The 51,833-nt window shown below is 72.0% G+C and carries 50 protein-coding genes and 1 pseudogene; 27 read left to right on the top strand and 24 right to left on the bottom strand.

The genetic code is table 11. The features are described 5' to 3' along the window. On the top strand, window positions 1–261 hold a 261-nt coding region (locus V5O40_RS19020; RefSeq protein ID WP_332906712.1), incomplete at its 5' end, for a zinc finger domain-containing protein. A 119-nt stretch (window positions 262–380) separates the two neighbouring features. Here the strand turns inward: V5O40_RS19020 and V5O40_RS19015 are convergent. Genes V5O40_RS19015 through V5O40_RS19005 form a run of 3 tightly spaced genes read right to left on the bottom strand, consistent with a single transcriptional unit; the run spans window position 381 to window position 3,582 of the window. Next, on the bottom strand, window positions 381–1,457 hold the full coding sequence (locus V5O40_RS19015) for an alcohol dehydrogenase catalytic domain-containing protein (protein WP_332906711.1): 1,077 nt from the start codon (window positions 1,455–1,457) through the stop codon (window positions 381–383). Further along, window positions 1,454–2,872: an aldehyde dehydrogenase family protein gene (locus V5O40_RS19010; RefSeq protein WP_332906710.1), complete on the bottom strand. Its 1,419-nt coding sequence runs from the start codon at window positions 2,870–2,872 to the stop codon at window positions 1,454–1,456. Before V5O40_RS19010 ends, V5O40_RS19015 begins: the two co-directional genes overlap by 4 nt. Before the next feature lie 44 nt (window positions 2,873–2,916). Further along, window positions 2,917–3,582 carry a TetR/AcrR family transcriptional regulator gene (locus V5O40_RS19005; RefSeq protein WP_332906709.1) on the bottom strand — a complete coding sequence of 222 codons (666 nt, stop codon included), beginning with the start codon at window positions 3,580–3,582 and terminating at the stop codon, window positions 2,917–2,919. Between the two features lie 88 nt (window positions 3,583–3,670). Here V5O40_RS19005 and V5O40_RS19000 point away from each other — a divergent pair, with 88 nt between their 5' ends. From V5O40_RS19000 to V5O40_RS18980, 5 genes are all read left to right on the top strand, one after another. Further along, window positions 3,671–4,819: an acyl-CoA dehydrogenase family protein gene (locus V5O40_RS19000; protein ID WP_332906708.1), complete on the top strand. Its 1,149-nt coding sequence runs from the start codon at window positions 3,671–3,673 to the stop codon at window positions 4,817–4,819. A gap of 24 nt (window positions 4,820–4,843) precedes the next feature. After that, window positions 4,844–6,016, top strand: coding sequence for an acyl-CoA dehydrogenase family protein (locus V5O40_RS18995; RefSeq protein WP_332906707.1), 1,173 nt, complete (start codon window positions 4,844–4,846; stop codon window positions 6,014–6,016). Continuing rightward, complete coding sequence (locus tag V5O40_RS18990) at window positions 6,013–6,477, top strand: MaoC family dehydratase (RefSeq protein WP_332906706.1); 465 nt, start codon at window positions 6,013–6,015, stop codon at window positions 6,475–6,477. Before V5O40_RS18995 ends, V5O40_RS18990 begins: the two co-directional genes overlap by 4 nt. Further along, window positions 6,474–7,418: an AMP-binding protein gene (locus tag V5O40_RS18985; protein WP_332906705.1), complete on the top strand. Its 945-nt coding sequence runs from the start codon at window positions 6,474–6,476 to the stop codon at window positions 7,416–7,418. Before V5O40_RS18990 ends, V5O40_RS18985 begins: the two co-directional genes overlap by 4 nt. Before the next feature lie 145 nt (window positions 7,419–7,563). Then, on the top strand, window positions 7,564–8,082 hold the full coding sequence (locus V5O40_RS18980; protein WP_332906704.1) for a GNAT family N-acetyltransferase: 519 nt from the start codon (window positions 7,564–7,566) through the stop codon (window positions 8,080–8,082). A gap of 46 nt (window positions 8,083–8,128) precedes the next feature. Here V5O40_RS18980 and V5O40_RS18975 read toward each other — a convergent pair whose 3' ends face one another. Both V5O40_RS18975 and V5O40_RS18970 read right to left on the bottom strand, forming a co-directional pair. Further along, the gene (locus tag V5O40_RS18975) at window positions 8,129–9,991 is read right to left on the bottom strand and encodes an adenylyl cyclase (protein WP_332906703.1); all 1,863 of its coding nucleotides are present in this window, start codon (window positions 9,989–9,991) and stop codon (window positions 8,129–8,131) included. A 242-nt stretch (window positions 9,992–10,233) separates the two neighbouring features. Next, on the bottom strand, window positions 10,234–11,691 hold the full coding sequence (locus tag V5O40_RS18970; RefSeq protein ID WP_332906702.1) for a PepSY-associated TM helix domain-containing protein: 1,458 nt from the start codon (window positions 11,689–11,691) through the stop codon (window positions 10,234–10,236). 211 nt (window positions 11,692–11,902) lie between these two features. Between V5O40_RS18970 and V5O40_RS18965 the strand changes: the two genes are divergently transcribed. Together V5O40_RS18965 and V5O40_RS18960 are read left to right on the top strand one after the other, a co-directional pair. Further along, complete coding sequence (locus tag V5O40_RS18965; RefSeq protein ID WP_332906701.1) at window positions 11,903–12,859, top strand: DUF4034 domain-containing protein; 957 nt, start codon at window positions 11,903–11,905, stop codon at window positions 12,857–12,859. A gap of 62 nt (window positions 12,860–12,921) precedes the next feature. Continuing rightward, a complete protein-coding gene (locus V5O40_RS18960; protein WP_332906700.1) occupies window positions 12,922–13,641 on the top strand; it encodes a class I SAM-dependent methyltransferase in 720 nt (239 codons plus the stop codon). Window positions 13,642–13,683: 42 nt separating this feature from the next. Here the strand turns inward: V5O40_RS18960 and V5O40_RS18955 are convergent, their stop codons facing one another. Beyond that, the gene (locus V5O40_RS18955) at window positions 13,684–14,853 is read right to left on the bottom strand and encodes a 4-hydroxybenzoate 3-monooxygenase (RefSeq protein ID WP_332906699.1); all 1,170 of its coding nucleotides are present in this window, start codon (window positions 14,851–14,853) and stop codon (window positions 13,684–13,686) included. Between the two features lie 24 nt (window positions 14,854–14,877). Next, window positions 14,878–16,338 carry a benzaldehyde dehydrogenase gene (locus tag V5O40_RS18950; RefSeq protein WP_332906698.1) on the bottom strand — a complete coding sequence of 487 codons (1,461 nt, stop codon included), beginning with the start codon at window positions 16,336–16,338 and terminating at the stop codon, window positions 14,878–14,880. Window positions 16,339–16,678: 340 nt separating this feature from the next. Between V5O40_RS18950 and V5O40_RS18945 the strand changes: the two genes are divergently transcribed. The 9 genes from V5O40_RS18945 (at window position 16,679) to V5O40_RS18905 (ending at window position 24,655) form a co-directional block, all read left to right on the top strand. Then, window positions 16,679–17,497 carry a CoA transferase subunit A gene (locus tag V5O40_RS18945; protein ID WP_332906697.1) on the top strand — a complete coding sequence of 273 codons (819 nt, stop codon included), beginning with the start codon at window positions 16,679–16,681 and terminating at the stop codon, window positions 17,495–17,497. Beyond that, entirely contained in the window at window positions 17,494–18,264 is a 771-nt protein-coding gene (locus V5O40_RS18940) for a CoA-transferase subunit beta (RefSeq protein WP_332906696.1), read from the top strand. The genes V5O40_RS18945 and V5O40_RS18940 overlap by 4 nt, the downstream gene beginning before the upstream one ends. 103 nt (window positions 18,265–18,367) lie before the next feature. Further along, window positions 18,368–19,108 carry a protocatechuate 3,4-dioxygenase subunit beta gene (gene pcaH, locus V5O40_RS18935; protein ID WP_332906695.1) on the top strand — a complete coding sequence of 247 codons (741 nt, stop codon included), beginning with the start codon at window positions 18,368–18,370 and terminating at the stop codon, window positions 19,106–19,108. Then, a complete protein-coding gene (pcaG, locus tag V5O40_RS18930) occupies window positions 19,101–19,670 on the top strand; it encodes a protocatechuate 3,4-dioxygenase subunit alpha (protein WP_332906694.1) in 570 nt (189 codons plus the stop codon). Before pcaH ends, pcaG begins: the two co-directional genes overlap by 8 nt. Further along, entirely contained in the window at window positions 19,645–21,060 is a 1,416-nt protein-coding gene (gene pcaB, locus V5O40_RS18925; protein WP_332906693.1) for a 3-carboxy-cis,cis-muconate cycloisomerase, read from the top strand. Before pcaG ends, pcaB begins: the two co-directional genes overlap by 26 nt. After that, the gene (pcaD, locus tag V5O40_RS18920) at window positions 21,057–21,839 is read left to right on the top strand and encodes a 3-oxoadipate enol-lactonase (protein ID WP_332906692.1); all 783 of its coding nucleotides are present in this window, start codon (window positions 21,057–21,059) and stop codon (window positions 21,837–21,839) included. Before pcaB ends, pcaD begins: the two co-directional genes overlap by 4 nt. Beyond that, window positions 21,836–22,216: a 4-carboxymuconolactone decarboxylase gene (gene pcaC / locus V5O40_RS18915; protein ID WP_164447050.1), complete on the top strand. Its 381-nt coding sequence runs from the start codon at window positions 21,836–21,838 to the stop codon at window positions 22,214–22,216. Before pcaD ends, pcaC begins: the two co-directional genes overlap by 4 nt. Next, window positions 22,213–23,001, top strand: coding sequence for an IclR family transcriptional regulator (locus V5O40_RS18910; RefSeq protein WP_332906691.1), 789 nt, complete (start codon window positions 22,213–22,215; stop codon window positions 22,999–23,001). The genes pcaC and V5O40_RS18910 overlap by 4 nt, the downstream gene beginning before the upstream one ends. A gap of 82 nt (window positions 23,002–23,083) precedes the next feature. Beyond that, window positions 23,084–24,655, top strand: a complete 1,572-nt coding sequence (locus tag V5O40_RS18905) for a Na+/H+ antiporter (protein ID WP_332906690.1) — start codon at window positions 23,084–23,086, stop codon at window positions 24,653–24,655. Window positions 24,656–24,686: 31 nt separating this feature from the next. Here the strand turns inward: V5O40_RS18905 and V5O40_RS18900 are convergent, their stop codons facing one another. Then, window positions 24,687–25,940, bottom strand: coding sequence for a PucR family transcriptional regulator (locus V5O40_RS18900; RefSeq protein WP_332906689.1), 1,254 nt, complete (start codon window positions 25,938–25,940; stop codon window positions 24,687–24,689). An 84-nt stretch (window positions 25,941–26,024) separates the two neighbouring features. Here V5O40_RS18900 and V5O40_RS18895 point away from each other — a divergent pair, with 84 nt between their 5' ends. Next, window positions 26,025–27,116, top strand: coding sequence for a ferredoxin reductase (locus V5O40_RS18895; RefSeq protein ID WP_332906688.1), 1,092 nt, complete (start codon window positions 26,025–26,027; stop codon window positions 27,114–27,116). 16 nt (window positions 27,117–27,132) lie between these two features. After that, complete coding sequence (locus tag V5O40_RS18890) at window positions 27,133–28,290, top strand: fatty acid desaturase family protein (RefSeq protein WP_332906687.1); 1,158 nt, start codon at window positions 27,133–27,135, stop codon at window positions 28,288–28,290. 36 nt (window positions 28,291–28,326) lie between these two features. Here V5O40_RS18890 and V5O40_RS18885 read toward each other — a convergent pair whose 3' ends face one another. Then, on the bottom strand, window positions 28,327–28,497 hold the full coding sequence (locus V5O40_RS18885; RefSeq protein WP_281563207.1) for a hypothetical protein: 171 nt from the start codon (window positions 28,495–28,497) through the stop codon (window positions 28,327–28,329). 104 nt (window positions 28,498–28,601) lie between these two features. Next, window positions 28,602–29,708, bottom strand: a complete 1,107-nt coding sequence (locus V5O40_RS18880) for an L-dopachrome tautomerase-related protein (RefSeq protein ID WP_332906686.1) — start codon at window positions 29,706–29,708, stop codon at window positions 28,602–28,604. Window positions 29,709–29,920: 212 nt separating this feature from the next. Between V5O40_RS18880 and V5O40_RS18875 the strand changes: the two genes are divergently transcribed. Beyond that, window positions 29,921–30,490 carry an STAS domain-containing protein gene (locus V5O40_RS18875; protein WP_332906685.1) on the top strand — a complete coding sequence of 190 codons (570 nt, stop codon included), beginning with the start codon at window positions 29,921–29,923 and terminating at the stop codon, window positions 30,488–30,490. Between the two features lie 64 nt (window positions 30,491–30,554). Here V5O40_RS18875 and V5O40_RS18870 read toward each other — a convergent pair whose 3' ends face one another. The 12 genes and pseudogenes from V5O40_RS18870 to pgi all read right to left on the bottom strand — a co-directional run bounded on the left by V5O40_RS18870 (window position 30,555) and on the right by pgi (window position 41,640). Then, window positions 30,555–30,854 (bottom strand): BON domain-containing protein, encoded by a 300-nt coding sequence (locus V5O40_RS18870; protein WP_332906713.1) that lies wholly within the window; start codon window positions 30,852–30,854, stop codon window positions 30,555–30,557. Between the two features lie 119 nt (window positions 30,855–30,973). Next, entirely contained in the window at window positions 30,974–32,179 is a 1,206-nt protein-coding gene (locus V5O40_RS18865) for a sensor histidine kinase (protein ID WP_332906684.1), read from the bottom strand. After that, window positions 32,176–32,871 carry a response regulator transcription factor gene (locus V5O40_RS18860; RefSeq protein ID WP_332906683.1) on the bottom strand — a complete coding sequence of 232 codons (696 nt, stop codon included), beginning with the start codon at window positions 32,869–32,871 and terminating at the stop codon, window positions 32,176–32,178. Before V5O40_RS18860 ends, V5O40_RS18865 begins: the two co-directional genes overlap by 4 nt. Before the next feature lie 7 nt (window positions 32,872–32,878). After that, a complete protein-coding gene (locus V5O40_RS18855) occupies window positions 32,879–33,796 on the bottom strand; it encodes a S1C family serine protease (protein ID WP_332906682.1) in 918 nt (305 codons plus the stop codon). 38 nt (window positions 33,797–33,834) lie between these two features. Then, window positions 33,835–34,785: a VWA domain-containing protein gene (locus V5O40_RS18850; protein ID WP_332906681.1), complete on the bottom strand. Its 951-nt coding sequence runs from the start codon at window positions 34,783–34,785 to the stop codon at window positions 33,835–33,837. After that, complete coding sequence (locus tag V5O40_RS18845; RefSeq protein ID WP_332906680.1) at window positions 34,782–35,765, bottom strand: DUF58 domain-containing protein; 984 nt, start codon at window positions 35,763–35,765, stop codon at window positions 34,782–34,784. Before V5O40_RS18845 ends, V5O40_RS18850 begins: the two co-directional genes overlap by 4 nt. Next, a pseudogene (locus V5O40_RS18840) lies at window positions 35,762–36,745 on the bottom strand (AAA family ATPase); the annotation flags it as partial. The gene V5O40_RS18845 and the pseudogene V5O40_RS18840, both read right to left, overlap by 4 nt. A 447-nt stretch (window positions 36,746–37,192) precedes the next feature. After that, on the bottom strand, window positions 37,193–37,327 hold the full coding sequence (locus tag V5O40_RS18835) for a DUF1905 domain-containing protein (RefSeq protein ID WP_332906679.1): 135 nt from the start codon (window positions 37,325–37,327) through the stop codon (window positions 37,193–37,195). 64 nt (window positions 37,328–37,391) lie between these two features. Next, on the bottom strand, window positions 37,392–37,766 hold the full coding sequence (locus tag V5O40_RS18830) for a YciI family protein (RefSeq protein ID WP_332906678.1): 375 nt from the start codon (window positions 37,764–37,766) through the stop codon (window positions 37,392–37,394). A 100-nt stretch (window positions 37,767–37,866) separates the two neighbouring features. Further along, on the bottom strand, window positions 37,867–39,111 hold the full coding sequence (locus V5O40_RS18825) for an RNA polymerase sigma factor (protein ID WP_332906677.1): 1,245 nt from the start codon (window positions 39,109–39,111) through the stop codon (window positions 37,867–37,869). A 69-nt stretch (window positions 39,112–39,180) separates the two neighbouring features. Then, a complete protein-coding gene (locus V5O40_RS18820; protein ID WP_332906676.1) occupies window positions 39,181–39,789 on the bottom strand; it encodes an MOSC domain-containing protein in 609 nt (202 codons plus the stop codon). Window positions 39,790–40,005: 216 nt separating this feature from the next. Further along, the gene (pgi, locus tag V5O40_RS18815) at window positions 40,006–41,640 is read right to left on the bottom strand and encodes a glucose-6-phosphate isomerase (protein ID WP_332906675.1); all 1,635 of its coding nucleotides are present in this window, start codon (window positions 41,638–41,640) and stop codon (window positions 40,006–40,008) included. Between the two features lie 230 nt (window positions 41,641–41,870). On the opposite strand from pgi, the gene V5O40_RS18810 reads away from it, so the two are divergent. After that, complete coding sequence (locus V5O40_RS18810; RefSeq protein WP_332906674.1) at window positions 41,871–43,316, top strand: glucose-6-phosphate dehydrogenase; 1,446 nt, start codon at window positions 41,871–41,873, stop codon at window positions 43,314–43,316. Between the two features lie 70 nt (window positions 43,317–43,386). On the opposite strand, the gene V5O40_RS18805 is transcribed toward V5O40_RS18810, so the two are convergent. Together V5O40_RS18805 and V5O40_RS18800 are read right to left on the bottom strand one after the other, a co-directional pair. Then, on the bottom strand, window positions 43,387–44,832 hold the full coding sequence (locus V5O40_RS18805; protein ID WP_332906673.1) for a cellulase family glycosylhydrolase: 1,446 nt from the start codon (window positions 44,830–44,832) through the stop codon (window positions 43,387–43,389). Between the two features lie 190 nt (window positions 44,833–45,022). Next, on the bottom strand, window positions 45,023–45,253 hold the full coding sequence (locus V5O40_RS18800; protein ID WP_332906672.1) for a hypothetical protein: 231 nt from the start codon (window positions 45,251–45,253) through the stop codon (window positions 45,023–45,025). A 180-nt stretch (window positions 45,254–45,433) separates the two neighbouring features. On the opposite strand from V5O40_RS18800, the gene V5O40_RS18795 reads away from it, so the two are divergent. The 6 genes from V5O40_RS18795 (at window position 45,434) to V5O40_RS18770 (ending at window position 51,722) form a co-directional block, all read left to right on the top strand. Beyond that, window positions 45,434–46,312 (top strand): hypothetical protein, encoded by an 879-nt coding sequence (locus V5O40_RS18795; RefSeq protein WP_332906671.1) that lies wholly within the window; start codon window positions 45,434–45,436, stop codon window positions 46,310–46,312. Between the two features lie 139 nt (window positions 46,313–46,451). Beyond that, window positions 46,452–46,775, top strand: coding sequence for a plasmid stabilization protein (locus V5O40_RS18790; RefSeq protein ID WP_332906670.1), 324 nt, complete (start codon window positions 46,452–46,454; stop codon window positions 46,773–46,775). Window positions 46,776–46,903: 128 nt separating this feature from the next. Further along, window positions 46,904–47,296 carry an MmcQ/YjbR family DNA-binding protein gene (locus tag V5O40_RS18785; RefSeq protein ID WP_332906669.1) on the top strand — a complete coding sequence of 131 codons (393 nt, stop codon included), beginning with the start codon at window positions 46,904–46,906 and terminating at the stop codon, window positions 47,294–47,296. Window positions 47,297–47,540: 244 nt separating this feature from the next. Then, window positions 47,541–49,274 carry an ABC transporter ATP-binding protein gene (locus V5O40_RS18780; RefSeq protein ID WP_332906668.1) on the top strand — a complete coding sequence of 578 codons (1,734 nt, stop codon included), beginning with the start codon at window positions 47,541–47,543 and terminating at the stop codon, window positions 49,272–49,274. Then, window positions 49,271–51,028: an ABC transporter ATP-binding protein gene (locus V5O40_RS18775; RefSeq protein WP_332906667.1), complete on the top strand. Its 1,758-nt coding sequence runs from the start codon at window positions 49,271–49,273 to the stop codon at window positions 51,026–51,028. The genes V5O40_RS18780 and V5O40_RS18775 overlap by 4 nt, the downstream gene beginning before the upstream one ends. Window positions 51,029–51,035: 7 nt before the next feature. Continuing rightward, entirely contained in the window at window positions 51,036–51,722 is a 687-nt protein-coding gene (locus V5O40_RS18770; RefSeq protein ID WP_332906666.1) for a TetR/AcrR family transcriptional regulator, read from the top strand. Window positions 51,723–51,833 lie beyond the last annotated feature (111 nt).

The raw sequence follows: 51,833 nt of genomic DNA, 5'->3' as shown, positions 1-51,833 counted from the left end.
GCTCCCGCCCGGCGCAACCTGGAGCGCGCGCGACGGTCGATCCAGCAGATCCACGAGGCTGCCGTCCGGCACCGCGACCCGGCCCTGCACGACCTGGCCGACGAGATCAGTGAGATTGCCATGACGTTGGGCCACGACGCCGGCCCGGTCCAGGATTGGCGGCCGTGCCCGGTCTGCGGAGCGCAGCCCGGGTCGCACTGCGCGAGGTTGCCGGGGCACGAGATGGTCAACGACATGCACCCTGAACGGACCAGCCTCTAGTTTCGGGAACGGCGTGGCCTGTCGCTTCGATCCCCTGGGCAGCTAGCTCGTCGGAGCAGGAGCCATCTCCCTCGGGGTGGGCTGACCAGCGACAGCACCATTCCTACCACTGGCCTGCGTCAGTCGAACAGGACCACGGTGCGGGCGCCTTCGCCCCGGGCCATCCGGGCCAGCGCCTCCGGTGCGTCGTCGATGGTGATCCGGTCGGTGACCAGGAAATCCAGGTCGAGGGTGCCGTCGAGCACCGCGCGGGCCAGTTCGGGCACGTCGCGGTCCGGGTCGGAGGAGCCGTACACCGAGGAGCGCAGGGTGCGGGCCGAGTGGAAGATCTCCAGGGCGCTGAGGGCGACCATGTCGTCCTTGCCGCCCATGCCGACCACGATTACCTGCCCGCCGCGTCGGGTCGCTCGCCAGGCGGCGCGGATGGTGGCGGCCCGTCCGACGCATTCGACCGCGTGGTCGACGCCACGGCCACCGGTGAGGGTCCGTACCGCGCGGCTGAGGGTGTCGTCGGCGAGCAGGAAGTCGGTCGCACCGGCCGCGTACGCCAGGTCGGCCTTTGCGGGTGCGACGTCGACGGCGACGACGGTGGCGGCGCCTGCCGCGCGGGCGGCGGCGACAGCGGAGAGGCCGACGCCGCCGAGACCGATGACGGCTACCGAGTCGCCGGGCCGGACGTCGGCGGTACGGCGGATCGCGCCGACGCCGGTGAGCACCGCGCAGCCGAGCAGCGCGGCGGTGGGGAAGGGCAGCTCCGCAGGTACGGCCACCACTGCCTGCTGCGAGACCACCACCTGCTCGGCGAGCGCGCCGAGGCCGAGCGTGACGTGCAGGGGCGTGCCGTCGATCGTGTGCCCGGCGGTGGCGGCCGGGTTGCCGGAGCGTTCGCAGAGCCACGGCTCGCCGTGCCCGCAGTACCAGCAGTCGCGGCACGGGGGTGCCCAGTTGAGCACCACGTGGTCACCGACCGCTACCCGGTCGACGCCGTCGCCGACCTCGACGACCACGCCCGCGGCCTCGTGGCCGAGCAGCAGCGGGTACGGCGCGGCGATGGTGCCGTCGACCATGGACAGGTCGGAGTGGCAGACGCCTGCCGCCTTGACCGCCACCCGTACCTGGCCGGTGCCGGTGGCGGGCGGGTCGACAGGCTCGACCTTGGGCGGCGTGCCGACGCCGCGAACCACCAGGCCCTTCACCGTTGGATCGCCTTCACTTCGCAGAACTCCTCAAGCCCGTGTACGCCCAGCTCGCGGCCGAGACCTGACTGCTTGTAGCCGCCGAACGGGGCGAGCGGGTTGAACGGTGCGCCGTTGATGTCGACGGCGCCGGTGCGTAGCCGGCGGGCCACCCGCAGTGCCCGTTCCTCGTCGCCGGACCAGACCGCGCCGGCCAGTCCGTAGCGGGAGTTGTTGGCGACCCGCACCGCGTGGTCGTCGTCGTCCACCGGAATGACAGCCAGCACCGGCCCGAAGATCTCCTCCTGGGCGAGGGCGCTGTCGCTGTCGACGTCGGCGATGACCGTCGGGGCGACGAACCAGCCCTGCTGCGGGACGGGAGCGTCGGGTCCACCGGCGACGAGCCGGCCGCCGTCGGCCAGACCCCGGGCGATGTGGTCGCGTACCCGGTCCCGCTGCGCGGCGGAGACCAGCGGTCCGAGGCGGGTGGCCGGATCGAACGGGTCACCGAGCCGGTAGCCGTCGGTCGCCTTGGCGGCCAGGTCGAGGGCTTCGTCGTAGCGGTCCCGGTGGACGAGCATCCGGGTCCAGGCGGTGCAGGTCTGGCCCGAGTTGAGGAATGCGTTGCCGACGCCCACCTTCACTGCGCTGGCCAGGTCGGCGTCGTCGAGGATCACGTTCGCCGACTTGCCGCCCAGTTCCAGCGACACCCGGGCGATCCGGTCGGCGGCCAGGTGGGTGATCCGCCGGCCGGTGGCGGTGGAGCCGGTGAACGAGACCAGGTCCACGTCGGGGTGCCCGGCCAGCGCCTCACCGACCACCGGTCCGGTGCCGGTGACCAGGTTGACCACGCCGGGCGGCAGGCCGGCTTCGTCGATGGCGTCGAAGAGCAGGTACGCGGTCAGCGGGGTCAGTTCGCTCGGCTTCAGCACGAGCGTGCAGCCGGCGGCGAGGGCGGGAGCGAGCTTGGCGACGATCTGGTGCAGCGGGTAGTTCCACGGGGTGATCGCGCCGACCACGCCCACGGGTTCGCGTACCACTAGGGAGTTGCCCACGGTCTGCGGCGCGGGCGGGTGCGCGGCCAGGTCGACGTAGCTGCGCAGGACGGTGAGTGGCAGTCCGGTCTGGACGCGGGTGGCGACCTTCAGCGGGGTGCCGAGTTCACTGGCGACTGTGTGGGCGATGTCCTTGGTGCGGGCGGTGAGGGCGGCGTGCAGCCGGTCGAGGTGGGCGGCCCGGTCGGCGGGATCGGTGGCCGCCCAGCCCTCGAAGGCGGCCCGGGCGGCGGCAACGGCCCGGTCGACGTCCTCGGCGGTGCCGGCCGGGACGGTGCCGATGACCTCCTCGGTCGTCGGGTTGTGCACAGCCAACGGCTCTCCGCCGGCCGCGCGCACCCAGCGTCCGTCGAGGTAGAAGTCGGTCCGTACGGATTCCATGGGCTCCTCACCTCGACCTAAAACTAGCGGTGCAAGTTTGGACTCTAGTACGCCGGGCCGGCTGGCGGGAGGGGTGGCAGCGGGCCGACGACGCGTTCGTAGGTGTGCGACAGCCCGTCGATGAGCGCCTCCAGCCCCAGCGCGAAGGCGCCCTCGTCGACCTGTTGCTGGTGTTCGGCGAGGCGGTGGGCCTGACTCAGGTGCGGGTACTGCTCCGCGTAGAGCCCCGGATCCTTCACGAAGCCCTGGGCGAAGGAGCTGAGCGCGGAACCCATCACGAAGTAGCGCATGAGTGCCCCGATGTGCGTCGCCCGGGCGGGTGGCCAACCCGCCGCGACCAGCCCGCCGTAGACGGCGTCGGCCATGGTCAGGGCCGCTGGGCGTCGACCCGGGCCCTGGGCCAGGTGCGGCACGATGTTCGGGTGGGCGGCGAGGGCGGCCCGGTAGGAGTGCCCCCAGCGACGCAGCGCCTCGCGCCAGTCGACCTCGCCGAAGAACGACACGTCGACCTGACCGGTGATGCTGTCCGCGACCGCGTCGAGGATCTCGTCCTTGGTGGCGAAGTGGTTGTACAGCGAGGGTCCGCGTACGCCGAGAGCGGCGGCGAGCCGGCGGGTGGAGAACGCGTCGAGCCCTTCGGCGTCGATCAACGCGGCGGCGGCCTCGACGATCCGCTCCCGGCTGAGCAGGGCTTGTCGCGGCCGGGGCATGGGTGTCCTCCTTCGGATGGTGTCTCGCGGGGAACTTTGCCACACAGGGGTCTGGACAGCATAAAACTTGCAGCGCTAGTTTACTGCCATGGACCTTCACCTCTCCGCCGAGCAGGTAGCGGTCCGCTCGCTCGCCGCCGACTTCGTCAACCGCGAGGTGGTGCCGCACGCGGCGGCCTGGGACCGGCGCGAGGCGGTCGACCCCGCCCTCGTCGGCAAGCTCGGCGAGGTCGGCTTTCTCGGCCTCACCATCGGCGAGGAGTACGGCGGATCCGGCGGCGACCACCTCGCGTACTGCCTGGTGCTTGAGGAACTCGGCCGGGGTGACGCGGCCGTCCGTGGCATCGTGTCGGTGTCGCTCGGCCTGGTCGCCAAGTCGATCGCCACCCACGGCACGCCGGAGCAGCGCGAACGGTGGCTCCCTCAGCTCTGCTCCGGTACCGCGCTGGGCTGCTTCGCGCTCACCGAACCGGACAGCGGGTCGGACGCGGCGGCGCTCGCCACCCGGGCGGTCCGCGACGGCGACGACTGGCTGCTGACCGGCCGCAAGACGTTCATCACCAACGGCACCACCGCCGACGTGGCGCTGCTCTTCGCCCGCACCGGCGGCCCAGGTCACCGGGGGATCACCGCGTTCCTGGTGCCTACCGACAGCCCCGGCCTCGCCCGGTCGGAGATCAAGGGCAAGCTGGGCCTACGCGGGCAGGCCACCGCCGAACTCGTCCTCGACGCCGTCCGGGTGCCCGACACCGCCCGCCTCGGCGCGGAGGGTGCCGGCTTCAAGCTGGCGCTGGCCACCCTCGCCAAGGGCCGGATGTCGGTAGCCGCCGGCTGCGTCGGCATCGCCCAGGGCTGCCTGGACGCCGCCGTCGGCTACGCCGGAACGCGTACGCAGTTCGGCAAACCGATCGCCGGCCACCAGCTCGTGCAGCAACTGCTCGCCGGCATCGCTGTCGACACCGCCGCGGCGCGGCTGCTGGTCTGGCGGGTCGCCGACCTGATCGACAGGGGCCAGCCGTTCGCCACCGAGGCGTCGATGGCAAAGCTGTTCGCGAGCGAGGCCGCCGTCCGCGCGGCAAACGACGCCATCCAGGTGTACGGCGGGTACGGCTACATCGACGAGTACCCGGTCGGCAAGTACCTGCGCGACGCCCGCGTCGCCACCCTTTACGAGGGCACCAGCCAGATTCAGCAGCTACTCATCGGGCGGGCGCTGACCGGCGTCAACGCCTTCTGAACCAGCGAGAGGAACCGTGCGCACATGGATTTCGGGCTGTCCGACGAGGAGCGGGCCATCCGCGACACCGCCCGTGACTTCATCACCCGGGAGGTCATGCCGCTGGAGCAGGAACTGCTGCGGCGCGAGCGGGCCCACCAGCCCGGCCTGGAACGCTCCGAGCTGAGGGAGTTGCAGCTCAAGGCCCGAAAGTTCGGCTTCTGGGGGTTGGCCACGCCGCAGGAGTACGGCGGCATGGACCTGCCCGCCGTCGTCCAGTCGCTGATCTGGACCGAGATCGGCCGCACCTTCGTGCCGTTCCGCTTCGGTGGCGAGGCCGACAACATCCTCTTCCACGCTACCGAGGACCAGCGGAAGGAGTTCCTGCTGCCCACCATCGAGGGGGAGCGCAACTCCTGCTTTGCCATCACCGAGCCGGGTGCCGGTTCCGACGCCGCGAACATCCGGTTCAGCGCGCGCCGGGACGGCGACGACTGGATCCTCAACGGCGAGAAGACCTTCATCACCGGCGGCAACGAGGCCGACTTCGCCATCGTCATCGCGGTCACCGACCCCGAGCGGGGGGCCCGCGACGGCGGGGCGACCGCGTTCCTGGTGGACCGGGCGATGGGTTGGCGGTCGGAGTTCATCCCCACCATGGGCGAGGGCGGGCCCGCCTCGCTGTTCTTCGACGACGTACGGGTGCCGCACCGCAACATCCTCGGCGAGATCGGGCAGGGTTTCACCCTGGCGATGCAGTGGATCGGCAAGGGGCGCTACACCATCCCGTCGCACGCCGTCGGCATCGCCGAACGCGCGCTGCGGATGGCCATCGACCATGCCAACACCCGGGAAACCTTCGGGTCGAAGATCGGCACCAACCAGGCGATCCAGTGGATGATCGCCGACTCGGAGACCGAGCTGGAGGCGGCCCGCTGGCTGATCCTGCGCGCCGCCTGGACGGTCGACGCCGGCCTGGACCCGAGGCACGCCTCCTCGATGGCGAAGCTCTACGGCGCCGGCATGGTCAACCGGGTGGTCGACCGGGTCATGCAGATCCACGGCGGGATGGGTTACACCCGCGAGCTGCCGATCGAACGCTGGTACCGGCAGGTGCGGCTGTACCGGATCTTCGAGGGGACCGACGAGATGCAGCGCCTGATCATCGCCCGCGACCTGCTGCGCGGTTACACGAAGCTCGGAGGGCACCTGGGATGAGAAGCTTCGCCAGCCTCGACGAGTTGGCCGCCGCGGTCGGCGAACGACTCGGCCCCGGTCCGTGGTTCCCCATCGACCAGCGTCGGGTGAACCTGTTCGCCGACGCCACCGACGACCACCAGTGGATCCACCTCGACCAGGAACGAGCGGCGGCCGGGCCGTTCGGCGGCACCATCGCCCACGGCTACCTGACCCTCGCCCTGCTGCCCGCGCTGGTCGGCCGCCTGTACCGGGTGGACGGGGTGCGGATGGGGGTCAACTACGGCCTCAACCGGGTCCGGTTCCCCGCACCGGTACGCGTCGGCAGCTCGGTGCGGGTCGTCGCCACGATCGACCAGGTCAGCCCGTTCGAGGGCGGGGCACAGCTGGTGGCCACGGTGACCGTGGCGGGCGACGGCGGTGGCAAGCCGGTCTGCGTGGCCGAGACGGTCAGCCGGTTGTACGCGGACGCGCCGCGATGACCGCGCTCTCCCCGGCGACCGTGCTGGCCGGTTCCGCCGACCGGCACGCCGACACGGTCGCCGTCGTCGACGGCCGGGTCCGGGTCACGTACGCCGAACTGTGGTTGGAGGCCCGCTGCTACGGCGCCGGGCTGCGGGCCGCCGGGGTGCGCGGCGGTGACGCGGTGGCCCTGCTCGCGCCGAACGTGGTGGATTTCCCCCGGGTCTACTTCGGTGCCCTCGTCGCCGGTGCGGTCGCCGTACCGGTCGCCGTGCCGGTCGGTCCGCAGGCCGTCCAGCTGGCCCGGGAGGCGCGGCTGCTGGTCTGCCACACCTCGCACCTGGCCGCCGGGCGGCGGATCAGCGTACGGGCCGGCGTCCCGCTGCTCACGGTCGGTCCGGGCCGGGGCCCGTCCGACGTACCCCGGTTGGAGGATCTCGGCGACGTCCCACCCGGCCGGACCGGCGGGTTCGCGGACACCGACCTCGACCCCGCCGGCCGGACCGAGGTCGACCCGGACGACACCGACGTGGTGCTCGGTTGCCTGCCGCTGGGCGGCCGGTTCGGTCAGACCGTCACGCTGACCGGCACCTTCCGGGCGGGAGCGACCCTGGTGCTGCTGGGCCGCTTCACCGGCCCGGCGGCGCTGGACCTCATGCTGCGCGAACAGGTCACCGTCTTCCACGGCACGTCGGCGATGTACGCGGCGCTGCTCGACGCGGCCCGGGGCCGGGATTCGCTGCCCCGGCTGCGCCGCTGGGTCAGCCGGGCACCCCTGCCACCGTCCCTGCGCCAGCGCTTCACCAGCACCTTCGACACGGTCGTCCACGTGGCGGAGGGGGAGCGCGACTCGTCCGGGAGGCCGGATGCGTCCACCGGCCGGTGGCGTACCGCCCGACGGCTCCGCTCGCGTCGACTGGGCTGCCACGGCGAGCGCTACCGGCGGGGGCCCGGAAGCTAGTGCGGTGGCCCGCAGCGGTCGCCGGGTCTGGCCCGACCGGCGAGTGGCGCTTCGATCCGCGACCGGTCCGGCCGAGGTGTCGGTGCTGCGGTGCGGTTCCGAGCGCCGTACGGGCCGTCCCGGCGCCATCGCCTACGATTCGCCCATGATCCGAGACGAGCCGGCGGGGGCCGAGGTGCGGCTGCGCCCGATGACGGCGGACGACGCCGACCGGGTACTGGCGATCTACCAGGCCGGGCTGGACGGCGGCCACGCCAGCTTCGAGACCGTCGCACCGACCTGGGCCGCCTTCGACGCCGGCCGGCTGCCGGCGCACCGACTGGTCGCGGTCGACGGGGACGGGCCGGTCATCGGGTGGATAGCCGTGTCGCCCACCTCCGCCCGGGCGGTCTATGCCGGAGTGGTGGAGCACTCCGTCTACGTCGATCCGGCCGCCCAGGGGCGGGGAGTGGCCCGGCTGCTGCTCGACGCGCTTATCGAGTCGACCGACGCGGCGGGCATCTGGACGATCCAGTCCGGTGTCTTCCCGGAGAACACCGCCAGCCTGGCGCTGCACCGGCGGGCCGGTTTCCGGGTGGTCGGCACCCGCGAGCGGGTGGGCCGCCACCACGGCCGCTGGCGCGACGTCGTCCTGCTGGAGCGCCGCAGCCCGGTGGTGGACTGAACCGCGTCGGCGGGGACCGGCGAGCCGCCGGCCCCCGCCCGCGGTGCTACGGGTACTGCTCCAGGTAGACCGGAGCGCCGACCCGGTCCATGCCGGCCGCCTCGCCGACACCGTTGACCACGTGGTCGATGGTGCCCGCGCTGAGGTTCACCGTCATGATGTGGTGCAGCCGGATGCCGGGTCGCACCGGCACCTCGAAGCCGTTCTCGGTGCGGATCGACGGGTTGTTCTGGTTGAACACGTACACCCCGCCACCGTGCAGGGTGTGGTGGCGGACCCGGTCGCCGACCTTGTAGCCGGCCCACCCGTTGACCGTGCCGTTGTGCCAGTCCGCCTGGGTGGGCGGGTCGTACGGCAGCTCGTTCTGGTAGAGGATCGTGGTGCCGTGCTCACCGTTCCACACGGTGTTGTACCGCTGGAAGTGCTCGACGAACAGGCCGGTGGCGGTGACGTGGTCGCCGTTGACGACGACGCCGTAGCGACCGGTGTTGGTCCGCCAGCGGTCGGTGTCGCCGTTGACGCCCTCGGTGAAGCCCTCGACACCGTGGTCGCCCCGCCACACCCAGGTGTGGTCGATCAGCACGTGGTCGCTGTTGACCTCCAGCGCGGTGTCCGTCTTGCCGATGTGCGGGCCGCCAACCCGAAAGTACACGTCGGACAGCGTGATCGGGTTGCGTGGGGTGCTGTGGTTGCGGCCGTGCTCGCGGCCGACGCGCAGCAGCACCGGTGACTCCTTCAGGCCGGCGTCGATGGTGACCCCGGCGACGACCACGCCGGGCACCCCGGCGACGTTCAGCGGTACCGCGCCGTCGACCGCGGTGAGGGTGGCGTGCCCGATGCCGAGCACGATCGTGTCGGGCCGGCGGACCTCGATGCTGCGGGCCACGTCGTACACCCCGGGGGTGAGCAGCAGGTGTCGGCCCCGGGCGAGTTCCCGGTTGATGACGTGCACCGGGTCGGACGGCCGGGCGACGAAGAAGTCGCCGATCGGGATGGTCCGCCCCGGCGTCATCCGGGTACCCCAGGTGATGCCGCGCGTGTCGCGGCGTACGGCCGGCACCCGGACCTGGTACTTGCCCCTGGCGTCGACGAACAGGTACGGCTTCTCCCGGCTCAGCGGGGTGGTGTCCAGGGTGGTGTACGGCGGGTCGGGGAACCCGGCGTCGTCGGGCGCGCCGACCACCCCGGCGAACACCTGGTTCCACACGGCGTTGGACCAGCTCTCGACCTCGCTGTTGCGGGTGAGCCACTGCTGCTGCGAGCCGTTGGTGGTGGCCGGCAGCCGGGAGTCGGCGATGAAGCCGCCACTGGCGTACTGCGGCCCGTTGGTGCAGTAGTCCATCAGGGACAGGCCGCCGCCGCTGATGTCGAGCCGACGCATCGACACCGCCTGGGACACCGCCCAGAAGTTCGCCGAGGCACGGCAGTCGTCCTGGCCGGCGGCGTTGATGCGCAGCGACAGGTTGCTCAGCGTGCGCCAGAAGTTGACGAGCGCGATGCAGTTGCCGGTGCCGCCCTCGGTGAGGCACCGGTTGTACGCCTCGACCTTGCCGTTGATGACCACGTCGGTGGGGGAGGCCCCGAGGCCGGAGATCTCGGTGTAGTAGCCCACCTTGATCTGGAGCGGCTGGTCGGCCGTGCCGTAGTGGCCGGGCCGGAACAGGTAGGCGTGCCGGGTGGTGCCCATCTCGTTGTTGACCTGCGCGGCGTGCGCCGCGTCGAGGGTCGCCTGGATCTGGCTGACCGGCATGCTCGGGTCGAAGATCGTGACGTTGGGACCGAAGGTGGGGCCGGTCGGTCGGGGCGGGCCCGCGCTGACCGGGGTGTTCGTGGCGACCGCGGCGGTGGTCAGCACCAACCCGAAGGCCAGTGCTCGACCGAGTCGCCGCTGTGGTGGTGGGGTCGGCATGCGTTCGTCCTTCCCGTCGGGCCGGTTGATGGCGGACCCGACGACACGATGGACCAGGGCGTGTGAGAGCGCTCTCTCATCAGGCTGACTTGTATCACGGTGTGAAGAAACGGGGACGAGATGTTTCTACCCCGTAACGCCGCCGCGCGCCATGCCCCGAAGCGGGTGAATCCACGATCGACACCGTCCCGGCGGAACGTCGACGTCCGGAGGGCGAGCGTCCCGCCGGAACGGCTTCGAGGTCACCCGGCCGAGGTCGGGGCGGGATCGCCTCGGCGGCCGGCACCTCGGCGGGCGAACACGCCGACGACGACGTCGGCCACGAGGAAGCCGAGCAGCGGGATGCCGAACCAGGGCAGCGCCCAGCCGACCGCGACGATCACCGGCACGCCGAGCAGCACCACCCACCAGGGCAGCCCGCGCAGGCCACCACGCGCCGGTGGCGTGCCGACCGGGGCTCGCCGGTCGGCCCGGGTCGGGCGGCGCTGCCACCACATCCGGTAGCCCCACACGATGACGCAGAGCAGACCGAGGGCCAGCGCGGCCAGCAGGATCTGGTTGACCACGCCGAAGAGCAGCCCCATGTGCGCCTGTACGCCCAGGGCGCTGAGCTTGGCCAGCAGCGACCAGTCGGCGAAGTCGTTGCGCGCCGTGACCGCGTTGGTGGCCGGGGCGACGGCGACCTGGTCCAGCCGTACCGGCCAGGTGTTGTCGGTCTGGGCGACCGCCCAGGCGGTACCGGGCCCGCCCGGGCTGATCTCGACCGGCCCGGACAGGCCGGCGTCCCGAGCCACCGCCAGGACCCGGTCGAAGGTGGCCGGGTCGGCAGCCGCCGACGCCGAACCGCCGCCGTGCTGATGCTCGCCGCCACCGGCACTCGGGGCACCGTCCAACGTGGTGGACAGCACCGGCCGCCGGGCGTCGAGCGCGTCCAACCCGGCGCCGAAGTTCGCACCGGCGAAGCGGGACCAGGTCAGCCCGGTGGCCGCGAGGAACAGCAACCCGACGGCGAGCCAGACACCGGTGGTGGCGTGCCAGCTCCGGGTTCGCCGTACCCCCTTGGCGGCGGACAGGTCCGGAACCAGTAGGTGCCTGGCGCGACCACGTCCGTTGTTCCGGCGACGCCACCACAGGATGATGCCGCCGAGCGCCAGTACCCACAGCCAACTGGCGGCGATCTCGGAGTAGTGCCGCCCGAGGTCGCCCAGGTGCAGGTTGCGGTGCAGGTCGTCGAGCCAGGTGGTGGCCGGGGTGGAGCCGAACCAGGTGGTGAGCTGCCCGCGAACCTCGCCGGTGTACGGGTCGACGTGGACGGTGTGTTGCTTCTCGCCCAACTCTTCAAGGGCGAAGACGACCCGGGTCGTCTGGTCGCCGGTACCCGGGGCCACCGACACCAGATCGCCGGTCGGGTGGGCGTTGCGGGCCGCGGTGACCTGATCGGCCAACGACCTCGGTTGGTTGCCGACGCTGGCGACGGTGAGCTGGTCGCCGTAGAGGAGCTGATCCAGCTGCGGCGTGACGGTGTACGCCAGGCCGGTCAGCGCGGCGACCACCAGGAACGGGGCGATCAGGACCCCGGCGTAGAAGTGCAGGCGCAGCAGTAACGCCGCCAGCGGCGCGGCGCGCCGTGGTGAGCTGGCGGGTACCGGGCCGGGGAGGGACTCCGACGCGGACTCGTCGGACAATTCGGTCAGAGACATGCGTGTTCCGATCGGGTGAGGAGGTCATGCTGCGGACCTGGCCCGTGCCCTTCGGGTCAGTGCTGCCGGCCGTCGCCCGGATGCCCGCCGCTCGATCACCTAGTCGGACGGCGGCCCGTGCTGGTTCCCGCGACTCCGACGTCGTTGCGCCCAACCATGATCGTCTAGGATCGGCGGCCGGTGCGGCGCACGACACGGAGGTTGGGTTGGCATGTGGCCGTTCAAGAAGCACCCGACGGAGCCGGTCCTGGACCCGACCTACGGTGACCCGCACCGCAAGGCCCTGATCCGGGCGCTGGAGAAGCGCAAGTGGAAGTGGGCCCGGGAGCTGCTCACCATGGCAGCCGACCCGGACGAACTGGCCTTCCTGATGGAGGCCGTCGGCGGGGTCGACGGGATTCAGGACTGGATCGGCGATTGGATCGACGCCGAGCCGGAGTCGACGCTGCCGCTGCTGGTAGCCGGTTGTCACGCGGTGCACTGGGCGTGGGAGGCACGCGGCGGCAAACTGGCCAGGTACACAAGTGCCGAGCAGTTCAGAGGATTCCACGAGCGGTTGCACTACGCCGAGGCGACGTTGCAGCAGGTGATCGCCCGCGAACCGGACAACGTGACGGCGTGGGCGTGGCTGGTGACCAGTGCCCGCGGGCTGGGCATCGGTGCGGTCGAGGCTCAGCAGCGGTTCGACGCGGTGACTCGACTGCACCCCGGGCACCTCGTCGCGCACGAGCAGCGGCTGCAGTACCTGTGCGCGAAATGGTCCGGTAGTCATGAGCAGATGTTCGACTTCGCCCGGGGTGCTGCCGCTGCGGCCGGACCCAACAGTCTCCTGCATGAGCTGGTGGCCGTCGCCCACATCGAGAAGTGGGACCGCACCGAACGAGCGGAGGCCAACGATTACATCGTCTCGGACGAGGTCCGGACGGAGCTGCTCGCCGCGGCGGAGAACTCCATCTTCCACCCGGATTACATCCCTGCCGGCCCGGGCTGGGCACCCCGAGTTGCGACGTTCGCGCTGGCCTTCGAACTGGCTGACGAGTTCGACGCGGCCTGGCACGCGTTCGCACTGCTGGACGGCATGGTCACCGAGTGGCCGTGGATGATCCTCGGCGACCCGGTCGAGAAATTCACCGCCTCCCTCGACTACGTGAGCGCGAACCGCAACTGACGAACTGCGGTACGGCCCGACTTAGGCCGGAGCGGGTGACGGTCGGCAGGTACCCTCGGCCGGTGTTCTCGCCACAAGGCCCGTCGCTGCGGGAGCTGTGCGTCCAGGCGCTCTCCTCGGTCGAGCGCGGCTACGACCTGCTGGCGCCGAAGTTCGACCACACGCCCTTTCGTACGCCGGAAAGCGTGCTCGACGCGACCGTCGAGGCGCTGTCCGAACTCGGGTCGTTCGCGCACGGCCTGGACGTGTGCTGCGGTACCGGCGCGGGCATGCGGGTGCTCCGGTCCCTGTGTTCCGAAGGGATCACCGGCGTCGACTTCAGCGCCGGAATGCTCGCCCAGGCCCGCCGCGCGTACCCGGATGCCACCTGGGTCCGGGCCGACGCTCGGGCGCTGCCGTTCGCCGCGGGCTTCGACCTCGCGGTCAGCGCCGGAGCGCTCGGACACTTCCTGCCGACCGAACGGCCCGCGCTCTTCGCCGGGGTGTACCGGGCGCTGCGGCCCGGCGGACTCTTCGCCATCCCGATCGGCACGGCACCGCCCACCTCGGTGTCGCACTGGATGACGCGCGGATTCGACCTGGTCATGCGGGTACGCAACGTCGTCTGGCGCCCGCCGTTCGTCATGTACTACCACAGCGCGCCGTTGCCCGGGCTCTGTGCCGACCTGACGGCGGCCGGCTTCACCGCGACGGACGCCGTCTTGCCCGCCCTGGGCACGCACCGCGACGGCAGCCCCCGTTTCCAGCTCATCCTCGCGCGCAAGGCTGCCGCGCACTCCTGAGACGTCGAACGCGCACTCCTGAGACGTTGAAGGGCCTCTCCCTCACACCTCGGGCAGGCCGACGTAGTTCTCGGCGAGGCTTGTCGCGTACGCCGGGGAGGTGGTGACGTAGCGCAGGGTTGCCGACTGGAGCTTCGCCTCGTACGGGTCGTCGGCGTTGAGCCGGTGCAGCATCGAGGTCATCCACCAGGAGAACTGCTGTGCCCGCCACACCCGCCGCAGCGCGGTACGCGAGTAGCCGTCCAGCAGGTCGGTGCTGCCGTCGGCGTACCAGGCGGCGAAGGCGTCACCGAGCAGCGCGACGTCGGCGAGGGCCAGGTTCATGCCCTTGGCCCCGGTCGGCGGCACGATGTGCACCGCGTCGCCGGCCAGGTACAGCCGCTGCCACTGCATCGGCTCGACCACCAGGCTGCGCAGCGGAGTGATCGACTTCTCCAGCACCGGACCCTCGTTGAGCGTCCAGTTCGGCACCGTCTCCAACCGGGTACGCAACTCGGCCCAGATCCGCTCGTCCGGCCAGTCGGCGATGTCCTCGTCGGCCGGAACCTGGAGGTACAGCCGGGAGATCTGCGGCGAGCGCATGCTGTACAGGGCGAAACCGCGCTCGTGGTGGGCGTAGATCAGCTCCTCCACGGCGGGCGGGGCGGCGGCGAGGACGCCCAGCCAGGCGAACGGGTAGGTGCGCTCGTAGGTGGTGAGCACCCCCTCGGGCACGGCCGGCCGGCTGATCCCGTGGTAGCCGTCGCAGCCGACGACGAAGTCGCAGTGCAACTCCTCGGCCCGGCCCTGGTGTCGAAAGTGGACCACCGGGGCGGTGTCCAGTCCGGACAACCGGTCGGCGGGTGCCTCGAACAGGATCGTCCCGCCCGCCGCCAGCCGGGCGGCGATCATGTCCTTGACCACCTCCTGCTGGCCGTACACGGTGATCGCCCGGCCGGTCAGCTCGGTCATCGGCACCCGGTGGGACTCGCCGTCGAAGCGCAGCTCGATGCCCTCGTGCCGCAGCCCCTCCCGGTCCAGGCGGGCCCCCAGGCCGGTGTCGCGCAGCAGGTCGACCGAGCCCTGTTCGAGCACGCCGGCGCGCAACCGGTGCTCCACGTACTCCCGGCTGCGGCTCTCCAGCACCACCGAGTCGATGCCGTGCCGGTGCAGCAGGTGCGACAGCATGAGACCGGCCGGTCCCGCTCCGATGATGCCGACCTGGGTACGCATCCATGCCTCCTTGGGTCCGACGGCCTAGAACGGGTAGCGCGTGATGTCACCCTGCACGGTGAGCCACTGCGTCTCGGTGAACGCCTCGATGTTCGCCGCCGGCCCACCGAACCGGGAGCCGGTGCCGGAGGCGCCGACCCCGCCGAACGGGGCCAACGCCTCGTCGCTGACGGTCTGGTCGTTGATGTGCACGATGCCGCTGGGGATGCGCTCGGCCAACGCCATCGCCTTCATCACGTCGCGGCTGAGGATGCCCAGCGACAGACCGTACTCGCTGGCGCCGGCCAGTGCCGCCGCCTCGTCCAGGTCGCCGAAGGTGAGCACCGGGGCGACCGGGCCGAACACCTCCTGCGCGTACGCCGGGGTGTCCGGGGTGACGTCGGCGAGCACGGTGGGTCGGTAGAACAGCCCGTCGTAGCTGCCGCCGGCGGCCAACCGGGCACCCGCGTCCACGCTCGACGTGACCAGCGAGTGGATCTTGTCGCGCTGCGCTTCGTCGATGATCGGCCCGAGCGCCACCTGCTCCTTGGCGGGGTCACCGACCGGCAGGTGGTCGGCCTTGGCGGCCAACTCGGTGACGTACCGTTCGGCGAGGCTCTCGTGCACCAGGTGCCGGCCGGTGGTCATGCAGATCTGCCCCTGGTGCAGGAAGGAACCCCAGGCCCCGGCCGAGACGGCGAGGTCGAGGTCCGCGTCGTCGAGCACCACCAGGGCGGAGTTGCCGCCCAGTTCCAGATGCGCCCGCTTCAGGTGCCGCGCGGCGGCCTCACCGACCTTGCGGCCCGCGGCGGACGACCCGGTGAAGCTGATCACCCGTACCCGCGGGTCGGCCACCAGCGCCTCGCCGGTGGCGACTCCGCCCGGCAGCACGTGCAGCAGTCCCTCGGGCAACCCCGCCTCCTCGAAGACCCGGGCGATGGCCAGGCCGCCGCACACCGCCGTGCGCAGGTCCGGCTTGAGCACCACCGCGTTGCCCAGCGCCAGCGCCGGGGCGACCGAGCGGATCGCCAGGATCAGCGGAGCGTTGAACGGCGAGATGACGCCCACCACGCCGACGGGTAGCCGGCGGGCCAGGCTCAGTCGGGGCTGAGCACTCGGGATGATCTCACCGAGCGACTGCGAGGGCAGCGTCGCGGCCTCGTAGCACTCCTGCGCGGCGGTGCCGGTCTCCAGGACGCCCTTCGGCGGGATCGACCCGGACTCGCGGACCACCCAGTCGCCGACCTCGGCGGCGTGCTGCTCCCACAACGCGCCGGCCTGGCGCAGCACAGCAGCCCGCTCGGTGTAGCTGGTGGCGGCCCAGGCCCGCTGCGCGGCGGCGGCCCGGGCACTGGCCCGCGCGACGTCGTCGGCGTCCGCCACGCCGACCTGGCCGATTTCCTCGCCGGTGGCGGGGGCACGGACGGCGGCGGTGCCGCCGGCCGACCGTACCCAGCCATCGCTGTAGAGCCGGCCGTGCCAGGTGTCGGTGTCGAGCAGGGGCATGGTGATCCTCCTTGCGCCGCAGGTGGGACAGCCACGGGCAGGTGGCCGGCGGATGGTCCGGTCACGCCTGACACGTGCGGCGGCCCCGGCGGTGGCCTGGGTCGGTCGCACGGCGCTTGTTCGCCTGCCGAACAAGCGTTCTCATCAAGGACATTTGCACGGTACCCGATCCGCGTCAACGGATCGCCGCAACATTTCTGCAATCGGTCGGGCCCGGGAGGGCGGTCGGCCGGGCCGCGTTGACGAACGTCACCGAGGCGGATTACGTTCGAGATAAGTACGCCGGTCCGCATACCGAACACATGTCGATGGGCGTTCGACACAGGAGGCAGGGAGGCCCATGGCGAAGCTCGTCCCGCTCGCCGACGGCGTCGCGGAACTGGTCCGCGACGGGGACACGGTGGCCCTCGAGGGGTTCACCCACCTGATCCCGTTCGCCGCCGGTCACGAGATCATCCGGCAGGAGCGGCGCGACCTGACCCTGGTGCGGATGACCCCGGACGTCGTCTACGACCAGCTCATCGGGGCGGGCTGCGCCCGTCGCCTGGTGTTCTCCTGGGGCGGCAACCCCGGCGTGGGGTCCCTGCACCGCTTCCGCGACGCCGTACAGAACTCCTGGCCCGTCCCGCTGGAGCTGGAGGAACACAGCCACGCAGGGATGGCCAACCGATACGTCGCCGGTGCCTCCGGCCTGCCCTTCGCCGTGCTGCGTGGCTACACCGGCACCGACCTGCCCAGGCACACCGGCAACATCCGCAGCATCGACTGCCCGTTCACCGGGGAGACGCTGACCGCGGTCCCCGCGCTGAACCCGGACGTGACGGTGGTGCACGCCCAGCGCGCCGACCGCGCCGGCAACGTGCAGATGTGGGGCATCACCGGCGTACAGAAGGAGGCGCTGCTGGCCGCCCGCCGGTCCCTGGTCACCGTCGAGGAGATCGTCGACGAGCTGACCCCGGTACCGGGCCAGGTCGTGCTGCCCGGCTGGGCGGTCACCGCCGTGGCGCACGTGCCCGGCGGTGCCCATCCCTCCTACGCCCAGGGCTACTCGGTGCGGGACAACGCCTTCTACGTGGCCTGGGACGAGATCAGCCGGGACCGGGACACCTTCCAGCGGTGGATCGAACAGCACGTGCACAATTCGGAGGCGAGGGCATGAGCGAGCGTCAGTACACCGCCGACGAGATGATGACGGTGGCGGCCGCCCGGCAGCTGCGCGACGGCACCGCCTGCTTCGTCGGGATCGGCCTGCCCAGCACCGCGGCGAACCTGGCCCGCGCCACCCACGCGCCCGAACTGGTGCTGATCTACGAGTCCGGGTGTCTCGGCGCCAAGCCCGACCGGCTGCCGCTGTCCATCGGTGACGGCGTCCTGGCCGACACCGCCGACGCGGTGATCCCGGTGCCCGAGGTGTTCAACTACTGGCTGCAACCCGGGCGCATCGACGTCGGCTTCCTCGGCGCCGCGCAGCTCGACCGGTACGGCAACATCAACACCACCGTCATCGGTGGCGACTACACCGACCCGAAGGTGCGCCTGCCCGGTGCCGGTGGCGCTCCCGAGATCGCCGCCTCCTGCGGCGAGGTGGTGGTGATCGTCCGGCAGAGCCGACGTACCTTCACCGAACGCGTCGACTTCGTCACCTCGGTCGGCTACGGCGCCGGCCCCGGTGACCGGGCCCGGCTCGGCCTGCGCGGTGGTGGACCCCGCACCGTCATCACCGACCTCGGCATCCTCGAAGCCGACCCGGACAGCTGCGAACTCACCCTCACCCGGCTGCATCCGGGCGTGACCGTCGAGCGGGCCCGCGAGTCCACCGGCTGGCCGCTCGCCGTCGCCCGGGACCTGGGCACCGTCGAGCCGCCCACCGCCGAGGAACTCGCCGTGCTGCGCGCCCTCGAAGCGACCATGCGGGCGGCGGCGTGAACTGGCGCAGTCCGGTCATCGGGGGTGGTGCGATCATCCTCCGGCTTCCGCTCGGCTGCTGCTGGGCGCGGATACTCGGAACGACTGACGGGGAGGAGCGGCCGTGACCCAGGACGCCGAGCGGAAACTGATCCTGCCGAGCTACCGACGCGACGACGTCGACGCCCATCCGCCGCTGCTGAGTCCCGGCTACCGCTCGACCGTGGCGCGGGCACCGCAGCAGCCGTTGACCTACCTGCCGCAGCGGCTCACCGAGGTCACCGGCCCGCTGCTCGGCGAGGGCCGCCTCGGCGAGCGGGACCACGACCTGACCCGCCAGCACGACGGTGAGCCGCTCGGTCAGCGGATCATCGTGCACGGCCGGGTCGTCGACGGCGACGGCCGCGCGGTTCCGCACACCCTGGTGGAGATCTGGCAGGCCAACGCCGCCGGTCGCTACCGGCACGCCGCCGACACCTGGCCGGCGCCGCTGGACCCGAACTTCACCGGCGTCGGGCGGGCCCTGACCGACGCCGCCGGGCGGTACCACTTCGTCACCGTGCAGCCCGGCGCCTACCCGTGGCGTAACCACGACAACGCCTGGCGGCCCGCGCACATCCACTTCTCCCTGTTCGGCCGGGCGTTCACCCAGCGGCTGGTGACCCAGATGTACTTCCCGGGCGACCCGCTGTTCTCCCAGGACCCGATCTTCAACTCGGTCCGCGACGAGCGGGCCCGACAGCGGATGGTGGCCCGCTACGACCACGCCACGACCCGGCCCGAGTGGGCGCTGGCCTACGAGTTCGACATCGTGCTGCGGGGCCGGGAGGCCACCGTGTTCGAGGACGAGGACGACGATGAGTGAGTCGCTGGGCGTCACGCCCGCCCAGACCGTCGGGCCGTACCTGCACATCGGGCTGAGCTGGCCGGACGGGCCGTACGTGGTGCCGGCGGGCACGCCGGGGGCGTTCTGGCTGCGTGGCCGGATCGTCGACGGCACCGGCGCGGCCGTGGTCGACGCGATGGTGGAGAGCTGGCAGGCCGACCCAGACGGGCGCTTCGACCACCCCGACGATCCGCGTGGCGCCCGGCCGTCGGCGGTCCCCGGATTCCGGGGTTTCGGCCGGTCCGAGACCGACACCGAGGGCCGGTACGCGTTGCACATCGTCAAGCCGGGGCCGCTGCCCACCTTCGACGGCGACACCGAGGCACCGCACCTGACCCTGTCGGTGTTCGGCCGAGGGCTGCTGCACCGCCTCGTCACCCGGGTCTACTTCTCCGGCGAGGCGGCCAACGCCACCGACCCGGTGCTGCGTACCGTCGACCCGCAGCGGCGTGACACGCTGCTGGCCCGGCCGGCCACGGACGGGTTCCAGTTCGACATCCGCCTTCAGGGAGAGCATGAGACCGTCTTCTTCGCCGTCTGAGGCACTGCTGCGCGGGCTCTCCGGCACCCCCGACGTCGACGCCGAACTCGGCGACCACGCCCTGCTGCGGGCGCTGCTGGACGCGGAGGCCGCCCTGGCCCGGGCCGGCGCCGACGTCGGGCTGCTGCCCGCCGAGGCCGCCGAGGAGATCGTCCGGCAGTGCCGCGTCGAGCGGTACGACCCGGCAGCTCTCGGTCCCGCGGCCGAGGCGGCCGGCAACCCCGTGGTCCCGCTGGTGCGGGAGCTGACCGCCGCGGTCGCCGAACCGGCCCGGCCGTGGGTGCACCACGGCGCCACCAGCCAGGACGTGCTCGACACCGCGCTGTCACTGGTGGCGGTCCGCGCCGCCGGTCCGCTGCTGCGGCACCTCGCCGACGCCGCCGACGCCGCCGCCCGGCTGGCCCGGACCCACCGCGACACCCTGATGATCGCCCGCACGCTCGGCCAGCAGGCCGCACCGACCACCTTCGGGCTCAAGGCCGCCGGCTGGCTGGTCGGCCTGGTGCAGGCACGGACCCGGCTGACCCGGGCGTGCGCCGACCTGCCCGCACAACTCGGCGGGGCGGTGGGCACCCTCGCCGGCTACGGCGCGGCCGGGCCGGTGATGGTCGACCGGTTCGCCGCACACCTGGGCCTGGCGGCGAGCCCGTTGCCCTGGCACACCCGCCGTCAGCCCCTGCTCGACCTGGCCGCGGCCCTCGGTGGGCTGCTCGCCGCCACCGGCAAGATCGCCCTCGACGTGGGCCTGCTGGCGCAGACCGAGGTCGGCGAGGTGGCCGAGGGGGGCGCGGAGCGGGGCGGCTCCTCGGCGATGCCGCACAAGCGCAACCCGGTGGACTCGGTGCTGGTCACCGCCGTGGCCCGGCGCGGCCCCGGGCTCGTCGGCACGCTGTTCGCCGCCGCCGGTCAGGAACACGAGCGGGCCACCGGCGGCTGGCACGCCGAGTGGGAGCCCCTGCTCGACCTGACGCACCTGGCCGGCGGGGCGGCCGCCCGTACCGCCCGGATGCTCGCCGGCCTCGACGTGCGTCCGCGGCGGATGCGCGCCAACCTGGACGCCAGCGGCGGCCTGTTGCTCGCCGAGGCGGTCGCCGCCCGGCTGGCACCGGCCCTCGGCCGTGCCGCCGCCCACGGCCTGGTCCGCCGCGCCGCCGCCCGGCCCGACTTCCGGGCGGCGCTGCTGGCCGAGGCGGACCTGCGCGCCCACCTGTCGGAGGCGGACGTCGACGCCGCCCTCGACCCGGCCGGCTGGCTCGGCAGCGCCGGGCAGCTGATCGATCGCGCCCTCGACCTGCACCGTGAGGCGACGCGCGGCCCGGCCGCCAGCGCCGAACCGCGCCGTGAGGCGACGCGCGGCACAGCCGCCGGACCGCGCGAGGCGCAGCCGTGACCGCCGGGCTGCACGTCACCGTCGACGGTCCGCCGGACGCGCCGGTGCTGCTGCTCGGCAGCTCCCTGGGCACCACGGGCGCGATGTGGCAGCCGCAGGTGGCGGCGTTGACCGAGCGCTACCGGGTGGTCCGCTACGACCATCTCGGCCACGGCGGCTCCGTGGTGCCGGCCGGGCCGTACACCATCGACCTGCTCGGCCGGAAGGTGCTGCGACTGCTGGACGCCCTGGGCGTGGCCCGGGTCCACTACGCCGGGCTCTCCCTCGGCGGGATGGTCGGCATGTGGCTGGCCGCGCACGCCGGCGAGCGGATCGATCGCCTCGCCCTGCTGTGCACCTCCGCATCCCTCGGACCGGCCGAGGGCTGGCGGGCCCGGGCCGCCACCGTCCGGGCCGGTCGGCTGGACAGCATCGCCGACGCGATCGTCGAACGCTGGTTCACTCCCGCCTTCGCCGCGCGTAACCCGGACACCGTCGCCGGGTACCGGAGCATGCTGGTGAGCACTCCCGCCGCCGGGTACGCCGGCTGTTGCGAGGCGATCGCCGCGATGGATCTGCGTCCGGACCTGGCCGCCGTGCGCGCCCCGACGCTGGTGATCGGGGCCGCCGACGACCCGGCGACCCCACCGGAGCAGGCCGCCGCCATCGCCGAGCGGATCCCCTCGGCCCGCCTGGTGGTGCTCGACGGCGCGGCGCACCTGGCCAACGTCGAGCGACCCGAGGCCGTCGCCCGACTGCTCGCGGCACACCTCGATCCGGAAGGCGTGGTGCCCAGATGACCGACCAGCAGCGGTACGAGGCCGGCATGGCGGTACGCCGGCAGGTGCTCGGCGACGCGCACGTCGACCGGGCCGTCGCCGGCACCGACGAGTTCACCACCGACTTCCAGGACCTGATCACCCGCTACGCGTGGGGTGAGATCTGGACCCGGGAGGGGCTGGACCGGCGGACCCGCAGCTGCGTCACCCTCGCCGTGCTGGCCACCCTGCACCACGACGAGGAACTGGCCATGCACGTACGTGCCGCCCTGCGCAACGGCCTCACCCCCGACGAGGTGAAGGAGGTGCTGCTCCAGGTGGCCGTCTACGCCGGCGTACCGGCGGCGAACCGGGCGTTCAAGGTGGCCCAGGAGACGCTGCGGCAGGAGGGCCGGTGACCGAGGAGGCTACGGCCCGACCCGGCGAGTTCGTCCAGTCGTTGGAACGCGGGCTCGCGGTGATCCGGGCCTTCGACGCCGAACACCCGCAGCTCACGCTCAGCGAGGTGGCCCGCACCACCGGGCTGACCCGGGCCGCGGCCCGACGTTTCCTGCTCACCCTCGTCGAACTCGGCTACGTCCGCACCGACGGGCGGCTGTTCTCGCTGCGTCCGCGCGTCCTCGATCTCGGCTACGCCTACCTGTCCAGCCTGAGCCTGCCCGAGGTGGCGCAGCCGCACATGGAGGCGTTGGTGGCGCAGGTGCACGAGTCCTGCTCGGTGTCGGTGCTCGACGGCGACGAGGTCGTCTACGTCGCCCGGGTGCCCACCAAGCGGATCATGACGGTGGGGATCAGTGTCGGCACCCGGTTCCCCGCGTACGCGACGTCGATGGGTCGGGTGCTGCTCGCCGCGCAGCCGGCCGGATGGCTGGACGACTATCTCGCCACGGCGCAGCTACGCCCGCTGACCCGGCGCACCGTGACCGACCCGGCCAAGCTGCGCGGCCTCCTGACGAAGATCGCCAGCCAGGGGTACGCCCTGGTCGACCAGGAACTGGAGGAGGGGCTGCGGTCACTGGCCGCGCCGATCCACGGCGACAACGGTTCGGTGGTGGCCGCGGTGAACGTATCCGCCCACGCCAGCCGCGGCTCGTTCGAGATGATCCGCAAGGAACTGCTGCCGCCGCTGCTGGCCACCGCCAGGCGCATCGAGGAGGACCTGGGCGCCGGTCCCGGTCGCTGAGCCCGGCTTCGCGGCCTGCGCGAATCGGCCCGGGACGGTCCGTCGGCGTACCACCATGTGGGGGGCGACGAACGGGGGCGGGGTGCGCGAGCTGCTGCTGGTCATCACGCTGGGCGTCGTCGTGGTGGTCGGCACCACCATCGGCGGCCGGTACCGGGTCGCCCCGCCGGTGCTGCTCATCTGCCTGGGTGCCCTGGTGGCGCTGCTGCCCCCGTTCTCGCACGTCGTCCTCGCGCCCGAGGTGGTCCTGCTGCTGTTCCTGCCGGCGATCCTCTACCGGGAGAGCCTGGTCGTCAGCCTGCGGGAGATCAGGGCCAACATCGTGGTCATCGCGTTGCTGGCGATCGGTCTGGTCGGGGTCACGATGGTCACGGTGTCGCTGGTCGTGCAGCGCTTCGGTGTCGACCCGGCGGTGGCCTGGGTGCTCGGCGCGGTGCTCGCCCCGACCGACGCCGCGGCGGTGGCCGGGCTGGCCAAGCGGATGCCCCGCCGGCTGCTGACCACCCTGCGCGCGGAGAGCCTGGTCAACGACGGCACCGCCCTGGTGCTGTTCGCCATCGCGCTCGGTCTGCTGGGTGGGGGTGCCGCACCGAGCGCCTTCGAGCTGGTCGAGCGGATCGGCCTGTCCTTCCTCGGTGGCATCGCCGCCGGCATGGTGGTCGGCACGGTGGTGATCCTGATCCGCAAGCGCATCGACGACCCGCTGCGAGAGGGCGCGCTGAGTGTGCTCACCCCGTTCACCGCCTTCTTCCTCGCCGACAGCATCCACGAGAGCGGGGTGCTCGCGGTGGTGGTGGCCGGCCTGATGCTCTCCTACGCCAGCCCTCGGGTGATCCGGGCCCGGTCCCGGATCCTCGCGCTGTCGTTCTGGGATCTGACCACCTTCCTCATCAACGGGGGACTCTTCGTGCTGGTGGGCATGCAGATTCCCCGGGCGGTGCGGAACGTCACGAGTGTGTCCCTGGGCCGGGCCGTCGTGATCGCGCTCGTGGTGGCCGGGGTGCTGGTGCTGGTCCGGATGCTCTGGCTGCACCTGATCGCCGCCGTGGCCCGGCTCGATCGGCGCGAGTCACAGCTCGCCCGCCAGGTCAACTGGCGGGTCCGTACGGTGGCCGGCTGGGCCGGTTTCCGAGGGGCGGTCTCGCTGGCCGCGGCGCTAGCCGTGCCGTTGACCGCGCGGGACGGCAGCCCGGTGCCGGAGCGGGATCTGATCATCTTTGGTGTCGCCACGGTGATCCTGGTGACCATGCTGGTGCAGGGCACCACCCTGCCGTTCCTGCTGACCTGGGCCGGGTTGCGCGGCGACCCGGAACGGGTCGCGGAGTCACGGCAGGCGCAGGTGACCGCCACCCAGGCCACCCTCGACGCGTTGCCCGACCTCGCCGGCCGGGTGGGTGCCGAAGCGGAGATCCTGCACCGGCTCCGGGCCGAGTACGCGGGTCATCTGAACGCGATGCGGGCCGAGCCGGAGGACGAATCGGTGACCGCCCGGGAGGTCGAGCGCCAACTGCGGCTGGCCGCCCTCGAACACAAGCGGCGCGAGCTCACCGGGATGCGTGACCGGCGGGAGATCGACGACACCGTGTTGCAGGAGTTGCAGGCCCGACTCGACGTCGAGGAGATCCGCCTGCTGGGTCCGACGCCGTTCGAGTGACGGCCGGACTCCGGCTCGATGTCGACGCCGCTCACGCGGTGGCCGTGGCCGCACCGCCGACGGGCAGCGCCAGCGCGACCGTGAGGTCGAGCAGACTACGCGGATCGGTGAGCCGGTCACCGTAGATCTGGCGCAGCTGACCCATCCGGTAGCGCACGGTCTGCGGGTGGACGAAGAGGTCGGCGGCGACGTCGTCGCGCCGTCCCTGGTGCAGCAGCCAGGACCGCAGCGTCTCGGTGAGGCGCTCGGCGGTGGCGGCGGGCAGCGCGGCGAGGGGTTGCAGGACCCGGGTGCGCAGGTCGGCGAGCGCCTCGACGTCGGCGCTGAGCAGCAACTCGGCCAGATGCGCCTCGGTGTCCAGGGGCTCACCGTCGGTGGGCTGGGCGATACCGAGTGCGACCACCCGGACCACCCGCCGGTACGAGGAACTGACCCGGGCCCAGGGACGACACGGCCCCAGCACCGCGCGGCGGCCGTGCAGCACCCGGGCGAGCTGCCGCCGCCGGTCGCCGTGCATGTCCGGTACGAGCAGCACCGCGGTCTCCTCGCCGGGCTCACCGGCCGGCAGTTCCTCGCTGCTCTCCAGGGTGTGTTCGGCCAGCAGGGCGAGCGCCCCGCGCAGCTTCGCCTGCGGCAGCAGCACCACGGTGAGGGTCTGCGGCACCGGCCAGTCGGCCCGCTCGGCGCTGCGCAGCAGCACGTCCTCCGCCTCACCGGCGAGCAACTGCTGGGTGAGCCGTTCCAGGTTCCGCCGCCGGGCCCGGCCCACGCTCGCCAACTCGTCGGCGTGCCCGGCGACACTCGCGGCGGACAGCTCGTCGATGTAGGCGAACATCAGCTCGGCGAACTCGGCGACCGTGGCGGCGGGCAGCCCGGTCGCCACGGTGGCGGCGGCCAGCTCCCGCCAGGAGACCCGGGCACCCACCCGGTACGCGGCCAGCAGCGCGTCCACGCTGCGGCCCGACCGGGCCTCGCCGCTACCCAGCGCGTACGCGGCCTCCAGCGCCGGGACCAGCGGGGTGCTCGGATCGCTGACCTGCGTACGGTCGGCGGTCTGGGACTGTTCGAGCAGTTGCAGGAAGGTGCCCAGCGCGATCTGCACCGCGTTCTCTATCTTGTCCCGCATCTGGCCGGTCAGGGTGCCGGAGTAGCTGGGCACCTCGCCGGTGATCGCGGTGACGGTCTGCCCGGCCACCAACGGCAGCCGGTCGCGCAGTTCACGGGCCACCCGCTGGTCCAGTTCGATGCGGGCCGCCCGATTGGTCGTTCCGGAGGGTTCCGCCACGGTTGTTCTCCCCGCACAAAAGGGATGGATCGCTTTACCTTCGCTGGCCAAGATTTTATGCCAGCGCGCCGCGACCATCGTCTTATGACCGCCACCGTCCCGCGACCGGGCCCGACGAGATCTTTTCGGCGCCGCCTGTGGCGGCTCGCCGAGACGGTGACCACGCCGGTGCTGCCCAGCGACTACCTCGACCTGGTCGCGCCGCTACGCGCCGGTGCCGAGCTGCGCGGCCGGATCGTCGCGGTGCACCCGGAAACCCCGGACGCGGCGACCCTGGTGATCCAGCCCGGCCGCAGCTGGCGCGGGCACGTCCCCGGCCAGTACGTCCGGCTCGGTGTCGATGTCGACGGGGTGCGCCAGTGGCGCGCCTACTCGGTCACCTCGGCCCCCGGCTGGCGCGCCGACCCCATCTCGGTGACGGTGAAGGCGATCCCCGACGGCGTGGTCAGCAACCATCTGGTCCGCCGGCTGCGGCCGGGCACGATCGTGCAGCTCGATCAGGCGCGCGGCGACTTCGTGCTGCCGGAGCGGGCGCCGTCGCGGGTGCTGTTCCTCACCGCGGGCAGCGGCATCACCCCGGTGGCCGGAATGTTGCGCTCGGGGGCCCTGGCCGGCAGCGACGTGGTGCTCGTGCACTCGGCGCCCACCGCCGCGGACGTGGTCTTCGGCGCGGAGCTGCGCGGCCTCGCCGAGCGCGGTGCCATCCGCCTGGTCGAGCGGCACACCGAGGTCGAGGGCCTGCTGAACGTGGCCGAACTCGACACCCTGGTCCCGGACCACCTGGAGCGCCAGACCTGGGCGTGCGGCCCGCTCGGGCTGCTCGACGCGGCGGAGGAGCACTGGTCGGCCCGCGGCCACGCCGCGCGGTTGCACACCGAGCGGTTCCGCCCCACGGTGATCACCGCCGGTGACGGCGGCACCGTCACCTTCACCCGTTCGTCGGTGACCGTCGAGGCCGCCGGCGCCACCCCGCTGCTGGATGCCGGCGAGAACGCCGGGGTGCTGATGCCGTCGGGCTGCCGGATGGGCATCTGCTTCGGCTGCGTGCTGCCGCTGCGCCAGGGCGCGGTCCGCGACCTGCGCAACGGCCAGCTGACCACCGCCCTGCCGGGGGACGGCGTACGCGTGCAGACCTGCGTGTCTGCCGCCGCCGGCCCGTGCGAACTCGAGATCTGATCGGAGACCGACCGACGTGACCGTGATCCAGAAGAAGGCCGTAAACCCGATCGCCCACCTCAGCGCCGAGGACATCGAAACCCTCGGCAAGGAACTCGACGCCATCCGGGAGCGGGTCGTCGCCTCCCGGGGCGAGCGGGACGCCGCGTACATCCGCAAGGTCATCTCGACCCAGCGGAAGCTGGAGATCGGCAGCCGGGTGGTGCTGCTGTTCTCGCTGTTCCCACCGGCCTGGATCGTCGGCACCGCCGGGCTGTCGGTGGCGAAGATCCTGGAGAACATGGAGATCGGGCACAACGTCCTGCACGGTCAGTGGGACTGGATGCGTGATCCGAAGATCCACTCGACCAGCTGGGAGTGGGACCACGTCGCCCCGGCCGACCAGTGGAAGCAGTCGCACAACGAGCTGCACCACCGGTTCACGAACGTGGTCGGCAAGGACAACGACCTCGGCTACGGCATCATGCGGGTCGACGAGGACCAGCCCTGGCACCCGGCCCACCTCGGGCAGCCGCTCTACAACTTCCTCAACGCCTGCTTCTTCGAGTACGGCATCGCCGCGTACGACCTCGACCTGGGCAACAAGCTGAAGAACGGAGGCCACAAGGACCCCGAGTTCCGCACCAGGGTCCGCGCGGTCGGCCGGAAGATCCGCCGTCAGTTCCTCAAGGACTACCTGCTGTTCCCCCTGCTGTCCGGCCCGTCGTTCCTGCACACCCTGGCCGCCAACTTCACCGCGAACCTGGTCCGCAACCTGTGGAGCCACTCGGTCATCATGTGCGGGCACTTCCCCGACGGGGTGGAGACCTTCGAGAAGACCTCGATCGAGGGGGAGACCCGGGGGGAGTGGTACGTGCGGCAGATGCTCGGCTCGGCCAACATCAGCGGCAGCCGGCTGATGCACATCATGACCGGCAACCTGTCGTTCCAGATCGAACACCACCTCTTCCCCGACCTGCCGAGCAACCGCTACCAGGAGATCGCGCCGGAGGTGCGGGCGTTGTTCGACAGGTACGGGCTGAAGTACACCACCGGCTCGCTGCCCCGGCAGGTCTTCTCCGCGTGGCGGAAGGTCTTCCGGCTCGCCCTGCCGAACCGCCGTCAGCCGGCGCCGCCGGTCACTCCGCTCGACGACTCCGCCGAGCACCCCACCCCGGCGCTCGTCGCCGCCTGACCACCCGGCAGCCCCCGCTGCCGTCGGACCTGTGTCCTACTGCTCGCCGTCGATCACGTCGGTCTCGCCGTCGTGGGAGTACGTCACCGGCGGGTGCTCGTCCGGCAGCGGGGCCTGTGCCGGATTGTGATGCGGGTCGCCGTCCGGGGAGAACAGCACCGGGTCGGTCTTCGCGCTCTTCTCGCGCTCTTCCTCCGGCTCGGTCACGACCGGCTCCTCACCTCGGGGTCACTGTCCTCCGACGCTACGGGCGGCGGGACGAAACCCGCCCCGACCGGGCGGCACTTCCACCCGATCGGGGCTGGTCGGCGTCACGGCCGTAGCAGCACGGGGCCCGCGTCGATCCGGGTCCGGAACAGCGCGTACGGCTTGCGTCGCAGGTCCCGGCCGCGGTTGAACGGCGGCTGCCGGTGCACCTGGTTGGCGATGATGTAGAGGTGCCGACTGGTGGCCACGCTGAGCGTGTCGGGCCAGAGCAGCCGGGCGTCGTGCACCACGGTCTCGTACTCACCGTCGGGACGGCGCCGCAGCACCGCGTTGTGCTCGTAGTTGGTCAGGTAGAGCCGGCCGGCGTCGTCGGACTCCAGGCCGTCGGCGCCGCCGCCCTTGTCGCCCTCGTCGACCACCGTCGCGGCGACCTCCGCGTCACCCAGCGCACGGTCGGCCAGCGCGTCGGTGGCGACGCTGTACCAGCGTCGGGTGGCGAGGGCGCAGTAGTACAGCCGGGCGCCGTCGGCGGAGATGGCGATGCCGTCGGCGCCGACGCCCACCGGCTGCGGGGGAGCGTCCGGGGGGCGGACCAGGAACGGTCGTCCCTCGGCCACCGGCCGGAAGTCCGCCAGCGGTGCCGCCTTGGTGGACGGGTGGTCGTTCAGGCGCCGCCACGAGGACCCGGTGGCCAGGTCGACCACGATGATGGCGTTTGGGGCACCATCGGCGGAGTCGGTGAGGTACGCGATGCCGGCCTCCCCGCGACGCAGGTCGAAGCGCACGTCGTTGAGGTACGACGTGGGCAGCACCACGTCGGGCGGGAAGGTGATCACCTGGGCGACGGTGTCGGTTCTCAAGTCCACCCGGACCAGTTTCGGCCCGCCGGGAGAGGTCGGCTGGAACATCGGGCTACCCGTGTCGAGCACCCAGAGCCGGTCGGCCGGGTCGACCACCACACTCTGCACCGACACGAACGCCGACGGGTCGTCGTCGCCGGACGGCGTGTTCCACCGCAGGTCGGGGAAGGGGACCTCGCGCCCGCGCCGCAGCTCCACCACGGTCGCGGGCACCTCGTCACCCCACCGGGGGAAGTTGACGAAGATCCGACCACGGTGCGAGACGGTCACCCCGGTGGGCATCGCGCCCCAGAACCGGTGGACCACGTCCAGCGTGCCGACCGGTTCGTCGGTGGGTAGTGCCTTTCGCATCCTTCGACCTCCCGTCGCACACAGGGATCAACTGATCTCTCTACGTCTATCGTCTCAAAGCGGACGAGGTACGCGACAGCGTCGTCGCCCATCCGACCCGCAAGCAGCGGGAAGGCCATTCGTCACCCAACCGTCACGTGTCCGCGCGGTCCCCGCCACCTGACCCCGGCAGGGTGGGACCCCGACCCCTCTGAGCTGGGAAGGAGCAAGCCATGGCCGTCGTACTGGATGACCACCTGGTCACCCTGACCTGTGACAACTGCGGTGACACGGTCGCCGGGCCGCGGATGGCCTCCGACGCGGAGGTGGTCTGGCCGTTGGTGTCCGAGCACGGCTGGAGCGGTTCCCCGTTGGCCCACGGACCGCACCGCTGCGCACACTGCACCCAGCTCGGTCCCGCCGCTGCCGGTGTGCCCGGTGGCATCCTCGGCATCGAGCACCTCGGAGCCGTCACCGTGGTGACCGTCGCCGGCGACGTCGACGTCGACACCGGTGACACCCTGGGCATCGCGTTGCGGCACGCCGCCGACATGGGCGGGCATGTCCTGGTGGACCTCGGCGGGACCGACCTGCTCGACTCCACCGCCCTCGGGCTGCTCGTCCGCGCTCACCGGCACGCCGCCGAGCGCGGCGCACTGCTCTGCGTGGCGTCGAGGTCACCGCTGATCCGTCAGGTGCTCCGGGTCACCCGGCTGGACGAGGTGTTCCCGGTCGCGGACACCCGCGCCGACGCGCTCGCCCGGCTCCAGAGCCGCGCGGTGGTTCTCGACGCGTCCGAGTAGGCGACGTTGATCGGGTTCGGCTCGTCCACGGCACCGGTGCCGGGCACCGTGGACGAGCCGAAGCTCAGCGGCGTCCGCGCCGGTGACCGGCCAGCCGTAACGCGTTGCAGACGTCCGACACACCCTCGACGTCCCACGCCAACTCGCCGGCCGCCCGTCGGGTCTCGGCGCTGGCGACCAGGCCGGTGAGGATCACGACCCGGTTCTGCACCATCACCGTGATCTGCTGCCGCCGGGTCGACCAGTCAGCGCTGAGCCGCTGGGCGACCAGGGCGGCGAGCCGGACATCCTCGTCGTGGTGCTGCGGCTCGTCCCACAGCGCGCGGAAGGAGTGATCGTCGGGCATCGGCCAGGGCCACGGCATCACCACAGCGGTCTCCTTCGTCGTTGATGCCGGCGACCCGACGCGCCGTCCCGATCGACCACCACCTTGCGCAACGACCTTGGAGTCGACCGCACGGTTGGATGACAGTTGGATGACAGTCACAGTGGCGTGCTGGCCGGCGGCCGGGTGTCTCCGGTCCGATCGGCGGCCGGCAGCCACAACACGAAGGTGCTGCCCGTACCCGTCCGGGAGAAGACCGCGACCTGGCCGCCGTGCGACTCGACGATCTGCCGCACGATGGCCAACCCCAGCCCGGTCCGCCGGTCACCGGAGCCGCCTCGCCCGGCCTCGCCCCGCCAGAACCGGTCGAAGACCCGCGCCTGATCGGCCTCGGCGATGCCCGGTCCCTCGTCGGCGACGGCCAACCACAACCAGTCGCCCACCCGGCCGGTGGCCACCGTGACCGCCCCGCCGAGCGGGGACAGACGCACCGCGTTGGACAGCAGGTTGCCGGCGGCCCGACGTAGCGTGTCGGGGTCGCCGATGAGGATGAGTCCCGCCTCGAGCGCGTACCGCAGGCGCAGGCCACGGCCGGTGGCCAGGGCGGCGAAGTCCTCGCCCGCCTCGCGGGCCACCGCGCTGAGATCCACGTCCGTGTCGGACATCGAGTCGGCGTCCCGACGGGCCGTGGCCAGCAGGTCCTCGACCAGCCGCGACATCCGGGTGGTCGCTCGGTCGATCGTCGCCACCGCGCCGGCCCGTTCCTGCTCGCCGGCCTCGGCAGTGGTCAGCGACGCGTCGAGGTTGGCCCGAATGATCGCCAACGGGCTGCGCAGCTCGTGCGAGGCGTCGTCGATGAGCTGGCGCTGGGCCTGGAAGGCGTGTTCCAGCCGGTCGAGCATCGAGTCGATGGTGTCACCGAGGTCGCGCAGTTCGTCGCGGGGGCCGGTCAGGCGGATCCGGCGGGACAGGTCGGTGGCCTGGATCTCCCGGGCGGTGCGGGCGATCGCGCCCACCGGACGCAACGCCCGGCCGGAGAGCACCCACCCGATGCCGAGGCTGGCCACGAAGAGCCCGCCGAGGGCGATCAACGAGTAGTCCCGGACCGTCTGCAGCAGCCGCAGGTTCACCTCGTCCTCGATCTGCTGGACCTCGGCCACCTCCAGGGTGGTGCCGGTGGGCACCGTACGCCCGTCGCTCTTGAGCTTGACCAACTGCGCCTCGTACCGCTTGGTGATCGGCTTCGGGTCGACCGCCCGGTCCACCGCCACGTACGCCACCGCCAGACCGGCGCCGGCGAGCGCGAACAACAGCGTCGAGTAGAGCACCGTCAGCCGGAACCGGATCGACCGGAAGACAGTCATGCCAGCACCTCCCGCAGCCGGTAGCCGCGCCCGACGACCGTCTCGATCGCCGGTTCGTCGCCGCCGCCGGTGAGTTTGCGCCGCAGCGTACCCACGGTGACCCGGACGGTCTCGGTGAACGGATCGGCGTTGGCGTCCCAGACGTGCTCCAGCAGCTCCTCGGCCGGCACCACCCGCCCCGGGCGGGTCATCAGGTACTCCAGGACACCGAACTCCTTGCGGGTCAGGTGCAGCTGCCGGGCCCCCCGCCGGGCCTCCTGTCGGGCCACGTCCAGGGTCAACGCGCCCACGGTCAGCACCACCCCGGTGCCGCCGGTGTCCCGACGCAGCAGCGCCCGTACCCGGGCCAGCAACTCGGCCAGCGCGAACGGCTTCACCAGATAGTCGTCGGCGCCCTCGTCCAGGCCGCGGACGCGGTCACCCAGACCACCCCGGGCGGTGAGCATCAGCACCCGGAGGTCCCGCCCACCGGCCACCTCGACCTCGCCGGACCGGATCGCCCGGCACACCGCGAACCCGTCGCCGTCGGGCAGGTTGACGTCGAGCAGCATCAGGTCGTACGCGTTGACCAGCAGCAGGTCGTACGCCTGCGCCGCGTCGGCGGCGAGATCGACGGCGTAGCCGGCGCGAGCCAGCCCGACCCGCAACGCACCGGCCAGATCCTCTTCGTCCTCCACCACGAGCAGCCGCATCTGTCAGTTATCCCCTCGCGATCAGCCCTTGCGCCACCTGGGCCGCCCGCTCGACCGGGATGGCGAAGCCGATCCCGATGTTGCCGCTGCCCTCGAGCGTGGCGATGGCGGTGTTCACACCCACCACCTCGCCCCGGCCGTTGACGAGGGGGCCACCGGAGTTTCCCGGGTTGATGGACGCGTCCGTCTGCACCGCCGGCTGCCGCGCCCCACCGCCGAGCCGGACCGGCCGGTCCAGCGCGCTGACGATCCCGGCGGTCACCGTGCCGGAGAGCCCGAGCGGCGAACCGACGGCGAGCACCGGCTCACCGACCCGGGTCCGGCCGGCCGACGCCAGCGGCAGCGGGCGCAGACCGTTACCCGGATCGACGCGCAGCACGGCGATGTCGGTACCCGGGTCCCGGCCGACCAACCGCGCGGAGAGCCGCCGGCCGTCCCGGCCGATCACCTGGATGGTGCCGCCGCCGGCGACCACGTGGTTGTTGGTGACCACGTGCCCCCGATCGTCGATCAGGAACCCCGATCCGGAGGCACCCCGACCACCGCCGGACACCCGCACCGACACCACCCCGGCCAACACCTGGTCGGCGGCGGTGACCAGGTCGGCCGCCGTGCTCCCGGTCGGGCCGGCCGGCACGGCTTGCGGGATGTCGGTCGGTGCCGCACCGGCGGTGAGGTGCCCGGCGACGCCGCCGGCACCCGCGGACACCGCCACCACGGTGAGCCCGGCCAGCAGCAGCCGGGGCCAGCGGGCCGCCGCGGCGGCCGGTGCGCCGCTGCGGTCCGCCGGGTCGTCGAGCCCCGCCGGCGTGACCGGGGGTGCCGGGACCGAAGTGGACCCGGGCGGCTGCTCGTCCGTCGGCAGGGCCGGCGAGACGAAGCGTGGGCCGCGCGGTTCACCCAGTCCGGCGATCGTGCTGTGCATGCGATGTCCCCTCCTCGGGGACGGCCGTCGGACGGCCGTCAGGGCAGTCGGGAGAACCAGAACAGCGAACCGGCGGCGGCCAGCAGGGCGAGCACCAGACCGGCGCCGATGAACCGCGCCGACACGTCCTGGCGTTCCAGCCGGTGACCGACCGACGAACCGATGTCGGAGTAGGCCGCGCGCAACTCGTCGCCGCTGCCCGCCTCGTAGTAGCCGCCGCCGGCCTGCTCGGCCACGGCACGCAGGGTCTCCCCGTCCACCGGGACCGCCTGGCCACCACCGATCCGCCCGTCGGGGGTGCCGAAGGAGATGGTGTCGACCGGTACGCCCGCCTGCACCGCCTCGGCGGCGGCGAGCGCCGGGTCCCGTCCCGAGGTGTTCGCCCCGTCGGAGAGCAGCACCACCCGGGCCGGCGGCGGATCCTCGGCCGCCCGCGCGTCCAGGGTGCGGATCGACTCCAGCGCGGCCTGGATGGCCTCGCCTATCGCCGTCCCCTGAAGACCGGTGACGCCCTCGTCGAGCTGGTCGATGCCGGCGGTCACCGACTCCCGGTCGCCGCCCGGTGCGACCACCACCGACGCGCTGCCGGCGAAGGCCACCAGCCCGACGTTGAACTCCGCCGGCAGGTCGGCCACGAACTCGCGGGCCGCCTCCCGGGCCGCGAGCAGCCGGTCCGGCGGCACGTCGTCGGCGAGCATGGAGCGGGACACGTCGACGGCCACGATGACGGTGGCCCGTTCCCGGGGCACCCGTACCTCGTCCGTCGGGCGGGCGAAGCCGACCACCAGCAGCGCCAGCATCGCGATGAACAGCCCGGCCGGCACGTGCCGCCGCCACGCCGGACGAGCCGGCGCCACCTTGTCCAGCAGCCGCAGATTGGTGAACCGCACCGCGTACCGGCTGTGTCGGCGTTGCCGCAGCAGGTACCCGACCACCAGGGCAGCCACCCCCGCCAACAGCCACAGCCGTTCCGGAGACTCCCAGCTCACGCCGCTCCTCCCGAGGTGGGTCGGGCCGCCCGGGCCAGCCGACGCTGGCCGTGGACGTGCCGGACGATGTCGGCGATCCAGTCCCGGTCGGTGCTCAGCGGTAGGTGCGCCGCGCCGGCCCGGCGCAGCGCCCGCGCCACGGCCAGCCGTTGGGCGGCGGCCGCCGCCGCGTAGCGGTCGCGCAGCCGCCGGCTGCCGGTGGCGACCTCGCGCCGCCGACCGCTCTCCGGGTCGACGAGCGTGATCAGGCCGACGTCGGGCAGCTCCAGCTCACGCGGATCACGGACCTCGACGGCGAGCACCTGGTGCCGCGCGGCCAGCCGGCGCAACGGCAGTTCCCAGTCCGGTGGCCCGCTTCCGGCGCCGGCCACCCCCTCGTCGGGCAGGCCGTCCAGGAAGTCGGAGACGACCACCGCCAGCCCGCGACGGCCTGCCGACCGGCGCAGCCCGTCGATGGCCCCGGCCAGCGGCACGGGGTCGCTCGCCGGTCGGCCCCGCGGCACCTCCAGCAGGGCGCGCAGCAGGCTGAGCAGGTGGTACCGGCCGGAGCGGGCGGGGAAGCGGCGTATCCCGGCGTCGCCGAGCACCTGCGCGCCGAGCCGGTTGCCGGAGCCGGCGGTCAGGAAGCCGACGGCGGCGACGGCCGCCACCGCCAGCTCCCGTTTCTCCAACTCGGCGGTGCCGAAGTCCATGCTGGGCGTCGCGTCGACGAGCAGCCAGGTGGTCAGCTCCCGGTCGGCGTCGACGGTACGCACGTGCGGAACGGCCGTGCGAGCGGTCACCGACCAGTCCATCCGCCGGACCTCGTCCTCGCCCGGGCGGTACTCCCGGCTGCCGGCCGGTTCGCTGCCCGGCCCCGGCAACAGGCCCAGGTGCTGCCCGTGCAGCAGCCCGTCGAGGCGGCGGGTGATGGTCAGTTCCAGCCGGCGCAGCCGACGGTGCGGCGCCAGGTGCCCGAGGCTCGTCGCGTTCTCGTTCACGCCGCCGCTCCCAGGCCCGGCCCCTGGGCTTGCTGGGCGGGAGCGATCTGTGGAGGTGGCACCGTCGCGACGACCCGCCGCACCAGTTCGCCGGGGTCGACGTCGTCGGCGACCGCGTCGAAGGAGAGGACCAGCCGATGGGCGAGCACGTCCACGGCGATCTCCCGCACGTCGGCCGGCAGCACGTAGTCCCGGCCACGCAGCAGGGCCAGCGCCCGGGCCGCCGCGACCAGGCCGAGGGTGGCCCGTGGGCTGGCACCGTACGCCAGCTGCGCGGCCACGTCCGGCAGGCCGAAGCGCCGCGGGTCACGGGTGGCCAGCACCAGCCGTACGACGTACTCGGCCAGGGCGTGGTGGACGAAGACCTCCCGGGCCCTGGCCTGCAACGTCGCCAGCCGGGTCGGGTCCAGCACCGGCCGGGCGGCCGGGACGTCGGTGCCCATCCGGTACAGGATGCCGAGCTCCTCGTCGTCGGTCGGATAGTCGACGACGATCTTCATCAGGAACCGGTCCCGTTGTGCCTCGGGAAGTTGGTAGACGCCCTCGGACTCGATCGGGTTCTGGGTGGCCAGCACCAGAAACGGGGTGGGCACCGGGTAGGTCCGCCCGCCGATCGAGACATGCCCCTCGGCCATCACCTCCAGCAGCGCGGACTGCACCTTGGCCGGCGCCCGGTTGATCTCGTCGGCGAGGACCAGGTTCGCCATGACCGGCCCCAGCTCGACGTCGAAGGTCTCGGTCGAGGCGCGGTAGATCCGGGTACCGAGGATGTCCGACGGCACCAGGTCCGGGGTGAACTGGATTCGGGCGAAGCTGCCGCCCACCGCCGTGGCCAGGGTCTCCGCCGCGAGGGTCTTGGCCACCCCGGGCACCCCTTCCAGCAGGCAGTGACCCCGGGCGAGCAGCGCGGTCAGCAACCGCTCCACCAGCCGGTCCTGGCCGACGATCACCCGCTTCACCTCGAACAGGGTCCGTTCCAGCAGTCGAGTGTGGTCGGTGTGCCCACCTCCGGTGTCCAACTCGCTCACGGCGGCGCTGTTGATGGTGCTCCGCATGGGCTGTGCTCCTCGGTCGCGTCGTCTCGACGCGGGTGCCCGGACAACGGGGGGAGCCCGGGCACCCGCAGTGACCCATTGGGCCAGAACGGACCGAAAGCCAACCGAACGGAAGATCCGATGAGCGGCACCCGGCGGGAGCATGGCGGCGGGTCTGCGGGTGCTGTCGACCTGATAGCGCAAACGGGTCACAGCCCACATCGCGGTCTCGGCCGCCCTGACGTCGGGCCGCCGCGACATCGGGCTCGCCGCCGGTCAGCGTGACAGCACGAACAACTCAGCTCGACAGGACCCACACTGCCGTGGGCCGCCGTCCGCACACCAGGAGTGCAGGGACCACCGGGACGGCCTCGCAGGACGGCAGATGGGTTCCTAGTTCCGGCGTTGCGTCAGGTGTACGACCACCTCGTCGCCGTCGGTCTTGCCGATCACCTTGCGCACCGCGCCGTTGACCGGCAACTCGTGCGTGCCGTCACCGAGCGCCATGAAGGCGCCCTCGAACGGCACGCGGGTTCCGGCCGGGCTCGGGGACCGGGTTCGGTCGCACGCCCGGTCCCCGCCCTCGGGGGTGTCAGCCTCGTCTGTCCGCCTGACGAAGCATCTCGTCCGTCTCGGGGTCCGCCATCAGCTCCCGGACCTCCTGTGCGCACCGGCAGGCGGCGGCGATCTTGGCGGCCCACGCCAGCGCATCCTCGCGCTCGGCCACGTCGACGACCATGAATCCGCCGATGACCTCCTTGGTCTCCGGGTACGGTCCGTCGGTGACCAGCCCGTCCGTGGCCACGACGCTGGCCCGCTGCCGCTGTAGTCCGGTGGCGAACACGAACACCCCGGCGTCCACGGCCTCCTGCGTCACCGCGTGCGCCGCCCTGCCCACGTCGGGCCAGTCCTCGTCGGGGATGTGATCCATCGCGCCGTCGTTGAACGAGATCAGATACCGCGCCATCGCATAGCTCCCTTGTCCCGGCGGCCCCTCGGGCCGCTCTCACCTGATCTACGAGCGACCCGCCGCCCATGCGACAAGGTGCCGGACGATTCTTCCCGGGTCAGCAGGCGAGCTGGTCACGGCGGCGGGTGAGGTAGGCCCGTTCGGCGGGGTTGCCGGCGAGACGGATGGCCCGGTCGTACGCCGCCCGCGAGTCGCCGTGGCGTCCGAGACGTCGCAGCAGGTCGGCACGGGCGGCGTGGAAGGCGTGGTAGCCACCGAGAGCCTCGCCGAGCGGGTCGGTCTCGGCGAGGCCGACCGCGGGGCCGGCGACCTCGGCGACGGCGACCGCCCGGTTGAGCCGCACGATCGGTGAGGGGTCGAGCAGCGCCAGCTGGTCGTAGAGGGCGAGGAGGCCGGACCAGTCGGTTTCCCGGCTGGAGGGGGCGATCGTGTGGACGGCGTTGATCGCGGCCTGTAACTGGTAACGCCCGGGTGGGTCACCGCCGGCCGCCACCACCTTGATCCGTTCGTGGAGCAGAGCGTGGCCCTCGGCGATGCGGTCCCGGTCCCAGCAGCTGCGGTCCTGCTCCTCAAGGGTCACCAACTCCCCGGTACGGGACACCCGCGCCGACCGCCTGGCGTCGGTGAGCAGCATCAGGGCGAGCAGGCCGGCCACCTCGCCGTCGTCCGGGAGAAGGGTCCGCAGCAACCGGCCGAGGCGGATCGCCTCGTCGCTGAGGTCGACGCGTACCGCCTCGTCTCCCTCGCTGGCGAGGTAGCCCTCGTTGAAGACGAGGTAGACGACGGCGAGCACACCGACGAGCCGCTCGTGGATGTCGCGGGTGGCCGGCAACCGGTAGGGGATGCCGGCTGCCCTGATCTTCGCCTTGGCGCGGGTGATCCGTCGCGCCATCGTGGTCTCCGGGACCAGAAAGGCGCGGGCGATCTCGCTGACGGTGAGACCGCCGAGCAGGCGCAGCGTCAGCGCCACCCGGGCCTGCATCGCGAGCGCCGGGTGGCAGCAGGTGAAGACCAACCTGAGGCGGTCGTCCTCGATCGGGCCGGTCGGCTCGGCCGGGGTGTCGTCGTGGACGATCCGAGCCGCCCGGTGCTTGACGTCGCGCTGGGACTCGCGGCGAAGCCGATCGATAGCCTTGCGGGTCGCGGTGGTGGCGAGCCAACCGCCGGGACTGGGCGGTAGGCCCTCGCGCGGCCACCGCTCCACGGCCGCTACGAACGCCTCGGCCGTCGCTTCCTCGGCGACATCGAGGTCACCGAAGCGGCGGGCGAGGCTGGCGACCACCCGTGCCCACTCCTCCCGGTGGGCACGGGTGATCGCCTGCTCAACGGTCGGACCGGGCACGGCTGACCCAGCGCTTGGACGCAACTCCACGAACGGCTACGCCGTTGCACACCATCACGCGGTATCCCGTCACGGCAGCCGGGTGTCCGGCTGGTCGAGGTCGGCGGGCAACTGCCGGACGGTGTCGCCTTCCTTGATCGTCGCACCGACGACCACCCGGGCGTTGAGGCCGCGAAGACGCAGTTGCTGGCCCTCCTCGCTCCAGACGATCTTGTGGGCGTCCCGCCCGAACCGGGCAGCGAACTTGGCGCAACCGTTGTGCGGCTGGTCGGTCACCTCGATGACGGCCCGGTCGCCGATCGCCAGGCGGGTACCGGCTGGCAGGGCGTCGAGGCTCAGGTCCAGATCGACGTAGAGCTGATCCCCGGCAAGCGCCCAGGCGTCGCGATCGGGGCCGGCGATCAGCTCGACGAAACGGGAGTTGATGACGTTCAGCTGCATGTCGGGGTGCGGTGACCGGTCGCTCGTTCGTGAGCTGGGCCGTTGGCTCCAGCTGTCGCCGATCAGCCCGACGGTGGTGTCCAGTTCGGCCTGGGACAGCACCTCCCGGACGTCGACGGCCGGCCGGCGCACGGCCAGTGCCAGGGTGCCGACGATCCGAGGGGAGCGCCGCACCACGTGCAGTCCTGCCACGATCTCAGCCATGGAGCGGTGGCGTACGGTGATGGAGTTCGTCACGCCTTGACTGTGCCCGACGCGCGCCAGCCGAGTCCAAGCTGTTTCGAAGCGCGAGACCGGAAGACAAACGTTCCCGCACCACGCCCGACGTGAGCCCGTCGAGATCCGTGCAACTTCGCTGATGCTGCTGCCTCCAGGCGCCTCCGGTGCGGCACCATCGCCGTAGTTGCACGGATCTTGCGGCAGTGGCCGCCGCGAGCGGTCGTGTGCCGCCGGTCAGGGGCGGTTGCGCTGGGCGCGGTAGCGGGAGATCAGGGCGGCGGTGGACGAATCCAGTTCGGTCAGGTCGGGCGCCTCGCCGGTGAGCAGCGGGGCGAGCTGGTTGGCCATCACCTTGCCCAGTTCGACACCCCACTGGTCGAACGGGTTGATGTCCCAGATCGCACCCTCGGTGAACACGATGTGCTCGTAGAGGGCGACCAGTTGGCCGAGCGTGGCCGGAGTGAGCCGGTCGGCCACGATCGACGTGGTCGGGTGGTTGCCGGCCATCACCTTGTGGGGCACGAGGTCGGCGGCGGTACCCTCGGCCGCCACCTGCTCGGCGGTCCGGCCGAAGGCCAGCGCCGCGGTCTGGGCGAAGAAGTTCGACATGAACAGGTCGTGCATGTCACCGATGTCGTGGTTGGGCTCGCTGAACCCGATGAAGTCCGCCGGCACCAGCCGGGTGCCCTGGTGCAACAGCTGGTAGAAGGCGTGCTGACCGTTGGTGCCGGGCTCGCCCCAGAAGATCTCCCCGGTGTCGTACGACACCTGACGACCGTCGGTGCGTACCGACTTGCCGTTGCTCTCCATGGTGAGCTGTTGCAGGTAGGCGGGGAACCGGTGCAGGTACTGCGAGTACGGCAGCACCGCGTGGGTCTGCGCGCCCAGGAAGTTGGTGTACCAGACGTTCAGCAGGCCGAGCAGCACCGGCGCGTTGGCGGTCGGCGGTGCGGTGCGGAAGTGCTCGTCCACCGCGTGGTAGCCGGCCAGCATCTCGTCGAAGCCGGCCGGCCCGATCGACAGCATCACCGACAGGCCCACCGCCGAGGGCAGCGAGTACCGACCGCCCACCCAGTCCCAGAAGCCGAACATGTTCGCCGGGTCGATGCCGAAGTCCGACACCCGCTGGGCGTTGGTGCTGACCGCGACGAAGTGCCGGGCCACCGCGTCGGCGTCGGCGTCGAGGCCGGCCAGCAGCCAGTGCCGGGCCTGCTCGGCGTTGGCCAGGGTCTCCTGGGTGGAGAAGGTCTTCGACACCACCACGAACAACGTGCTCGCCGGGTCCAGGTCGGCGATCGTGTCGTGGATGTCGGTGGGGTCGATGTTCGACACGAACCGGCAACTCAGACCGGCGTCGCGGTACGCCTTCAACGCCTCGTACGCCATCACCGGCCCCAGGTCGGAGCCACCGATGCCGATGTTGACCACGGTGCGGATCCGCTCGCCGGTGTGCCCGCGCCACTGACCGGAGCGCACCTTCTCGGCGAACTCGGCCATCCGGCGCCGTACCGCGTGGACGTCCGCCGCCACGTCCTGCCCGTCGACGGTGAGGGTGGCGTCCGACGGCAGGCGCAGCGCGGTGTGCAGCACCGCGCGATCCTCGGTGCCGTTGATGTGGGCCCCGGCGAACATCGCGGCGATCCGATCGGTCAGCCCGACCCGCTCGGCCAGCGCGGTCAGCAGGCGCAACGTCTCGTCGGTGACCAGGTTCTTGCTGTAGTCGACGTAGAGGTCGGCCACCTCGACGGTCAACCGTCGGCCCCGGTCGTGATCGGTGGCGAACAGGTCCCGCAGGTGTGTCCCGCGGATCTCGTCGGCGTGCTTGCGCAGGGCCTGCCACTCGTCGGTGCTGGTGACGTCCGCAGCCATCGGATCGATCGTCTCCTCGCGGGATCGGGCACGTCGCCGGCCTCGTCCCGGCCGACCGTGAGACCAGCCTGCCACACGAAGATCGGCTCGCCCGCCCGACACCACGACCGTGGGAACTCCGACGCCACGGGGGGTGACGATCCGCACGGACCCGCGTGCGGTGAGCGAACGGCCGGCGAGTCCCCGGGGTCCGGTGCTTGCCGATCGCCGGGACAGGGCATGGTGGTGGCATGACGACACCGGCATCGAGCGCCTCCGCAGCTGCTGTCCCCGCGGCGACCGCCGCCTCCGGCGTACGGCAGACACTGCTGGTGCTCGGCGCCAGCGGTGACCTGACCGGGCGCCTGCTGCTGCCCGGCCTGGGCCGGCTGCTGGCCACCGGTGCCGTGCCCGGGTTGCGGCTGATCGGCAGCGGCATGGACGGCTGGGACGACGAGCGCTGGCGGCGCCGGGTGACCGACTCCTTCGGCGCCGTCGGCGCGGTGGGGCCGCTGGAGTCGCAGGTGATCCGCGAGTCGCGCTACCTGCCCGCCGACGTGACGCGCGAGGAGGACCTGCGGTCGCTGCTGAGCTGCTGCACCGGGCCGTTGGTGATCTTCTTCGCGCTGCCGCCGCTGGTGACCGCCCGGTCGGCCGCCGCGCTGGCCCGGATCGGGGTGCCACCCGGCACCCGGCTGATGCTGGAGAAGCCCTTCGGCGTCGATCGGATCTCGGCCCGCTCGCTCAACGAACTGCTGGCCACCCTGGTGCCGGAAAACCAGGTCCACCGGATCGACCACTTCCTCGGCAAGTCGACGGTGCTCAACCTGCTCGGCCTGCGCTTCGCCAACCGCATCTTCGAGCCGGTGCTCAACTCCGCACACGTGGCCTGCGTGGACATCGTCTTCGACGAGACCCTCGGTCTGGAAGGACGGGCGGGCTACTACGACGGTGCCGGCGCGTTGGTGGACATGGTCCAGTCCCACCTGCTCCAGGTGCTGGCCCTGCTGGCCATGGACCCGCCGCCGACCCTGCGGTCCGAGGAGGTGCGGGGACGCAAGGCGCAGGTGCTGCGGGCCACCCGGCTGTGGCGTGACGATCCGGTGGCCGCCAGCCGGCGGGGGCGGTACACCGCAGGGGAGATCGACGGTCGGCAGCTGCCGAACTACGCCGACGAGCCCGGCGTCGACCCGGCGCGGGGCACGGAGACGCTCGCGGAACTGGCGGTCACGGTGGACACCTGGCGCTGGGCGGGAGTGCCGTTCCGGCTGCGCTCGGGAAAGGCGATGGACGCGGTACGCAAGGAGGCGATCATCACCTTCAAGCAGCCGACCCGGGTACCCGACGGCCTGACCGGCTACGACCGGCCGGACCGGCTCCGGATCGGCTTCGGACCGGACCGGCTCGGCCTGGACCTCAACATCAACGGTCCGGGGAATCCCTTCGAACTGGAACAGGTGAACCTGACGGCGGCGTTCGGCCCCGGCGACCTGCCCGCGTACGGCGAGGTGCTGCGCGGCGCCTTCGAGGGTGATCCGACCCTGTCGGTCCGCGCCGACGTCGCCGAGGAGTGCTGGCGCATCGTGGAGCCGGTGCTGGCTGCCTGGAAGACCGGTGCGGTGCCGCTGCAGGAGTACCCCGCGGGCTCCACCGGGCCGGCCGACTCGCTCATCGGTCCGGTGCCCGACGAGAGCTGAGCCCGACCCAGCACCGGGGTGCGGCCCCGGCGGTGAACCGCCGGGGCCGCGTGGTGGTGGTGCGCTCGGATCAGCTGGTGGGGAAGTTGTCCGGGGTGCGGATGCGCTCGCGCATGAAGGCCCCGGAGGGGGTGAGCACCGAGGTACCGGTGTAGGAGCTGCCGTTGCAGGTGCCCGGCCGCAACGCGGCGCTGCCCTCGGCCTTGTCGGAGAAGGTCCAGTTCGCGTAGCCGATCTTCAGCCGGTCGAGCAGGTCGAGCCACTGGGCGCTGCTGGTCAGGTCGACGCCCCCGTCACCGGTGTAGTCCACCGTGCCGAACTCCGTGACGAACAGCGGCAGCCGGGCGGCGGCCCGCTCCACCTCGGCACGGTAGTTGTCCTTGTGCGACGCGGCGTAGAAGTGGAACGCGTACATGACGTTGCTGGCGTTCACCGGGTTGTTGACGATCTCGGTGTGGTTGGCGCCCTCGGAGACGCCCAGCGAGGACCAGGCCCGGGTGCCCACGATGACCACCGCGTCCGGGTCGTTGGCCCGGATCACCGGGATCACCTGGTCGGCGTAGTTCTTGATGGTCGACCAGCTCACCCCGTTGGGTTCGTTGGCGATCTCGTAGATCACGTTGTTCTTCGCGGCGTGCCGGGCGGAGACGGCGGCGAAGAAGGTCTTGGCCCGCTCCAGATTGAACATCGGGTCACCCGGGGTCAGCAGGTGGAAGTCGATCATCGCGTACATGCCGCGCCGGGTGGCCTCCTCGACCAGGTTGTTGACCCGGTTGGTGAAGCCCGCGGGGTCGGTCTCGTAGCCCTGCTCCTGCACGTACATCGCGATGCGGAACAGGTCGGCGCGCCAGTCGGTGGCGAGCGCGTCGAGTGAGGCCGGGTTGTAGCAGTTGCCGAACCACTGGATGCCGTGGCTGCTCATGCCGCGCAGCTGGATCGGCCGGCCGTACTGGTTGCAGAGGTTGACCCCGCACACCCGCAGCTGCCCGTTGATGCCGACCGGGGTCTGGGTTCCCGGTGGCGGCGGGGTTGTCGGTGGGTTGGTCGTCGGTGGCGTCGTGGTGGGCGGCGGGGCAGTGGTCGGCGTGGTCGAGCCCGTGCACACGGTGCCGTTGAGCGTGAACGAACTCGGTGCCGGGTTGGCGCCGGTGAAGCTGCCGTTGAAGCCGATGTTGGTGCTGGCTCCGGTGCCGAGCGAACCGTTCCAGCTGGCGCTTCGTGCGGTGACGGAGCTGCCGCTCTGGCTCCAGGTGGCCGACCAGCCCTGGGTGAGTCGTTGGCCACCGTCGGGGAAGGTGAACCCCAGCGTCCAGTTGCTGAGCGGGTCGCCGAGGTTGGTGACGGTGACGCTCGCGGTGAACCCGCCGGACCAGCTGTTCGTCGTGTAGGTCACGGAGCAGCCGGTCGCGGCCATCGCGTTGGCGGTGGGCAGGACCGTCAACGCGCCGAGGGTCAACGCGCCGACGGCACCGGCCGCGACCAGCAGGCGCCGCAGGCGGCGCGGAGGTTGCTTCATGGTGGACCGTCGCAATCTGGTCGTGGTGGTGGTACGGCACTCCGGCGGCAGTGGACGAGGGACCGGGAGCGCTCCCACAGCAGCCTACGACGGGTCGAAACCAGAACGCAATATTTCGATACATCGAATTGATCGATCAACTGTGGCCCCGGGACGTGCGTCCCGGGGCCACGGTCGGGCGGAGCCCGACTCAGTCTTCGCCAGCGGCGCGTCGCCGGTCCGCCTCGGCATCGGCCGCGCCGACAGGGGTCGGATCGGTGTCTGCGTCCGCTGCGGTCAGGTCGATGTCGGCGCCGGCTCGTGCGGCGTCGGCCGCCGCGTCGTCCGCGCCGACCAACTCGGTGCCGGTGTCGCCGTCGTCGTCGACCAGCTTGCCGGTCCCGGTCATCGCGATCGGCGTGTACCTCGGGTCGGTCGTCATCTCGTCCTCCTCTGCGTGTCCGACAGGTACCCGCCGCGCGGCGTCGGCACACCGGTCAACCCACGCGCGAGGTCCGTCAGCTGGATGGCCGGGGAGTCGCCGGCGTCCGGACTTGCGCTGCTCACTACCCTGACTCTGATCATCGGCCAGGTAACCTCTCGACTTCGACAAGGGCATCAGATGAGTGACAGCCACCCTCCGTACGGTGGGCAACAGCCGGATCCGAACGCCGCCCCCTGGGGCACACCACCCGGCTCTCCGGTCGGCCCGGCGGGCTCGCCGGTCGCCCCGGCCGGCTACCCCTCGCCGTACGGGGCGCCGGTGCCGCCGCCACCGTCCTACGGGCCGCAGCCGACGAAGTCCTCGAACAAGGGCCTCTGGCTCGGTCTGGGCATCGGTGCCGCCGTGATGGCGGTGCTCGTCGCCTGTGGCGGAGTGATCGGTTTCTTCGTACTGGCCGGCGACGACGAGGGGGAGCCGGTCGCCGGGCAGCGCAGCGAGGCGCCCGGTGTCCCGACCGAGGCGCCGTCGATCGCTCCCCCCGCCGAGCAGCAGCCCGACAACAACAACGCGGTGACCGCCCGCAACTCCAGCGACATGTCCGCCGTGTGCGAAGGTAGCCCGATCCTCAACGCCGCGCCCTACACCGGGGCGAAGGGCACCAAGGTCTACACGTTCGCCAACTCGCCGGAGCGTCCGGAGTCCTGGCTGAGCAAGTCGGTGGGCTTCGACAAGCAGTACTACGCCAAGACCTCCGAGTGGGCGTCGGTCTCCGTCGTCGGCTGCCTCACCTTCGAGCAGGGCAGCGAGGGTACGCCCCGCAAGTGCCAGTACAAGGACCGCGACGACAAGCAGGTCACCGTCGACTACGTCTCCTCGCGTTACACGCTCACCTTTTACGCCGCCAAAACCGGCGAGAAGATCGGTGAGGGTGGGCGGGTCAACGCCCCGGCGGTGCGCTGCCCGAGCTTCATCTCCTACAACAAGGAGACCATGCGGGCGTACGCCCAGCCGGACAGCGGTGCCATCGAGCTGGCGCTGGACAAGTTCACCTCCTGAGTCACCGGCATCCGCGGCGGCGGGGCGGGCCGTGTCCGTCCCGCCGCCCGGTTGCGGGGCGGGTTCGCGCGCCGGATGTTTCGGTGGCCGACGGTGGGGCACCTGACCACTGACCACTGTCGGTGGAGGGAGGCACTCCATGCCTGCGGGATCCAGTCCGAAAAGAGAACGGCAGTACGAACACATCAAGGCCAGCGCCAAGAAGCGCGGCGTGTCCACCGGCCGGGCCGAGGAGATCGCGGCGCGTACGGTCAACAAGGAGCGGGCCCGCTCCGGTGAGGCGCGGACCGCGAGTCGATCGTCGATCGACGATGTCTCGTCGGGCCACCGGGGCGGCAAGCGTTCGCATCGCGGCGCCGGCGGGCGCACCAAGGAACAGCTGTACAACGAGGCGAAGAAGCGTGGCGTCAAGGGCCGTTCGTCGATGTCGAAGGCGGAGCTGGAGCGGGCGCTGTCCCGCTGACCCGTCGGTCCGCTGCCCCCGACGGTCCGCCGGGCACGCGGCGGGCCGTCGGCCCCGACGCGGCGTCGCTGTCGGTGTCGGCGGCTAACCTCTCGGCATGCCGCGATCGGTGATCTCAGGGGTGGACGATGGCTGACGCCGCCGACGTCCGCCGGTTGGCCCTGGCGCTACCGCACGTCGTGGAGATCGACAGTGACGGCTTCGACTTCCGGGTCGCGGACCGGGGCTTCGTCTGGTCCTATCCCGAGCGCCGACCCGGCAAGCCCCGCGTCATCCGGACCGACATCGCCGTGTTGTACGTCGGCGACGAGGCCGAGAAGCAGGCACTGCTGCTCGGCGAACCGTCGCTGTTCTTCACCACACCCGCCTACGACGGGCTGCCACTGGTGATGGTGCGCCTGGCGGCGGTCACCGTCGAGCGGCTGGACGAGCTGATCACCGACGCGTGGCGGATGCGCGTACCCGACCGGCCGCACGCCGGCCCCGAGGAGGATTCGGCCGATCGGGCTGCCCGTCCCTGACGACGGGCGGGTGTCGGAGTACCTCACGCCAACGCCGCGCCGCGGCCGGGCGAGGCCCTCACAAAGCCGGACCACGGCGCGGGCGGCTTCGCGGTACATTAATTCCCGAACATGTTTGAAAATGTGGACGGGGGCGATGGGCGTGACTCATTCCATTGCGGACGGAGCGCGCCAAACGGCTTCGCCGCCTGACCGTCCCGCCGCACGACAGCCGGTTGGCGCGGCGGCTCTGCTGGGCCCCCATGTGCCGCACTTCGCGGTCGTCGTGGTCCTGCAGGTCGTCGGCGCCGTCGCCGGACTGGCACCGCTGTTCGCGGTGATCGAGCTGGGACGCGCCCTGTTCTCGCCCGGCCCGGTCGACACCGACCGGGTGTGGACCGCCGTGACCCTGGGTGCGGCCGGTCTGTTCGTCCGCCTGATCTTCACGGGTGCCGCGTCGGGGCTCGGTCACGTCCTCGACGGCAGGGTGCAGCTCTCGCTGCGCCGGGCACTGGCCCGAAGCCTCGGGCAGGCACCCATCGGCTGGCTCTCCCGTCGACGCAGCGGCGAACTGGCGAGAGTGGTCGGTGACGACGTCGCCGCCGTGCACCCGTTCATCGCCCATGCTCCCGGCGAACTGGTCTCCGCCTTCGTCGTGCCGTTGGTGTCGCTCGCCTACCTGCTCACCGTCGACTGGCGACTCACTCTGATCACCCTGATCCCCGTGGTACTGGCCCTCGCGCACGTGCCGCTGCTGATGACCGCGGCCCGTACGCGGCAGCAGCGGGACCTCGACGCGGCGATGGGCCGGATCGCCACCTCCGTCGTCGAGTTCGTGCAGGGCATCGCCGTGGTCAAGGCGTTCGGCGGCGCCGAGCGTGCGCACCACCGGTTCCGCACCGCCGCCGACGAGTTCGTCGACATCTTCACCCGCTGGGTAGGCGGTGTATCCGCCGTCGCCGCCGGCATGCAGCTGGCGCTGTCACCGCCCTTCGTGCTGCTGGTGGTGCTGATCGGCGGCACGGTGCGGATCACCTCCGGCGCCCTGGTGCCGGTGGACCTGCTGCCCTTCCTGCTGCTCGGGCTGGGGCTCACCGCACCGGTCGCGGCCCTCGGCCACGGCTTCGACGACATGCAGGCCGCCGGCCGCGCGGTCGGCCGCATCCGCGAGGTTCTCGGGGTGGAGGCGCTGCCGCAGCCCGCGCGCCCGGCCACGCCGCAGGACAACCGGGTGGAGCTGCGCGACGTCCGGTTCGGCTACGACGGCGGCCCCGAGGTGCTGCGCGGGATCGACCTGACGCTGGAGCCGGGCACGCTCACCGCGGTGGTCGGACCGTCCGGCAGCGGAAAGTCCACGCTCGGGCAACTGCTGCCCCGGTTCTTCGACCCGACGCACGGCTCGGTGCGCCTCGGCGGCGTCGACCTGCGCGACCTCGACGCCGGTGAGCTCTACCGCCGGGTTTCCTTCGTCCTCCAGGACGTCCGGCTGCTGCGCGCGTCGGTCGCGGACAACATTGCGCTGGCGGTCCCGCACGCGACCCCCGAGGAGATCACTCGCGCCGCCCGGCTGGCGCACATCCACGACCGCGTCCTCGCGTTGCCGAACGGCTACGAGACCGTGCTCGGCGAGGACGCCACGCTCTCCGGCGGCGAGGCGCAACGCATCGCCATCGCGCGTGCCCTGGCCGCGGACACGCCCGTCCTGGTGCTGGACGAGGCGACCGCCTTCGCCGACCCGAGGACCGATCAGGCGGTCCGGCAGACCTTGTCGACGCTGCGCGACCGGACCGTCCTGGTCATCGCCCACCGCCTGGAGACCATCGCCGACGCCGACCTTGTCGTGGTGCTGGAGGACGGGGCGGTCGTCGAGCAGGGCAGGCCGAGCGACCTGCTCGCCCAGGATGGAAAGTTCGCCGCCTTCTGGCGGACCCAGCAGTCGGCCGTCGCCGACGACAGCGAAGCCCGCGGTGGTGTACTGCAAGGAGACCTTTCCCGATGATCAGGAGGCTGTTGCGGGTGCTCGGCGACGAGTACGCCGCGCCGATGCGTCGCACGGTCGCCCTGATGACGGTGACCGCGGTGCTGGAGGGTCTGCTCTACGCGCTGCTGGTGCCCGTGCTGCGGGCCCTGTTCGGGGACACCCCGTCGGATGCCTGGCCCTGGCTGATCGCGTTCGCGGTCTCCGTCGCGGTCTATGCGGTGCTGCGGTATGCCAGCGACCTGTCCGGCATGCGCGTCGGGACCACGATGCTGCGGGGCATGTACCACCGCCTTGGCGAACACCTGGCCCGGTTGCCCATCGGCTGGTACGACGCCGCCCGGGTGGGCGAGGTGTCCGTGATGGCCAGCCGTGGACTGCTGACGGCGATGGGCGTGTCGGCGCACCTGCTCGGGCCGTTCGTCTCCGCCTGCGTGACGCCGCTGACGATCGTTGCCGTGATCACGGTGTTCAACTGGCAGCTCGGGCTGGCCGCGTTGATGGCGGCGCCGCTCGTGGTGCTGACCCAGCGGTGGACCGCGCGGTTGACGGCTGCCAACGACGCCGACAACGCCGCGCGCAACAACGAGGCCAGCGCCCGGGTCATCGAGTACCTGCAGGCCCAGCCGGTGCTGCGGGTCGGCGGCCGCAGTGGCGAGCGGTTCAGCCTGCTCGACGACGCGCTGCAGGGCGTGGAGCGGGCCTCCCGCCGCCAGACGATGTCGGTGCTGCCCGGCGCGGTGGGTCTGACCCTCATCGTGCAGGCGGTCTTCACCACCATCCTGGTGCTGGGGACCTATCTCGCGCTCGGTGGCGACCTAGGAGCCGCGGAGGTCCTGTCCATTCTCGTGCTCGCCGCCCGAAGTGCCGACCCGCTGCTGTCGCTGTCCGACATCGGGGGCAGGTTGCGCACCGCCCGTGCCGAGCTGGACCGGCTCGACCGGGTGCTGCGCGCCGAGCCGCTTCCCGAACCGGATCAGCCGGTCCGGCCGCAGCGCTTCGACCTGGAGTTCGACGCGGTCACGTTCCGCCACGACGATCGTACGGTGTTCGACGGCGTGTCGTTGTCGGTGCCGCAGGGGCAGCGGATGGCCGTCGTCGGTCCGTCCGGCGCGGGCAAGAGCACCCTGCTCCAGCTGATCGCCCGGTTCTACGACGTGGAGTCGGGAGCGGTGCGGGTGGGCGGTGTCGACGTGCGGCGGATCGATCCGGGCGTGTTGCTGGCACAGATCGCCATCGTGTTCCAGGACGTCCATCTCTTCGACGGCACGATCGAGGAGAACGTCCGGCTCGGTCGCCCCGACGCCGGCGAGGCCGAGGTGCGGGCGGCGGCGACCGCCGCGCGGCTGGACGAGGTCGTCGAGCGGCTGCCCGGTGGCTGGGCGGCGAACGTCGGCGAAGGTGGCGCGTCGCTGTCCGGTGGTGAGCGCCAGCGGGTCGCCATCGCGCGGGCACTGCTGAGGGACGCACCGATCGTGTTGCTCGACGAGGTCACCTCGGCGCTCGATCCGGTCAACGAGGTGGCCGTACACGAGGGCATCGAACGGCTGATGCCGGGACGGACGGTGATCATGGTCGCGCACCGGATGCGGACCGTCCGACGCGCGGACCGCGTGGTCTTCCTCGACGACGGGCGGGTCGTCGAGGAGGGCAGCCACGACGAACTGCTGCGTCGTGGCGGTCGCTACGCCGACTTCTGGAGTCTGTCCACCGCGTCCGGCTCGCCTGGTGCGGCGGCGTCACCCCGGCGGACCTCCGTGGACGAGGAGGCATGATGGGGCGGTGCCCCACGCCGATGCGCCGCGCCCCAGGCCCGGCAGACCGCCGACGACCTCGCGCGCCCAGATCCTGGCCGCCGCGCGTGGTCTCATCGATCGCGACGGGTGGGAGCGGCTCACCATCCGGAAGCTGGCCGCCGAGATCGGCGTGGGAGCGACCACCCTCTACCACCACGTACAGGACAAAGAGGATCTGCTGCTTCTGTTGATCAACGAGTACGGCGAGCAGGTCTCCCGCCCTCGGCTGCCCGATGAGCCACGGGAGCGCGTCATCGTCGCGGCGGCGACGATCCACGATGCGCTGGCGGCGTGGCCGTGGGCCGCCGAGGTCCTCACCACCGACGGATTCATCGCCCGGCTCGGTGACTCTCCCCTGGGCCTGGTCGAGGCGGTCGTGGCCGGCGCCGTCGACCACGGCTGCACTCCCGAGCACGCCGTGTACGTCTTCCGCAGCATCTGGTACTACACCGTCGGGGAGATTCTCGTCCGGTCGCACACCGCGCGCCGTGGTCAGGGCCAATCCGTCACCCGTCAAGGGGCGTTCTTCGGCAGCATCGACGCCGAGAAGCTGCCGCACCTGGCCGCGCTGGGGGACCGGTGGGCGGTGCTGGCCCCCCGCGACACCTATGTCGACGGCCTCCGTGCCCTCGTCGACGGGCTGCTCGCCCAGGGTGCCCGGGTGCGGCCGTAGACGCGCCGGATCGGCGTGGGGGTGGGGCCGGGGGGGGCGCCGAACGAACCGCCCCCGGGCCCCCCCCGGGTGCGGCGACCCGGCCGGTCGCCCCCGGGTGGGGGGACCACC

This window comes from Micromonospora palythoicola (assembly GCF_036689795.1).
Classification (GTDB): domain Bacteria; phylum Actinomycetota; class Actinomycetes; order Mycobacteriales; family Micromonosporaceae; genus Micromonospora; species Micromonospora palythoicola.
This window is presented reverse-complemented; position numbering and strand designations above follow the sequence as displayed.

Excerpts from the sequence above, each read along its gene's own strand:
- pcaB (WP_332906693.1), top strand. The coding sequence starts at position 19,645 with ATGAGACCGTCTTCTTCGCCGTCTGAGGCACTGCTGCGCGGGCTCTCC.
- V5O40_RS19005 (WP_332906709.1), bottom strand. The coding sequence starts at position 3,582 with ATGCCCCGGCCGCGACAAGCCCTGCTCAGCCGGGAGCGGATCGTCGAG.
- V5O40_RS18800 (WP_332906672.1), bottom strand. The coding sequence starts at position 45,253 with ATGACGACCGACCCGAGGTACACGCCGATCGCGATGACCGGGACCGGC.
- V5O40_RS18950 (WP_332906698.1), bottom strand. The coding sequence starts at position 16,338 with ATGCCCCTGCTCGACACCGACACCTGGCACGGCCGGCTCTACAGCGAT.
- V5O40_RS18865 (WP_332906684.1), bottom strand. The coding sequence starts at position 32,179 with ATGACTGTCTTCCGGTCGATCCGGTTCCGGCTGACGGTGCTCTACTCG.
- V5O40_RS18805 (WP_332906673.1), bottom strand. The coding sequence starts at position 44,832 with ATGAAGCAACCTCCGCGCCGCCTGCGGCGCCTGCTGGTCGCGGCCGGT.
- V5O40_RS18785 (WP_332906669.1), top strand. The coding sequence starts at position 46,904 with ATGGCTGACGCCGCCGACGTCCGCCGGTTGGCCCTGGCGCTACCGCAC.
- pcaG (WP_332906694.1), top strand. The coding sequence starts at position 19,101 with ATGAGTGAGTCGCTGGGCGTCACGCCCGCCCAGACCGTCGGGCCGTAC.
- pgi (WP_332906675.1), bottom strand. The coding sequence starts at position 41,640 with ATGGCTGCGGACGTCACCAGCACCGACGAGTGGCAGGCCCTGCGCAAG.
- V5O40_RS18975 (WP_332906703.1), bottom strand. The coding sequence starts at position 9,991 with ATGCCGACCCCACCACCACAGCGGCGACTCGGTCGAGCACTGGCCTTC.
- V5O40_RS18870 (WP_332906713.1), bottom strand. The coding sequence starts at position 30,854 with ATGCCGTGGCCCTGGCCGATGCCCGACGATCACTCCTTCCGCGCGCTG.
- V5O40_RS18940 (WP_332906696.1), top strand. The coding sequence starts at position 17,494 with ATGAGCGAGCGTCAGTACACCGCCGACGAGATGATGACGGTGGCGGCC.
- V5O40_RS18855 (WP_332906682.1), bottom strand. The coding sequence starts at position 33,796 with ATGCACAGCACGATCGCCGGACTGGGTGAACCGCGCGGCCCACGCTTC.
- V5O40_RS18980 (WP_332906704.1), top strand. The coding sequence starts at position 7,564 with ATGATCCGAGACGAGCCGGCGGGGGCCGAGGTGCGGCTGCGCCCGATG.
- V5O40_RS18965 (WP_332906701.1), top strand. The coding sequence starts at position 11,903 with ATGTGGCCGTTCAAGAAGCACCCGACGGAGCCGGTCCTGGACCCGACC.
- V5O40_RS19010 (WP_332906710.1), bottom strand. The coding sequence starts at position 2,872 with ATGGAATCCGTACGGACCGACTTCTACCTCGACGGACGCTGGGTGCGC.
- V5O40_RS18995 (WP_332906707.1), top strand. The coding sequence starts at position 4,844 with ATGGATTTCGGGCTGTCCGACGAGGAGCGGGCCATCCGCGACACCGCC.
- V5O40_RS18945 (WP_332906697.1), top strand. The coding sequence starts at position 16,679 with ATGGCGAAGCTCGTCCCGCTCGCCGACGGCGTCGCGGAACTGGTCCGC.
- V5O40_RS18790 (WP_332906670.1), top strand. The coding sequence starts at position 46,452 with ATGCCTGCGGGATCCAGTCCGAAAAGAGAACGGCAGTACGAACACATC.
- V5O40_RS18970 (WP_332906702.1), bottom strand. The coding sequence starts at position 11,691 with ATGTCTCTGACCGAATTGTCCGACGAGTCCGCGTCGGAGTCCCTCCCC.
- V5O40_RS18895 (WP_332906688.1), top strand. The coding sequence starts at position 26,025 with ATGACCGCCACCGTCCCGCGACCGGGCCCGACGAGATCTTTTCGGCGC.
- V5O40_RS18795 (WP_332906671.1), top strand. The coding sequence starts at position 45,434 with ATGAGTGACAGCCACCCTCCGTACGGTGGGCAACAGCCGGATCCGAAC.
- pcaC (WP_164447050.1), top strand. The coding sequence starts at position 21,836 with ATGACCGACCAGCAGCGGTACGAGGCCGGCATGGCGGTACGCCGGCAG.
- V5O40_RS18985 (WP_332906705.1), top strand. The coding sequence starts at position 6,474 with ATGACCGCGCTCTCCCCGGCGACCGTGCTGGCCGGTTCCGCCGACCGG.
- V5O40_RS18880 (WP_332906686.1), bottom strand. The coding sequence starts at position 29,708 with ATGCGAAAGGCACTACCCACCGACGAACCGGTCGGCACGCTGGACGTG.
- V5O40_RS18955 (WP_332906699.1), bottom strand. The coding sequence starts at position 14,853 with ATGCGTACCCAGGTCGGCATCATCGGAGCGGGACCGGCCGGTCTCATG.
- V5O40_RS18990 (WP_332906706.1), top strand. The coding sequence starts at position 6,013 with ATGAGAAGCTTCGCCAGCCTCGACGAGTTGGCCGCCGCGGTCGGCGAA.
- V5O40_RS18830 (WP_332906678.1), bottom strand. The coding sequence starts at position 37,766 with ATGGCGCGGTATCTGATCTCGTTCAACGACGGCGCGATGGATCACATC.
- V5O40_RS18860 (WP_332906683.1), bottom strand. The coding sequence starts at position 32,871 with ATGCGGCTGCTCGTGGTGGAGGACGAAGAGGATCTGGCCGGTGCGTTG.
- V5O40_RS18875 (WP_332906685.1), top strand. The coding sequence starts at position 29,921 with ATGGCCGTCGTACTGGATGACCACCTGGTCACCCTGACCTGTGACAAC.
- V5O40_RS18775 (WP_332906667.1), top strand. The coding sequence starts at position 49,271 with ATGATCAGGAGGCTGTTGCGGGTGCTCGGCGACGAGTACGCCGCGCCG.
- V5O40_RS19000 (WP_332906708.1), top strand. The coding sequence starts at position 3,671 with ATGGACCTTCACCTCTCCGCCGAGCAGGTAGCGGTCCGCTCGCTCGCC.
- V5O40_RS18810 (WP_332906674.1), top strand. The coding sequence starts at position 41,871 with ATGACGACACCGGCATCGAGCGCCTCCGCAGCTGCTGTCCCCGCGGCG.